This window comes from Promicromonospora xylanilytica, assembly GCF_054782895.1.
On sequence record NZ_BAAGRP010000004.1, the window covers coordinates 1 to 56,669 of the forward strand.

Annotated in this window: 51 protein-coding genes and 4 tRNA genes (1 of these 55 running past the window's edge); 30 read left to right on the forward strand and 25 right to left on the reverse strand. The window is 70.4% G+C overall.

Annotated elements, in window-relative coordinates; translation table 11 throughout:
- Positions 1-343: 343 nt before the first annotated feature.
- Positions 344-937: a hypothetical protein gene (locus ACYVK7_RS04940; RefSeq protein WP_460886571.1), complete on the reverse strand. Its 594-nt coding sequence runs from the start codon at positions 935-937 to the stop codon at positions 344-346.
- Positions 938-1,291: 354 nt separating this feature from the next.
- Here ACYVK7_RS04940 and ACYVK7_RS04945 point away from each other — a divergent pair, with 354 nt between their 5' ends.
- Positions 1,292-1,603, forward strand: a complete 312-nt coding sequence (locus tag ACYVK7_RS04945) for a hypothetical protein (protein ID WP_460886572.1) — start codon at positions 1,292-1,294, stop codon at positions 1,601-1,603.
- 27 nt (positions 1,604-1,630) lie between these two features.
- On the opposite strand, the gene ACYVK7_RS04950 is transcribed toward ACYVK7_RS04945, so the two are convergent.
- Positions 1,631-2,221 carry a uracil-DNA glycosylase family protein gene (locus ACYVK7_RS04950; protein WP_460886573.1) on the reverse strand — a complete coding sequence of 197 codons (591 nt, stop codon included), beginning with the start codon at positions 2,219-2,221 and terminating at the stop codon, positions 1,631-1,633.
- Positions 2,222-2,355: 134 nt separating this feature from the next.
- Here ACYVK7_RS04950 and ACYVK7_RS04955 point away from each other — a divergent pair, with 134 nt between their 5' ends.
- From ACYVK7_RS04955 to ACYVK7_RS04965, 3 genes are read left to right on the forward strand one after another with little or no spacing between them, the layout of a single operon-like run.
- Complete coding sequence (locus tag ACYVK7_RS04955; protein WP_460886574.1) at positions 2,356-3,189, forward strand: lysostaphin resistance A-like protein; 834 nt, start codon at positions 2,356-2,358, stop codon at positions 3,187-3,189.
- Complete coding sequence (locus ACYVK7_RS04960; protein WP_460886575.1) at positions 3,186-4,355, forward strand: sensor histidine kinase; 1,170 nt, start codon at positions 3,186-3,188, stop codon at positions 4,353-4,355. Before ACYVK7_RS04955 ends, ACYVK7_RS04960 begins: the two co-directional genes overlap by 4 nt.
- On the forward strand, positions 4,352-5,011 hold the full coding sequence (locus tag ACYVK7_RS04965) for a response regulator (RefSeq protein ID WP_460886576.1): 660 nt from the start codon (positions 4,352-4,354) through the stop codon (positions 5,009-5,011). Before ACYVK7_RS04960 ends, ACYVK7_RS04965 begins: the two co-directional genes overlap by 4 nt.
- Before the next feature lie 66 nt (positions 5,012-5,077).
- Here ACYVK7_RS04965 and ACYVK7_RS04970 read toward each other — a convergent pair whose 3' ends face one another.
- From ACYVK7_RS04970 to ACYVK7_RS04990, 5 genes are all read right to left on the reverse strand, one after another.
- Positions 5,078-7,687, reverse strand: a complete 2,610-nt coding sequence (locus tag ACYVK7_RS04970; RefSeq protein WP_460886577.1) for an FtsX-like permease family protein — start codon at positions 7,685-7,687, stop codon at positions 5,078-5,080.
- Positions 7,687-8,481 (reverse strand): ABC transporter ATP-binding protein, encoded by a 795-nt coding sequence (locus tag ACYVK7_RS04975; protein ID WP_460886578.1) that lies wholly within the window; start codon positions 8,479-8,481, stop codon positions 7,687-7,689. The genes ACYVK7_RS04970 and ACYVK7_RS04975 overlap by 1 nt, the downstream gene beginning before the upstream one ends.
- 88 nt (positions 8,482-8,569) lie before the next feature.
- Positions 8,570-9,748: an NUDIX domain-containing protein gene (locus tag ACYVK7_RS04980; protein WP_460886579.1), complete on the reverse strand. Its 1,179-nt coding sequence runs from the start codon at positions 9,746-9,748 to the stop codon at positions 8,570-8,572.
- Positions 9,749-9,936: 188 nt separating this feature from the next.
- Entirely contained in the window at positions 9,937-12,933 is a 2,997-nt protein-coding gene (locus tag ACYVK7_RS04985; protein ID WP_460886580.1) for a family 16 glycoside hydrolase, read from the reverse strand.
- Positions 12,934-13,238: 305 nt separating this feature from the next.
- Positions 13,239-13,700, reverse strand: coding sequence for an Lrp/AsnC family transcriptional regulator (locus ACYVK7_RS04990; protein WP_460886581.1), 462 nt, complete (start codon positions 13,698-13,700; stop codon positions 13,239-13,241).
- A 122-nt stretch (positions 13,701-13,822) separates the two neighbouring features.
- On the opposite strand from ACYVK7_RS04990, the gene ACYVK7_RS04995 reads away from it, so the two are divergent.
- Positions 13,823-15,109 (forward strand): APC family permease, encoded by a 1,287-nt coding sequence (locus tag ACYVK7_RS04995; RefSeq protein WP_460886582.1) that lies wholly within the window; start codon positions 13,823-13,825, stop codon positions 15,107-15,109.
- A 76-nt stretch (positions 15,110-15,185) separates the two neighbouring features.
- Here the strand turns inward: ACYVK7_RS04995 and ACYVK7_RS05000 are convergent, their stop codons facing one another.
- The 4 genes from ACYVK7_RS05000 to ACYVK7_RS05015 form a co-directional block, all read right to left on the reverse strand.
- Positions 15,186-16,814: a helix-turn-helix transcriptional regulator gene (locus ACYVK7_RS05000; protein WP_460886583.1), complete on the reverse strand. Its 1,629-nt coding sequence runs from the start codon at positions 16,812-16,814 to the stop codon at positions 15,186-15,188.
- Positions 16,815-16,845: 31 nt separating this feature from the next.
- Entirely contained in the window at positions 16,846-17,952 is a 1,107-nt protein-coding gene (locus ACYVK7_RS05005) for a flavin-containing monooxygenase (RefSeq protein WP_460886584.1), read from the reverse strand.
- Between the two features lie 156 nt (positions 17,953-18,108).
- Positions 18,109-18,801, reverse strand: a complete 693-nt coding sequence (locus tag ACYVK7_RS05010; RefSeq protein ID WP_460886585.1) for a response regulator — start codon at positions 18,799-18,801, stop codon at positions 18,109-18,111.
- Positions 18,798-20,522 (reverse strand): sensor histidine kinase, encoded by a 1,725-nt coding sequence (locus tag ACYVK7_RS05015; RefSeq protein ID WP_460886586.1) that lies wholly within the window; start codon positions 20,520-20,522, stop codon positions 18,798-18,800. The genes ACYVK7_RS05010 and ACYVK7_RS05015 overlap by 4 nt, the downstream gene beginning before the upstream one ends.
- A gap of 109 nt (positions 20,523-20,631) precedes the next feature.
- Between ACYVK7_RS05015 and ACYVK7_RS05020 the strand changes: the two genes are divergently transcribed.
- The 5 genes from ACYVK7_RS05020 to ACYVK7_RS05040 all read left to right on the forward strand — a co-directional run bounded on the left by ACYVK7_RS05020 (position 20,632) and on the right by ACYVK7_RS05040 (position 25,067).
- On the forward strand, positions 20,632-21,696 hold the full coding sequence (locus ACYVK7_RS05020) for a Bug family tripartite tricarboxylate transporter substrate binding protein (RefSeq protein WP_460886587.1): 1,065 nt from the start codon (positions 20,632-20,634) through the stop codon (positions 21,694-21,696).
- A complete protein-coding gene (locus ACYVK7_RS05025; RefSeq protein ID WP_460886588.1) occupies positions 21,693-22,229 on the forward strand; it encodes a tripartite tricarboxylate transporter TctB family protein in 537 nt (178 codons plus the stop codon). Before ACYVK7_RS05020 ends, ACYVK7_RS05025 begins: the two co-directional genes overlap by 4 nt.
- 12 nt (positions 22,230-22,241) lie before the next feature.
- On the forward strand, positions 22,242-23,828 hold the full coding sequence (locus ACYVK7_RS05030) for a tripartite tricarboxylate transporter permease (protein WP_460886589.1): 1,587 nt from the start codon (positions 22,242-22,244) through the stop codon (positions 23,826-23,828).
- Positions 23,825-24,340 carry a universal stress protein gene (locus ACYVK7_RS05035; RefSeq protein WP_460886590.1) on the forward strand — a complete coding sequence of 172 codons (516 nt, stop codon included), beginning with the start codon at positions 23,825-23,827 and terminating at the stop codon, positions 24,338-24,340. The genes ACYVK7_RS05030 and ACYVK7_RS05035 overlap by 4 nt, the downstream gene beginning before the upstream one ends.
- A 97-nt stretch (positions 24,341-24,437) precedes the next feature.
- Positions 24,438-25,067: a GNAT family N-acetyltransferase gene (locus ACYVK7_RS05040; RefSeq protein WP_460886591.1), complete on the forward strand. Its 630-nt coding sequence runs from the start codon at positions 24,438-24,440 to the stop codon at positions 25,065-25,067.
- Positions 25,068-25,165: 98 nt separating this feature from the next.
- Here the strand turns inward: ACYVK7_RS05040 and ACYVK7_RS05045 are convergent, their stop codons facing one another.
- The 3 genes from ACYVK7_RS05045 to ACYVK7_RS05055 all read right to left on the reverse strand — a co-directional run bounded on the left by ACYVK7_RS05045 (position 25,166) and on the right by ACYVK7_RS05055 (position 27,597).
- Positions 25,166-25,558 (reverse strand): ester cyclase, encoded by a 393-nt coding sequence (locus ACYVK7_RS05045; RefSeq protein ID WP_460886592.1) that lies wholly within the window; start codon positions 25,556-25,558, stop codon positions 25,166-25,168.
- Positions 25,559-25,629: 71 nt separating this feature from the next.
- Positions 25,630-26,592: an alpha/beta hydrolase gene (locus ACYVK7_RS05050; protein WP_460886593.1), complete on the reverse strand. Its 963-nt coding sequence runs from the start codon at positions 26,590-26,592 to the stop codon at positions 25,630-25,632.
- A gap of 63 nt (positions 26,593-26,655) precedes the next feature.
- Positions 26,656-27,597: an EamA family transporter gene (locus ACYVK7_RS05055; RefSeq protein ID WP_460886594.1), complete on the reverse strand. Its 942-nt coding sequence runs from the start codon at positions 27,595-27,597 to the stop codon at positions 26,656-26,658.
- 71 nt (positions 27,598-27,668) lie between these two features.
- On the opposite strand from ACYVK7_RS05055, the gene ACYVK7_RS05060 reads away from it, so the two are divergent.
- Together ACYVK7_RS05060 and ACYVK7_RS05065 are read left to right on the forward strand one after the other, a co-directional pair.
- Positions 27,669-28,607 carry a LysR family transcriptional regulator gene (locus tag ACYVK7_RS05060; protein ID WP_460886595.1) on the forward strand — a complete coding sequence of 313 codons (939 nt, stop codon included), beginning with the start codon at positions 27,669-27,671 and terminating at the stop codon, positions 28,605-28,607.
- Between the two features lie 79 nt (positions 28,608-28,686).
- Positions 28,687-29,574 carry a cation-transporting ATPase gene (locus ACYVK7_RS05065; RefSeq protein ID WP_460886596.1) on the forward strand — a complete coding sequence of 296 codons (888 nt, stop codon included), beginning with the start codon at positions 28,687-28,689 and terminating at the stop codon, positions 29,572-29,574.
- A 79-nt stretch (positions 29,575-29,653) separates the two neighbouring features.
- Here the strand turns inward: ACYVK7_RS05065 and ACYVK7_RS05070 are convergent.
- Positions 29,654-29,727: transfer RNA gene (locus tag ACYVK7_RS05070), tRNA-Met, on the reverse strand.
- Between the two features lie 9 nt (positions 29,728-29,736).
- A complete protein-coding gene (locus ACYVK7_RS05075) occupies positions 29,737-30,273 on the reverse strand; it encodes an LIC_13387 family protein (protein WP_460886597.1) in 537 nt (178 codons plus the stop codon).
- Between ACYVK7_RS05075 and ACYVK7_RS05080 the strand changes: the two genes are divergently transcribed.
- The 5 genes from ACYVK7_RS05080 (at position 30,217) to ACYVK7_RS05100 (ending at position 34,654) form a co-directional block, all read left to right on the forward strand.
- A complete protein-coding gene (locus ACYVK7_RS05080) occupies positions 30,217-30,966 on the forward strand; it encodes a nucleotidyltransferase domain-containing protein (protein ID WP_460886598.1) in 750 nt (249 codons plus the stop codon). The genes ACYVK7_RS05075 and ACYVK7_RS05080 overlap by 57 nt on opposite strands.
- Before the next feature lie 516 nt (positions 30,967-31,482).
- The gene (locus tag ACYVK7_RS05085) at positions 31,483-32,103 is read left to right on the forward strand and encodes a TetR/AcrR family transcriptional regulator (RefSeq protein ID WP_460886599.1); all 621 of its coding nucleotides are present in this window, start codon (positions 31,483-31,485) and stop codon (positions 32,101-32,103) included.
- Positions 32,100-33,587 carry a hypothetical protein gene (locus ACYVK7_RS05090; RefSeq protein WP_460886600.1) on the forward strand — a complete coding sequence of 496 codons (1,488 nt, stop codon included), beginning with the start codon at positions 32,100-32,102 and terminating at the stop codon, positions 33,585-33,587. The genes ACYVK7_RS05085 and ACYVK7_RS05090 overlap by 4 nt, the downstream gene beginning before the upstream one ends.
- Positions 33,588-33,620: 33 nt before the next feature.
- A complete protein-coding gene (locus ACYVK7_RS05095) occupies positions 33,621-34,034 on the forward strand; it encodes an SRPBCC family protein (protein ID WP_460886601.1) in 414 nt (137 codons plus the stop codon).
- A 101-nt stretch (positions 34,035-34,135) separates the two neighbouring features.
- Positions 34,136-34,654 carry a hypothetical protein gene (locus ACYVK7_RS05100; protein WP_460886602.1) on the forward strand — a complete coding sequence of 173 codons (519 nt, stop codon included), beginning with the start codon at positions 34,136-34,138 and terminating at the stop codon, positions 34,652-34,654.
- A gap of 60 nt (positions 34,655-34,714) precedes the next feature.
- On the opposite strand, the gene ACYVK7_RS05105 is transcribed toward ACYVK7_RS05100, so the two are convergent.
- From ACYVK7_RS05105 to ACYVK7_RS05120, 4 genes are all read right to left on the reverse strand, one after another.
- The gene (locus tag ACYVK7_RS05105; RefSeq protein ID WP_460886603.1) at positions 34,715-35,104 is read right to left on the reverse strand and encodes a hypothetical protein; all 390 of its coding nucleotides are present in this window, start codon (positions 35,102-35,104) and stop codon (positions 34,715-34,717) included.
- A gap of 1,149 nt (positions 35,105-36,253) precedes the next feature.
- Positions 36,254-36,327, reverse strand: a tRNA-Val gene (locus tag ACYVK7_RS05110).
- 100 nt (positions 36,328-36,427) lie between these two features.
- Positions 36,428-36,916 (reverse strand): peroxiredoxin, encoded by a 489-nt coding sequence (locus ACYVK7_RS05115; protein ID WP_460886604.1) that lies wholly within the window; start codon positions 36,914-36,916, stop codon positions 36,428-36,430.
- A gap of 23 nt (positions 36,917-36,939) precedes the next feature.
- On the reverse strand, positions 36,940-37,347 hold the full coding sequence (locus ACYVK7_RS05120) for a DUF3052 domain-containing protein (RefSeq protein WP_460886605.1): 408 nt from the start codon (positions 37,345-37,347) through the stop codon (positions 36,940-36,942).
- A gap of 438 nt (positions 37,348-37,785) precedes the next feature.
- Here ACYVK7_RS05120 and aceE point away from each other — a divergent pair, with 438 nt between their 5' ends.
- Entirely contained in the window at positions 37,786-40,533 is a 2,748-nt protein-coding gene (gene aceE / locus ACYVK7_RS05125) for a pyruvate dehydrogenase (acetyl-transferring), homodimeric type (protein ID WP_460886606.1), read from the forward strand.
- A gap of 124 nt (positions 40,534-40,657) precedes the next feature.
- Here the strand turns inward: aceE and ACYVK7_RS05130 are convergent, their stop codons facing one another.
- Positions 40,658-41,347 (reverse strand): hypothetical protein, encoded by a 690-nt coding sequence (locus ACYVK7_RS05130; protein ID WP_460886607.1) that lies wholly within the window; start codon positions 41,345-41,347, stop codon positions 40,658-40,660.
- A gap of 99 nt (positions 41,348-41,446) precedes the next feature.
- Between ACYVK7_RS05130 and ACYVK7_RS05135 the strand changes: the two genes are divergently transcribed.
- The 8 genes from ACYVK7_RS05135 to ACYVK7_RS05170 all read left to right on the forward strand — a co-directional run bounded on the left by ACYVK7_RS05135 (position 41,447) and on the right by ACYVK7_RS05170 (position 48,353).
- Entirely contained in the window at positions 41,447-42,841 is a 1,395-nt protein-coding gene (locus ACYVK7_RS05135) for a PucR family transcriptional regulator (RefSeq protein ID WP_460886608.1), read from the forward strand.
- Between the two features lie 120 nt (positions 42,842-42,961).
- Positions 42,962-43,948, forward strand: a complete 987-nt coding sequence (locus ACYVK7_RS05140) for an ACP S-malonyltransferase (protein ID WP_460886609.1) — start codon at positions 42,962-42,964, stop codon at positions 43,946-43,948.
- Entirely contained in the window at positions 43,945-44,946 is a 1,002-nt protein-coding gene (locus tag ACYVK7_RS05145; protein WP_460886610.1) for a beta-ketoacyl-ACP synthase III, read from the forward strand. The genes ACYVK7_RS05140 and ACYVK7_RS05145 overlap by 4 nt, the downstream gene beginning before the upstream one ends.
- A 152-nt stretch (positions 44,947-45,098) precedes the next feature.
- Positions 45,099-45,347, forward strand: a complete 249-nt coding sequence (locus ACYVK7_RS05150; RefSeq protein WP_357465474.1) for an acyl carrier protein — start codon at positions 45,099-45,101, stop codon at positions 45,345-45,347.
- 130 nt (positions 45,348-45,477) lie between these two features.
- Positions 45,478-46,722 carry a beta-ketoacyl-ACP synthase II gene (gene fabF / locus ACYVK7_RS05155; protein WP_460886611.1) on the forward strand — a complete coding sequence of 415 codons (1,245 nt, stop codon included), beginning with the start codon at positions 45,478-45,480 and terminating at the stop codon, positions 46,720-46,722.
- A gap of 144 nt (positions 46,723-46,866) precedes the next feature.
- The gene (gene def, locus ACYVK7_RS05160) at positions 46,867-47,352 is read left to right on the forward strand and encodes a peptide deformylase (protein ID WP_460886612.1); all 486 of its coding nucleotides are present in this window, start codon (positions 46,867-46,869) and stop codon (positions 47,350-47,352) included.
- A 290-nt stretch (positions 47,353-47,642) separates the two neighbouring features.
- Positions 47,643-48,140, forward strand: a complete 498-nt coding sequence (locus tag ACYVK7_RS05165; RefSeq protein WP_108493757.1) for a DUF3145 domain-containing protein — start codon at positions 47,643-47,645, stop codon at positions 48,138-48,140.
- A gap of 139 nt (positions 48,141-48,279) precedes the next feature.
- A tRNA-Ile gene (locus ACYVK7_RS05170) sits at positions 48,280-48,353 on the forward strand.
- Here ACYVK7_RS05170 and ACYVK7_RS05175 read toward each other — a convergent pair.
- From ACYVK7_RS05175 to ACYVK7_RS05185, 3 genes are all read right to left on the reverse strand, one after another.
- Complete coding sequence (locus ACYVK7_RS05175) at positions 48,335-48,580, reverse strand: hypothetical protein (protein ID WP_460886613.1); 246 nt, start codon at positions 48,578-48,580, stop codon at positions 48,335-48,337. The genes ACYVK7_RS05170 and ACYVK7_RS05175 overlap by 19 nt on opposite strands.
- 129 nt (positions 48,581-48,709) lie before the next feature.
- A complete protein-coding gene (locus ACYVK7_RS05180) occupies positions 48,710-51,418 on the reverse strand; it encodes a pectate lyase family protein (RefSeq protein WP_460886614.1) in 2,709 nt (902 codons plus the stop codon).
- 263 nt (positions 51,419-51,681) lie between these two features.
- Complete coding sequence (locus ACYVK7_RS05185; RefSeq protein ID WP_460886615.1) at positions 51,682-52,803, reverse strand: M15 family metallopeptidase; 1,122 nt, start codon at positions 52,801-52,803, stop codon at positions 51,682-51,684.
- A gap of 91 nt (positions 52,804-52,894) precedes the next feature.
- On the opposite strand from ACYVK7_RS05185, the gene ACYVK7_RS05190 reads away from it, so the two are divergent.
- From ACYVK7_RS05190 to ACYVK7_RS05200, 3 genes are all read left to right on the forward strand, one after another.
- Positions 52,895-53,464, forward strand: coding sequence for a hypothetical protein (locus ACYVK7_RS05190; RefSeq protein ID WP_460886616.1), 570 nt, complete (start codon positions 52,895-52,897; stop codon positions 53,462-53,464).
- Between the two features lie 56 nt (positions 53,465-53,520).
- Positions 53,521-53,596 (forward strand) — tRNA-Asn (locus ACYVK7_RS05195).
- A gap of 347 nt (positions 53,597-53,943) precedes the next feature.
- Positions 53,944-54,426: an NUDIX domain-containing protein gene (locus ACYVK7_RS05200; protein WP_460886617.1), complete on the forward strand. Its 483-nt coding sequence runs from the start codon at positions 53,944-53,946 to the stop codon at positions 54,424-54,426.
- Positions 54,427-54,437: 11 nt separating this feature from the next.
- On the opposite strand, the gene ACYVK7_RS05205 is transcribed toward ACYVK7_RS05200, so the two are convergent.
- Positions 54,438-55,619, reverse strand: coding sequence for a VanZ family protein (locus ACYVK7_RS05205; RefSeq protein ID WP_460886618.1), 1,182 nt, complete (start codon positions 55,617-55,619; stop codon positions 54,438-54,440).
- Positions 55,620-55,806: 187 nt separating this feature from the next.
- Between ACYVK7_RS05205 and ACYVK7_RS05210 the strand changes: the two genes are divergently transcribed.
- On the forward strand, positions 55,807-56,669 hold the 5' portion of the coding sequence (locus tag ACYVK7_RS05210; protein WP_460886619.1) for a 2-keto-3-deoxygluconate permease. The gene runs 121 nt beyond the window's last position; only the first 863 of its 984 coding nucleotides appear in the window; it begins with the start codon at positions 55,807-55,809; its stop codon lies beyond the right edge, outside the window.

Below are 56,669 nucleotides of genomic sequence, written 5' to 3' on the forward strand. Positions count from 1 at the left end.
CACCGCCCACTTCAGCGAGCATCCGCCCAGGTCACCGACCCACCATCACCGAGTACCCGAAAACGTGAGCCAAGTCGGGTCGCGGCCCGCGCCTCCAGCACCTCATCCACATGCCCGGTCTCGAGCCGGTAGCGCTCAGCAGCAGAAATCAGGGAAGACGGCAGCACCGGGCGTGGTCCTTCCAGGCGAAGACGGTTGACTCGACATCTCCCATCTTCCCAGGTCAGGGCCACGCCCGACCGGACCCCCACCACCCCGGTCAAGCCCGCATCTCACTCACCGAGAACCGACCGGCCCTGCGAAACCGCCAGGCCGGGCTACCCACTATGCGAAGAATCGAGGCTCACAAGGAACACTGCGCATCAATAAACGCCAGCGCAGCCCTCCACTCGCTCGAATTTCGAACTGACACGTCAATGACATCCTGGTCGGCGATCCCTCCTGGGGCCGATTCCAAGAATCGCGAGGATTCGACGTTCCAAACACAATCCAGAAACGCTCGGGCAACACCGATCAAACAGTCGGCAACTGCTGGCCGCACAAGCGCCTCACGCAGGGCGGAGAGAAGCGATAGAGCATACTCCCATTCGATCGAATCGTCAGGCTCCAAATCAATGCCGTCGATGCTCCCAACTTCGCGGTCAGCATCAACAGTACCGTGGAGCGCTCCACTACGAATCTGGACTGCAACCATAGCCTGAGACACGCCGGGGGATACGGCACTCCACACGCCTTGCGACAAGGCAGCCTTGGCCCATAATGCGTACGCGATCGAAACACACCCTGCCCATGCGGCAGAATCAGACCGCGTTTCAAGTCGGCTCGACAGCCGATCAATGGCGGCGTTAATGTCACTGTACATAGATACCTCTATCCAGGGAGCGAGATTCTTCCGAGTTCCAGCACACCGGAGACGGCGGGTGCGCAGTTCGGGCACGGGATTCCCTTATCCTTGCCCGCCCACGAAATCCCCCACCGTACAACGTCACGGACTCCACTGTCGGGCTTAAGCGCATGCGAGAGGATATTAAGCTCAGCATGCCACTTGCCGGGCTTGACTGTAGCCCCCAGCAGCTCCAAAACCTCGCGCTGCTGCGAGGCTCGCCACTTTTCGGGCAGAGGTCAACAAATCACCCGTACCCAACCAGCAAGAACCCAGCATCGAACAGAGGAAGAAAACCTACGGGTGAACTTTAAGAGGTGATTTGCCGGGCTTTGACGTCCAAGGTCGACATGCCTACGGTGTTGTGACATGCCGCATCGGTGCCGCTGGGGGGAAGGAACTGCCGCGATGGGGAGCGCCAAGAGGGCGACGAGCGAGAACCTGCTTGCCGTCCTAGCACTGCACGAGAACGGCTCGTACGGAGCCGCCGCCAACGCCATCCAACGAGATTCCGCAACCGTCAAGTACCACCTCATGGCTGCCCGGCAGGCCTACGGCGACGATGTGCTGGCATACACCGGCGGCAGGTGGCAGCCCACGGCGAAAGGCCTGCAGATCCTCGAGCTGGCCCACGAGGCCCGGCATCTCAAGAACGCTCTCGGCGGGTTCGAGGACCAGCCCGACCCCGAGCCAGGACCTGCCTCCAACGCTGCCGCCTGACAGCCTGCCCCCGGTCATGCCCTAGCGTCACACCCTGTCCAGCGCCTCCCCCACCACCGACCGCAGCGCCGGGACCACCTCTTCCTCGAACCAGGGGTTCTTCGACTGCCAGCGGAAGTTGAGCGGCGACGGATGGACCAGCGGGATCATCGCCGGCAGGTACTCCGTGTACGCCCGCACGGTCTCGGTCAGGCTGGGCTTCGCCCGGCCCGCCAGGTAGTACTTCTGGGCGTAGCCGCCCACCAGGATCGTGAGCCGCAGGTCCGGCAGCTCGGCGAGGATCCGCCGGTGCCACAGCCCGGCGAAGTCCTTGCGCGGCGGCAGGTCGCCGGAGGCGCCCTTGCCCGGGTAGTAGAAGTCCATCGGGAGGAGCGCGATCACGTCCGGGTCGTAGAACTGCGCGTCGTCGACGCCGAGCCAGGACCGCAGCTTCACCCCGCTGGCGTCGTTCCACGGCACGCCGCTCTCCTGGGCCTTCCGGCCGGGCGCCTGTCCGACGACGGCGATGCGTGCGCCGGCCCCCGCGGTGTAGAGCGGCTCGTAGCCGAGGTCTCGTGCCCAGGCGTTGGACCGGTGCGCGGTGATCTCGGCCCGGATCTGATCGAGAGTGCTGTCCATGGCAGCCCAGTCTGTCCCCCGTGCGAGCTACCTGCGAGTGTCCACCCCGCGGTGACGATTCCGGACAGCAGGCTCCATAACGTTCGGGGTAGCCCGCGGCGCTCCGGCCGCGGCATCTCAACAAGGGAGTCATCGTGCGTCTGGTGTGGCACCTCGTAGCGGTTATGGCGGTCGCCCTCGCGGGTGGTCAGGCAGTGATGGCGGTCCAGGGCAGCCACTGGCTGGAGCTCGTCATCGGCGTGGCCACGGCCGTGCTCGCCGTCGTCGTCTACGCCTGGGTGGTGCGGCGCACCGAGCGCCGCGCGCCGGTCGAGGTGGAGCTGAGGAGCGCCGCCCCCGGGATCAGCTGGGGCACGCTGCTGGGCATCGGCCTGTTCGGCGCCGTCATCCTGAACATCGCCTTTCTCGGTGACTACACGGTCAACGGGCTCGGCACGACGTCGGGCGCGATCGGCCTGGTGGGCTTCATGGCCGCGGCCGCCGTCACGGAGGAGCTGATGTTCCGCGGGGTCCTGTTCCGCATCATCGAGGGCTGGACCGGCACCTGGATCGCGCTGACGCTCACCAGCGTGCTGTTCGGCGCCTCGCACCTCTTCAACCCGAACGCCAGCCTGTGGGGTGCGCTCGCCATCGCCATCGAGGCCGGTGGCATGCTCACGGCGGCCTACGTCGCGACCCGCAAGCTGTGGGTGCCGATCGGCCTGCACTTCGGCTGGAACATCGCGGGGAGCGCGATCTTCAGCACCGAGGTCTCCGGCAACAACACTCCGCAGGGTCTGCTGGACGCCACGATGTCCGGTCCGATGCTCATCACCGGCGGGGACTTCGGCCCCGAGGGCAGCGTGTACTCCCTGGTGTTCTGTGTGCTGGCGGCCGGCGTGTTCCTGTGGCTGGCCCACCGGCGTGGCCACATCGTCCCCCTTCGGCGCAGCGCGCGGTCGGGTGTGCCCGCTACGCTCCCCCGGTGATCGATCTCCAGCAGGTCCTGGACCGGTGGCACCGCCTCGATGTCACGGTCCGGGACCTGCCGCTCGCCCTGGCGCTTGCCGGTGCGGCCTTCCTGCCGATGCTGCGGGACTACGGGACGCAGGTCGGTGAGGTGCCCGCCCGTCCCCTCGACGAGTGGGCTGTCCTCGTGATCGCCCTCCAGTGCCTCCCGCTGGCCGTGCGCCGGCGGTGGCCGGCCGTGTGCATCGTGCTGGTGTCGCTCGGCTTCGCCGCCGGCCAGGTCCTGGGCTACCACTCGTTCGCCGCCAACGCGCTGGGCATCGCCCTGGTGAGCACCGGCGCCCACCTGGCGCAGCGGCGGCCGCTCTTCGTCGTCGGCCTCTCCGTGGCCTACGTGGCGCTGGCCGTGACGCTCGACCGGCTGACCGGGGCCGAACGGGTGGACGAGTTCGTGACGTTCTTCCTGGCGATGGCCCTCGCCTGGGGCGCAGGCTCGTGGCTGCGTTCCACCCGGGCGGCCGAGGCCGACCGCCGGCTCCGGGTCGCCGAGGAGACACGCACCGCCGAGCGAACGCGCATCGCGCGCGAGCTGCACGACGTGGTGACGCACCACGTGACGGCGATGGTCGTGCAGACGGAGGCAGCCCGGTACCTGACCGCCGCCCCGGACCGGCTCGACGAGACGCTGACCTCGGTCACGGACACGGGCCGGCGGGCGATCGGCGACCTGCGTCATCTCCTGGACCTGCTCGACCCGGGCCACGACACCGCCGTCCAGACGCCGTCGCTCCGGGAGCTGCGCACGCTCGTCGAGCAGACCCGTCGGGCCGGGCAACCGGTGGAGCTCACCGAGGAGGGCGCGCCGTCGGAGTCGGCGGGCAGCGCCGAGCTGGTCGCCCACCGGGTGGTCCAGGAGGCTCTGACGAACGCCCTGAAGCACGCCCACGGCAGCCCGACGGCGGTGGGTGTGCGCTACGACGAGAGGGAGATCACCGTGGAGGTCAGCACCGCCGGCGCGAGCCCTGAACCCGCCGGCGCCCGACAGCGTCCGGCCGCCGGGAGCGGCAGGGGGCTCGTCGGGCTCCGGGAACGGGTGGACGCGCTCGGGGGCGAGTTCGGCGCGGACCGCCGGCCGGACGGCGCCTTCGTCGTCCGGGCGCGCATCCCCACCGGGAACCGGGCGTGAGCGCGCCGGTCCGGGTCCTGGTGTGTGACGACCAGGCGCTGATCCGCACGGGGTTCACGACGATCATCGACGCCCAGCCCGACCTCGAGGTCGTCGGCGAGTGCGCGGACGGGCGAGCCGCCGTCGAGCTGGCCGGCCGGCTGGACCCCGACGTCGTGGTGATGGACGTACGGATGCCGGTGCTCGACGGCATCGAGGCGACCCGGCTGCTCGCCGGCGCCGGGGTGGCGCGTCCCGTCAAGGTACTCGTGGTCACCACGTTCAACCTCGACGAGTACGTCTACGAGGCGCTGCGTGCCGGGGCCAGCGGGTTCCTGCTCAAGGACGCCCCCGCCGGGCAGCTCCTGCACGGCATCCGTACGGTCGCGACCGGTGCGGCCCTGCTGGCGCCCGAGGTGACCCGGCAGCTCGTGGGCCGGTACGCCGCCCGGATCCGGCCCCCGGAGAGCGCGGACCCCGAGTCCGCGCTGACGCCGCGCGAGCTCGAGGTGCTGCGCCTCATCGCCAACGGGCTGTCGAACGGCGAGATCGCCGCGACGCTCGTGATCAGCCAGGAGACCGTCAAGACGTACGTGTCGCGCATCCTGGCCAAGCTCGGCCTGCGCGACCGTGTGCAGGCAGTGGTCCACGCCTACCGCAGCGGCCTGGTGACCTGACCGGCACACACGGCGGCGCCCGTGCACGGACCAGCCGTGCACGGGCGCCGCCGTCAGCCGTGCTCGTCACTCCGCCCCGAGCGCCGCCACGGGTGAGGTGCGGGCGGCGGTCCGTGCCGGGAGCACCGAGGCGAGGAGCCCGGCGACGAGCGCGATGGCCAGGACCATCGCGATGTCGGTCCACGGGACGGCGTAGCGCACCTCGCCCATGAGGGACAGGGCGGTGGCGGCGCCGGCCCAGCCGAAGACCAGGCCGAGCACGATGCCGAGGATGGCGCCGACGCCGGCGATGAGGGCGCCCTCGACGGCGAGCATGCCGCGCAGCTGTTCCTTGCTCAGGCCGATGGCCCGCAGGGTGGCCGACTCCTTGGTCCGTTCGATCACGGACAGGGACAGCGTGTTGGTCACGCCGATCAGGGCGATCACGACGGCGACGGCGAGCAGGCCCACCACGATGCCGAGGATGACGTCGACGACCTGCCGGAACTGGGCGGCCTGGGCGGCGGGCCCCATGACGAAGGCTCCGCCGTCGACCTCCCCTGCGGCGTCCTGGACGTCTGCGAGCACGTCCGTGGCGTCCGTACCCGAGATCTTGGCCCAGGTGTCGGTCACCGTGTCGTCGCCGCTGATGCGGTCGAGGTCGGCGGTGGTGATGCTCCGGTTGAGCGGGCTGGAGCTCGTGATGACGACGGTCAGGTCGACCGAACCCCCCGCACCCTTGACGGTCGCCTCGTCGCCCGCCTCGAGCGACAGCGAGTCGGCCGCTTCCTGGGTCAGCAGGATCGAGCCCTCGGTGAGGAGCCGTGCCTCGTCCGGGACGTTCACCACGTCGGCGAGCTCCTCGGGGTCGGTACCCATGACGCCGAGGTCCTCCGTGCCGGCGAGCGTGACCGTGTCGTGGGTCACCAGCGCGGTTGCCGCGACGCCCTCGGTCTCCCCTACGGCATCACGCAGCGGGGCCACGTACTCCGGCGAGGAGGCGGAGACGCTGACGTCGTAGGGGAAGCTCTCGTCGAGCAGGCTGTCCGCGGACATCCGTGCGCTGGCCGCGCCGGTGGACATCATGGTGACGAGCGTGACGCCGATGAGCAGCGCCGTGGACGTCGCCGCGGTGCGGCGCGGGTTGCGCAGCGTGTTGGCGACGGCCAGGCGGGAGGCCGGTCCGGTACGGGACACGAGCGCGCCCAGGCCGGCCGCGACGCGCGGCAGCCAGAGCACCGCGCTCAGCACGACGCCGAAGAACGCGACGGCACCACCACCGACAGCCGCGATGAGTCCGAACTGCGGTGTGCCGCGCATCCCGAGGAAGACGCCGAGCGCGAGCAGCGCGAAGCCGCCGACGAGGGCGAGGACCGAGACCACGAGACGGGTCCGGCCGGCGCGGGCGCGCAGCGTCGGGGCGTCGGAGGGTCGCAGCGCGGCCAGCGGTGCGACGCGGGTCGCCGAGCGGGCGGGAGCGATCGCTGCCAGGACCGTGACGACGGTGCCGACGACGAGCGGCAGCACGATGGACTGCCAGGTCAGCGTGACCGTCGCGGGCAGCGGCACGCCGAGGTCGAAGTTCGGCGCGATGACCAGCGCGGCCTGGGCGAGCAGGCCACCCGTGAGGATGCCCACCGCCGAGGCGACGGCACCGAGGATCGCGGCCTCGAGCAGCACGCTGCGGTAGAGCTGGCCGGTCCCCGCGCCGATGCAGCGCAGGAGGGCGAGGGCGCGGGTGCGCTGCGCGATGAGCACCTGGAACGTGTTGGTGATGACCATGGCCGCGATGAGCAGTGCGATGGCGGCGAACGTCATGACGAACACGAGGAAGACGAGGTCCTGGCCCCCGGTCTGCGCGGCGGTCTCAGCGGCCGCGACCTCCGCGACGGTCTGGACCGACACGTCGTCGGATCCTTCGACGACGGCCTTGACCGCCTGGTCCAGGGCGGGCGGGACGGCGCCCCCGTTCAGCGGCTCGTCGAGCGCGACGAGCAGCTGCTTGACGGGTTCGCCGAAGCCCTCGTCCTCGCTCCAGGCCTGGAGCGTGGCAGCCGGGACCGCCGCCGCGCCGCCGAAGCCCGCGTAGGCGCCGTACGGGTCGTCGGTGAGACCGCTCACGGTCAGGCTCTCGGTGATCTCCTCCGGCTCGCCGAGCTCGTGCACCGGCGTCTCGGCCTGGCTCTCGGCCCAGCCCTCCGGGTAGATGGTGCGCTTGACGGACACCTCGTCACCGAGGCCGACCTCGAGCCGCTCGGCGACCTTCGTCGTCAGGGCGACCTCACCGTCCGCCGCCGGCCAGGTGCCGTCCCGCAGCTCCAGCGGAGAGAGCCGCGGGTCCGCGGGAACGGGAGCGAAGAGCTGGTAGCCACCCTTGCCGCCGTTACGCAGGTCGCCGTACCAGGTGATGGACTCCTGGACCGTCTCGACGCCGTCGACACCGGCGACGGCCTCGACGTCTGCCTCGGTCAGCTCGGTCTCCGGGTCGTCCCGCGGGACGGAGACGACGACGTCGGCCCGTGCGTACTCCGCCGCGACCATGTCGTAGGTAGTGCCCTGGATGACTGTCCCGGCGAGGAGCGTCACGGTGACGAACGCCGTGCTGATCAGGATCGCGACACCTGCCGCGGTCAGCCGCCCGACGCTGCGGCGCATCTGCGCCAGGGTCAGGCGTGCGGTGGGAAAGGAGCTGGCCATCACGCACCCGTCCCGGAAGCCGTGGCGACGGACGGCTCGAGGGTGCGCAGGGCGTCCAGGCCGGCCATCGCGGACTCGGGCGTCGGGTCGCTGATGTCTCCGGCGATACGACCATCGGCGATCAGGACGACGCGGTCGGCGTACGCGGCGGCCGACGGGTCATGGGTGACCATGATGATCGTGCGACCCAGCTCGCGGACCGAACGGCGCAGGAACGACAGGACCTCGGCCCCCGAACGCGAGTCCAGGTTCCCCGTCGGCTCGTCCGCGAACACCACATCAGGCTGCGCGATCAGAGCACGAGCGATCGCGACCCGCTGCTGCTGCCCACCCGAGAGCTCACCCGGACGATGCGTCAGCCGACCGGCGAGGCCGAGGGTGTCGACCAGCGTGTCGAACCACGCCCGGTCCACACTCCCGCCGGCCAGCTCGACGGGCAGCGTGATGTTCTGCTCGGCGGTGAACATCGGCAACAGGTTGAACTGCTGGAACACGAACCCGACCCGGTCACGACGCAACCGCGTCAGAGCCTTGTCGTTCAGACCGGTGATCTCCGTGCTCCCCAGGAACGCCTGACCACCCGTTGCGGAGTCCAGCCCGGCCAGGAGGTGCATCAGGGTCGACTTGCCCGACCCGGACGGGCCCATGATCGCCGTGAACCGACCCTGCTCGAAGTCCACGTCCACACCGTCCAACGCCCGCACGGTCGCCTCGCCCTTGCCATACGTCTTCGTCAGAGAACGCGCGCGCACTGCGGGTGACGACGACCCAGGCGCATACACAGTGGTGTCCATGCCGCAGACGCTACGGACCGGCCCCCACCTGCGGCGTCGGGCCCCGGACTGATTCTGCGACACGCCGGTCATACCCAGGTCGTACGGGTCAGGAGGCCGCGGCCTCGGCCAGCAGCGCGCCGCGGTTGGTCCGGACGAAGGCCTTGAGCGCCGCGGGCACCAGGGCGATGTCGGCCAGCGCGCGGTCGTCGCGCAGGTCCACGTGCTCGACGGCGTACGTGCCACGCACCGGCTCCTGGAGCTCCGGGCCGGACCGCAGCGTGAGGTCCATCGAGACCACCCGCGCCAGGAAGTAGTGGTGTACGGCGACGCCGGCGTCCTTGGGCTGGGACGTCAGGAACACCTGGCGGACCACCTTCGCCGTCGCGCCGAGCTCCTCGAAGAGCTCACGGTGCAGCCCGTCCTCGACCGACGCGTCCTCGGGCTCCACGCCTCCACCAGGCGTCACCCAGTACGGGGCACGGCCGCGGACGGTCCGCTTGATCACCACGAGCCGGCCCTCCTCGTCCAGGAGGATCGCCCGCGCCGTACGGCGCACCACCACCGCCGGCGTGGTCGACGTCGCGGGGATCTCGTCGACGACGGGCGCCTGGCGCAGGTACCCCTCGAACAGGGGACCGCCCGCCGAGTCCAGGGTCGCGCGCGCCACGGCGACCATCGTGTCGTCGTCGTGCCGGGCAGCCACCCACCGGGCAGCGTAGCCCGGGTCCCAGGCGCGCAGCTCGCGCAGCAGCCACTTGCCACCGCCGTCCCACCGGCCGGCCGCCGCGAGCGCCAGGTGTCCCACGCGCTCCCACAGCACCGACCGCACCACGTCGGCCTCGCCGCCGTCGCGCGCGTACGCGAGGTCGTCCAGCAGGTCCGTCACGCCGTAGCGGGCGTCCTCCAGCGCGCTGTCCGACGCCGGTCCGGGGCCGGCGTCGAGCATCTTCCGGCACTCCGCCTTGAGCCCGGCGACGTCGTCCTGACCCGTGACAGGGACGCCCGTGGCGATCATCCGTACCAGCGTCGGCTTGCGCCGGGCCATCTCCTGCGCGAGGAACCAGCGGTGACCGTCCTCGGTGTTGACGAACAGCTCCACCGGCCAGCCCCGCCAGCGCACCGAGTCGCGGTGGCCGACGGCGTCGTCGGGCACGCAGACCACGATGTCGAGGTCCGACCCCGCTGTCCGGACGCCCGGGTCTAGCACGCTGCCGGCCAGCAGCGCCCACCGGGCGTGTGGGTAGCGGTCGGCGACCAGGGCGGCGGCGTCGGCGATGGGGTCCACGGCAGACATCATCTGCCACGCGGGCAAACGGACCTATTCGTTACCGTGAATTCGCGTCGCACTCCCCCGCTGGTGGGCCGGGCCGCGCTTCGGCCCGCCACACGGCACGTGCCCGCCTCCTTCCCGCTGGCTGCGGGAAAGAGGCGGGCACGTGGTCGGGTGGCTGACGGGTCAGCGCGCCCTCAGGTTCACAGGTCCTCCGTCTCCTGGCTCTGCTCCTCGGTGAGCCGTTCGATCCAGACGTCGCGGAACCTCGGGTTGAGGCCGGGGTCTCCGTGGTCCTGGAGGCGGATGTGGCCCGGCGTCGGCCCCTCAGCCTTGCCGTTGCCCGTCTTGCCGTCGATCGGCACGTCGTCGTGCACGAGCTGCCCGTTCCACCAGAGCGTGAGGCGCGCGTCCTCCACCTTGGTGCCGTCGCTGTCGAACCGGGCCGCGCGGAACCGGATGTCGTAGGTCTGCCACGTGCCCATCGGGGTGGCGGCGTTCACGTCCGGCGCCTTCTTGAGGTAGATCGCACCCGCGTCGTTCGTCGCGGGCGGGTCGATGCCGAAGGACTCGAGCACCTGGACCTCGTAGCGTTCCTGGATGTAGAACCCGCTGTTGCCGCGCGACTGACCCGTGACGTCGGGCGCGTGCTCCGGCTGGTACCACTGGGCGTGCATCCGGAAGTCCCCGAACTTCTCCTTGGTCCGGATGTCGTCGCCGAAGGACTCCATCGAGCCGTTCTCGACGGGCCAGGTCGCGGGACCACCGCTCACCTTCTCCCACGCGTCCAGGTCGCCGCCGTCGAAGAGCGTGATGCGCTTGGTCGGCGTGACCGTGAGGTTGTCGAGGTTCACGTGCCCCACGTCGTCGGACTCGTAGACGTGCGCGATGGAGTTCGCGCCCTTCTTGAGCCGCACGGTCTCGACCTGCGTGGCCCAGCGGGACCAGCTCACCGTGCTGTCGAGCCAGACCTGCTTCTGCTTCTCCCCGTTGACGTACAGGCTCATCGACCGGGCCTGGGGGCTCGGGTCGGAGTTCTGCCCGCTCGCGTAGCGCAGCGCGAGGTCGTGCTTGCCGGCCTTGTCGGTCTCGACCGCGAACGTCGTGCGAGAACCCGGCTCCCAGTTGCGGTCGACGAAGCCCGCGCCCGAGTACCCGGCGTGGTTGGTGTTCCAGCCCGCGCCGCCGGACAGGTCGGCGGCCTCCGCCTCGTAGACGGGCGGAGGCTCCGACCCGTCGGGCAGGCGGTTGAGCGTGTACCAGGCCTCGGTGCTCCACAGCTCCGCACCGCTCTGGGACGCGAACGGGCGCGGCGAGTGCACGTTGACGACGTGTCCGGGCTTGAGCCCGTCGATCATCAGGGTCACCGTCTTCCGGTCGTCGGACAGTGTCGCCGAGGTGACCTCGAGGTCCTCCTCGTCGACCTTCGGGCCGCCGTACTGCGGCGTCGACACGTAGCGCCACTGCGCAGCGGAGTACTTCGCCGCGAGGTCCTGCACGGTCTCGTCCGACAGGGGCTGCGTGTACTCGATCTCGAACCCGCCGTCGACGGCACGCATCTCGAGCATGTCGAACGCGCGGCTCTCGTCGAACGTGAGCTTCTGCAGGCCGTAGCCGAGCTTGCCCGCCTGGCCCCAGTTGCCCGACCAGCCGATGCCGCCCACGTAGATCGAGCCGTCCGGGCCGACGCTGGTCCTGCTGACGCCGGACTCGAGCCCCTGCGTCATGCGGAACACCGCGCCCTGCTCCTGGCCCGCGACCTCTTCGAGGTAGGCACGCTGCAGGCCGCCGTAGGTCACGTCCCCGATCGCGAGCTGCCCGGCGAACACGCCGTCGGTCAGCGTCACGGGGTTGCTCGGCGAGTTGGAGATCTCGCTGTGGGGCATCCACAGCACGGGCTCGGTCACCGGCTGGTCGTCGTACGGACCGTCCGGGTTCGTGTAGTGGTTGTAGAACGCGCCCTCCTCGACGCGCACCAGCTTCGACGTCGGCACGTGCATGCCCTGGTTGTCGGTGACGTACATGCCGCCGTCGGCTCCCCAGCCGATGCCGTTCGGGGTGCGCAGGCCGCCGGCGATGTACTCCACCTCACCCGACCTCTTGTTGATCTTCATCACCGAGCCGCGGTTCTCGACGAGCTGCGGGTCGCGGGTCGCGCCGCCGGGGACCATCGCGATCCCCGTGGTGACGTAGAAGTGCCCCTTCTCGTACAGCAGGCCGAACGCGAACTCGTGATAGTTGCCGCCGAACGGCCAGGACGCGATCGAGCGGTACTCGTCGGTCACCTCGTCGCCGTCGGTGTCCACCAGCTCGGTCAGGCCGTGCTTCTCGGACACGTAGATGCTGCCGTCGACGACCTTGAGGCCCATCGGTTCCTCGAGCTCCTCGGCGATCTTCGTGTACTCCACGTCCGCCGCGCCGCCGTCGCCCGTCACGTTCTCGACCAGGTACACCTCGCCGAGCACCGTCTCGCGGTCGCCGCCCCACGTCGAGATGGCCATCCTGCCGTCCGGCAGCCAGTCCATCCCGGTGACCTGCGGCTCGAAGCCCTCCGGGCGCAGGTCGGTCAGCGTGTAGTCCGGGTGCACCTCGGTCAGGGGCAGCCCGTCGCCCGGGGACTCCGTGACCCCCTCGCAGGACTTGCGCCCCGGCGAGGTGACGCGCGTGACGTCGGCGTCGGTGCTCAGCACCGAGTTCGGCACCAGGGAGAAGTCGGTAGCACCCGGCGGGCGCCACTCCAGCTTCAGCCGCTGGTCGAAGTCGCCGTCGAAGTGGTCGATGCGCAGGGCGCGGTAACCGGTCGCGAGCTCGGCCGACCCCTCCTTGGGCGTCGCCCCGTGCTTGCCGGGGTGGTCGACCACCAGTGTGTCGTCGAGCAGCAGCCGCGCGCCGTCGTCGCTCGTCAGCCGGAAGTCGTACGTACCGTCCTCGGGGACGTTCAGGTAGCCGGTGACCTCGGTGACGAACCGGTCCGGGATGCCGAAGTCCTCCGTCGTCGCCCAGTCGATCGTCGGCATCAGCTTGTCGATGTTCGGGGTCTGGCCCGGCTTCAGCGTGCAGTAGTCGTCGAGCGGGACCTGGACGTCGAACACGCGCAGCGTGACGCCGGGTTCCTGGGGCCTGATGTCGTCGGCGCTCGCGGACGCCTGTGCAGGGAGCGCGGTCAGCGCGGTGAGCGGCAGCGCGAGCGTGGCGAGCATCGCGGCGAACCTCCGGGAGCCGCGGCTCCGGGACGTTCTGGGGTTCCGGGACGGATCTCCGGGACTGCGTGCGCCGCGTCCGTGTCGTGCTGCGCCTGCGATGACGGGTTCGGTCGGTCTGTGTTCCATCAGCTGCCTCTCCATTGAGGACATTGCTTGCCTGGGACTCGCCTGGGCACCGTCGGGATGCACCTGATCGGACATTTTGCGTTCCGGGGTGTTGCGGGACAACGAGTTGCCACATGTTGCCTTGGCCGGGGCGACGGCTTGCCCTCGCCGTGGAGCGGCCTGCCCCGGCCGGGCGGTCAGACGTCGTCGAGCCGCTCGTGCACCTGCTTCTGCAGGCTTCGATAGACGATCTGGCTGCGGAAGCTGACCACCTCGCGTCGCTGGCTGAGGCGGTCGATGAGAAAAGCGTGCAGGTGGTCGAGGTCCTGTGCGGTCACGTGGACGAGAAAGTCCTCGTCACCGGCGACGACGTAGACGGCGACCACCTCGGGCAGCTTGATGAGCGCTGCCTTGAAGGAGTCGATCACCTCGCGCTTGAGGGGCCTCAGCCGCGTCGAGATGAACGCCTCGACCTCGCGGTTGAGGGCCGACGGGTTGATCTCGGCGTGATAGCCCCGGATCACGTCACGCGCCCTGAGCAGACGCACCCGCTCCAGGCAGGTCGACGGCGCGATGCCGAGCCGGCGAGCCAGCTCTCGGTTGGTCTGCCGCGCATCACGCTGCAGTTCCTGCACGATCGCCGAATCAAGTTCGTCCATGACGGCGAGTCTAGCCATCGTGCCGAATGAAGTTCATATTTGGCCCTCTACTGCTGTGCATCTGTTTACGCTCACCGAGGCTTACTAGCTATTTGATCGGCGAACAGCATGAAAGGCTGGACATGAAGAAGCTCGTGACGAGTAGCCGTCGCGACCAGGGGCTCGGCGCCCTCACCGGGGCGGTGATGCTCCTCGGAGCCGTCCTCGGACCGGGCGCCCTCTCCCTGCCCGCGCTCGCCGCCGACGCCGCCGGGCCCGCCTCGCTGGTGGCGTGGGCCCTGCTGCTCGGCGCCAGCGTCCCGGTCGCGGCAACCTTCGCGGCGCTCGGGGGCGCGCATCCCGACGGAGGAGGAGTCGCGCACTTCGCCACCGGGGCGTTCGGCCCGCGGGTCGCCTCCCCGGTCAGCTGGTGGTTCCTCGCGGCGGTGCCGCTCGGCGTCATGGCCGCCGCGCTGATGGGAGGGCACTACATCGCGGCGGCTCTCGGCGCGGGCCCCGACGTCGCCCTGGGCGTCGGCCTCGGCCTGCTCGCCACGTCGTTCGCCCTCAACGCGGTCGGCCTCCACGCGACCGGCCGAGCGCAGGTACTGACCGCCGCCGTGATGGTGACCCTCCTGGTCGTCACCGTCACGGTCTCGCTCGGCGGTGTCCACGCCGAGGCGTTCACGCCCTTCGCGCCCAGCGGCCCGGCCAGCGTTGCCACCGCGTCGACCGTCCTGTTCTTCGCGTTCGCCGGGTGGGAGGCAGCCACCCACCTCTCCGCCGAATTCACGGACCCGGGCAGAGGGCTGCGTCGCGCCACGGCGCTCGCCCTGGGCCTCGTGATCGTGCTCTACCTCGGGCTGGCGGTGGTCACCATCGGCGTGCTCGGACCGGCAGCCGGCAGCACGCCGGCACCGTTGCTCGTCCTGCTGCAGCGGGCATTCGGCCCGACCGGCACGGCGCTGGCCACGGTCGCCGCCCTGCTGCTGACGTTCGGAGCGATCAACGCCTACCTCGCCAGTGGCGCCCGCCTGGGTGCCGCCCTCGGACGGGACCGGTCACTGCCGCGCTGGCTCGTGGGTGGGGCGATACCAGGACGCGAGCCACGCCGAAGCCTCGCGTTCCTCGCCGGGTGCTGCCTGCTCCTCGCGGTGCCTGTGCTCAGCGGCGTCATCACGCTCGACGCCCTGGTCCGCGCCACCTCCGCGCTGCTCGCCGCCGTCTCTCTGGTCGGCGCCCTCGCCGGCACGCGGCTCCTGCGGGGTCGGCAACGACGGACGGCCGTCGTGGCCTCGGCGTTCCTCGGCGTCCTGCTCGTCTTCTGCGGGCCGCTGCTGGTCGTCCCCGCCGTGGTGGGTGGCGCGGCGCTGGTGGTGCGGCCGGGAGCTGGGCGTCTGGAGCCGAGCCGGACGGATACTGGGCGATGAGGGCGCTCGCCGCGACAGGTGCCACGGTGGCCGCGACGACCGGGGACGACCAGGTCGGGTCCGGCACGCTTCGACGTCAGCTGAGCCCGTGGTCAAAGGCGTACGCGGCGGCGGCCGTCCGAGACGGAACGTTCAGCTTGGTGAAGATGTTGCTCAGGTGCCGCGCGACGGTCTTCTCGCTCAGGAAGAGGGTCCCGGCGATCTCCGCGTTGGACCTGCCGGCGGCGACCAGCCGGAGCACCTCGGCCTCGCGAGCGGTGAGGCCGCCTGGCAGGTGGCCCGGGGGCAGCAGCCGGTCCACCTCCTGCGCCGCCGGCGTAGCGCCGAGCGCCGCGAGCGCCCGGGCCGAGGCCGCGAGCTCGGCGGCCGCGGACTCCTCGTCGCCCAGCTCGCGCAGCGAGCGACCCACGAGGACACGTGTTCGGGCGGCCTCGTAGGGCCAGCCCAGCTCCTGCCATCTCCGCAGCGCCGTGCGTAGCGTTCCGAGCGCGTCGTCGGGTCGGTCCTCGGCGAGGGCCAGTGCCCCGGCGGCATAGCCGGCCATCGCCCTGAGCGAGCTCGAGTCGAAGGCTTCTCCGACCGTCTCCAGCTCGGCGACGAGGGGGCGTACCGCGGCGAGGTCGTTCCCGGCGAGGAGTACGTCGATCGCGCCAGGCAGGAGCCGCGAACGGTGGATGGGATCGCGTGGCTCGCCGAGCACCCGGCGTACGGCGGCGCAGGCCCCGCTGGTCCGGCCGCGGGCGAGGGAGAGCAGGGCGTGCGCGGGTTGCGGATCGTGGCCCAGGCCGATTGCCTGCTCGAACGCCTTCTCGGCTGCGTCGTACTCGCCGCGGATGCGCAGCAGGTCTCCCCGTTCCGCGAGTGCCGAGCCGGCTGCGGCCGGCATGCCTGCCACGGCGTAGCGCGCGGCCGCGCGGTCGAGCTCGGTGATCGCCTGCTCGAAGGCGCCCCGGACCCGCATCACCTGGCCGCGGTGGAGCGCACACTGACCGGTGAACGGCACGAGTCCCACCTGGGCGCCGCACCATGTGGTCAGCGCCGTCGTCCATTGAGCGACCCGGTCGAAGTCCGAGATCTCCTGACAGGCCTCGATCAGCGAGCAGTAGGTGTGTCCGGCGAAGATGGGCGACACCTCGCCGGTGGTGACGCCGACCATGGCTTCGTCGAGGAGGCGCACGCCTTCTGGCACCCGGCCGAGGTAGAGCAGGCAGCGCCCCTGCGCCATCAGGCCGGCCGCGAGCAGGTCGCCGTCACCGAAGCGCCTGCCGTACGACGTGAGGGTGGTGGCCTCGTCGAGTCCGGTGACCGGGTCACCGGCGAGCACGTGGCCGAGCATCCGGAAGAAGAGGATGTACCCGTGCTCGACGGTGTCCTGCTCGAAGGCCTCGAGAAGCCGCTCCGCACGCGAGATCCAGCCGCTCGCTACCGCACGCTCGCCGCTGTCCATCATCGTCATCCCCAGCCAGAAGGCGGACCGGACCGCGGCTCGCAGGTCGCCGGCGTCGAGGTGGGCCAGATGCGCCCGCTGGAGGGCCTGTATGCAGTCGTTGTGCCGGCCGACGAGGAAGGCGGCGGTGGCCAGGTCGGCGAAGTCGGCGGCCAGGAGCGCGTCATTCCCGGCCGCCGAGAGGCCTTCGTACGCGGCGACCCAGTCGCGGCGGTCGAAGGCCTCACGCGCTCGCACCAGTTCGTCGACGTCGTTCACGAAGCCTCACCTCTTCGTGAGCATAGGGCGGTCAGGCGGCCTGGTGCTCCCTTCTCGACGCGTTCACCCGGTCGCCGATCCGGTGCGCCAGGTACTGCGCGTCCCTCCCGATGCCGGGGAAGACCATCGAGCTGAACGCGTACTGGAACGCAAGGCCGCAGAAGTAGAGCCCGGGCACGTGGTCGACGACACCCCGCATCTCGACGGGCCAGCCGTCCTCGCCGGCCACCGGGAGCTTGATCCAGTCGAAGGTCTGGCGGAAGCCGGTTGCCCAGACGACGTTGGAGGCAGGCACGACGGTGCCGTCCTCGAGCAACGGCATGCCGCCCTGAGCTCCCACCATGCGGGTCGTGTTCCGCTCGACGCCGCGCGCCGTGAGGTCCTCGCGGTGGACCCGGACCATCGGGCCCCCGTGCGACCGCACCTCGTGGAACACCTTGCGTCCCACCGGCGTGCGCCGGGTGAGGACGTGCCGCCACACGAAGACGACCACGGGGAAGAAGAACCTCGCACGACGCTGCTCGGGCCGGAACGGGAGCTGTCCGGGGTCCCTTCCGCACAGCGTGACCGGGTGCGTGCGGGCTGCCTCGTAAGCGATGTCGGTACCGGAGTGCGAGGCGCCCACCACCAGGACCGGTCCGGGCTGGAGGTCGGCGGGCCGGTGGTAATCGCTCGAGTGCAGCTGCCGGACACTTGGGTCGAGCTGTCGGGCGAACTCCGGGACATACGGCGCCTGCCCGAACGTGCCGGTCGCCACGACCACGTTGTCGCACGTGATCATGGTGTCGCCGATGCTCACCCCGAAGCTGCCGTCTGGTCGCTGTTCCAGGGCGTCGACCCGCGTGCTCATACGCACCGGAAGGTCGAACTTCAGGGCGTAGCTCTCGAGGAAGGCGGCGACCTCGTCCTTCTGGGGGAACGTCCAGGGTGCGGCCGGGAAGGGGGCACCGGGAAGCCCGTCGTACTTCGCTGGGCTGTAGAGCCGCAGAGTGTCCCAGTGCCGGCGCCAGTTGTCGCCGATCCGGGCATTGCTGTCGAGGACGACGCAGTCGCGGCCCAGCCTGGTCAGGTGGTACGCCGTGGACAGACCGGCCTGGCCGGCTCCGATGATCACGGTCTCGATGTGTTCGGTTGACATGGTTCCTCCCGCTGCCAGTGATGCGTCGACGCTAGGAGGAGCGCAGCGCTCACCGCGTCGGGCAAAATGCCCAACCGGTTCGTGCCGCATGGGTGGGTCGACCCATGCCGCGGACCGGTCTGCGACTCCCCCGCGGGGAGATGCTCGCGACGTCTCTCAGCTGAGCCGGTAGCGCCTCTCGGGCCGCCCCGCGGTCCCGTAGTTGAGCCGCACCGCGGCGCGGCCCGTCGTCGCGAAGTGCTCCAGGTAGCGGCGCGCGCTCACCCGGCTGACGCCCACGGCGTCCGCGCACTCCGTGGCGCTGAGCTCGCTACCGTTTGCGAGCGCGGCCAGCACCGCGTCGGCCGTCTCCAGGCTGAGCCCTTTCGGCAGCGGGGCGCGCGGTCCCGCGCCCGTCGGTGAGCGCGCGAAGACGGCGTCGATGTCGGCCTGGAGGTCCTCCTGGCCGACATCGACGTCCCCCAGGCCGTCGAGGGCCTTGCGGGTGCGGCGGAACTCCTCCAGCCGGGCAGCCAGGTCCTCCGACGCGAACGGCTTGACGAGGTAGTGCGCCGCCCCGCCCGCGGCGGCGGCGCGGACGGTGTCAGCCTCCCGGGCCGCGGTGATGATCACGACGCCGACGTCCTGTCCCGCCGCCCGCAGCCGGCGCAGCACCTCGATGCCGCTCATGTCGGGCAGGTGCACGTCCAGCAGGACGAGGTCGGGCCGCAGCCGGTCGACGGTCGCGAGCGCGTCGGCGCCGGTGTGCACCTCACCGACCACGCGGAAACCCGGCACCCGGTCCACGAAGCGTCGGTGGATCGACGCGACCATGAAGTCGTCGTCCACCACGAGCACGTCCAGGCTCACTGCGGTCGGCCCCCTTCGTCCGTCACGATGCCCTGCGGCAGCCGGGCGGTGAACGCCGCGCCGCCCAACGAGTCATCATCTCGCACCGTGACGCCGCCCCCGCGTCGCTGCGTCAGTACGTGCACGAGGGCGAGCCCGACGCCCCGGCCGGCCGTCCCGGCGGGCTTGGTGCTCCAGCCCCGCCGGAAGATCGCGTCCACCTGGTCGGGTGCCACCCCGGGCCCGCTGTCGGCGACCTCGACGACGACGTCCTCCCGGGGGCCGGAGACCGCGAGCCGCACGCGCGCCCGCGCCGGGCGGGCGCCGCCGGCCACGTCGGGCCTCGCAGACGACCCGGCAACCGACGCCGCGGCGTCGACCGCGTTGTCGACGAGGTTGCCGAGCACGGTGCCGACGTCCGCGGAGAGGTCCGGGTCGAGACGCGGCAGCGCGCTGCCCGGGTCGACGAGGAGCTCCACGTGGCGCTCGTCCGCGAGGGTTGCCTTGGCGATGAGCAGGGCGGCCACCGCCGGGTCGGCGACCCGTGCCGTGACGACGTCGCTGAGGTCCGCGCGCCGTCGCGTGAGCCGGTCGACGAAGCGGCCCACCTCGTCGTACTCCCCCAGCTCGATGAGCCCGGAGACGGTGTGCAGCTGGTTGCTGAACTCGTGCGTCTGCGCTCGCAGCGTCTCGGTGACGCTCTCGCGCGCGTGCAGCTCGCTCTGCAGCGCCAGCAGCTCGGTACGGTCGCGCAGCGTGGTCACCGTGCCGGCAGGGCGGCCGTCGTGCAGCACCCGGCGACGGTTGAGCACCAGAACCGTGTCTCCCGCGACGAGCACGGCGTCGTGCACCTCGTGCGTACCGCGCAGCAGGTCCAGGACGGCGGGGCCGAGGCCCAGGTCCTCCAGCCGGCGACCAGTGGGGCCAGGGGCGTCGACGGGCAGTCCCAGCAGCTCGTGGGCGCTGTCGCTCACCAGGCTCACGCGGCCGTCGTCACCCACGACGACGACCCCCTCACGGATCGACCGCAGCACCCCCTCACGGTGGTCCGCGAGCGCCGCGATCTGTGCCGGCTCCAGGCCTCGCGTGCGGCGCTTGACCAGGCGGGCGAGCAGCCACGACCCTGCGGCCGCGAGCGCGGTGCCGATGCCGAGCACCACGAGCACGTCGCGACCGGCGCTCGAGAGCCGCTCGGCCAGCGGCGGGTACGGGTCGGCCAGGACGACGACGGCGACGGGCTGCGGGGCGCTCGGTTCGGGCACGCGGTCGCTGCCGCCGTAGACGGGTACCCACGCGGCGATCGAACGGCCCGCGACGTCCGTGACGTCACCGCTGCCTGCACGTGTGGCGGCGTCGTCGGGCAGCTCGATCCGTTCCCCCGTCCGCGTCGGGTCGGTGGCAGCGAGGATGCGTCCGTCGACGTCGGTGAGGTAGGCGTTCCCCGCGTCGACGTACGCCGCACGGGTCTGCAGGTAGTACGCGAGGGCCAGGGTGTCAGGCGTGTCCTCGGTGAGCGTCGACTGCACGGCCGGGATGCCGGCCAGCCCCTCGGCCGCCACCTCGAGCCGGTCGGCACGGTCGTCCCGGAACGCGGCGTCGGCCTGCCCGAGGAAGACCACGGCGGCCGCCGCGACGACCAGGAGCAGCACCGCGAGCTGCAGCGCCAGCACCTGCCCGGCGAGCGTGAGGTGCCGGGTGGGCCGCCGGGCAGGCTGCCGGGCGTAGGGACCGCGTGACCGCAAGTTTCACAACCTCCTTTGGTTACCCAATGATGACGCGCCTCGCGAGCACCTGTGACGATGACGCCGGGGCAGAGCTGCCCCGTAGCACCGACCCAGTCTGGAGGAACCGATGTCGTCGACGACATCCGGCCCCCCGAGCCGCACGACCGAACCCGCGGGACGCGGACGCTCCCACAGCACCGGCCGACGCCGTGGCGCCCGTCTGGCCCTCGCCGCCACGCTCGCCGCGACCCTGGTGGCCGTGGCCGCCGGGTGCGGCGTCACGCGTGGCGACGACTCCGCGGACCTCGACATGTGGATCCCGAACAGCCCCGGCGGCGGTTACGACCAGACCGGCCGCGCGGCCGTCGGCGTCCTCGACCGCGGAGACATCACCGGCGGTGACATCCAGGTGACGAACATCCTGGGCGCGGGCGGTTCGGTCGCGATGTCGCGGCTCATGGGCGAGGCGGGCAACGAGCGGCTCATGATGACCCTGGGGCTCGGCGTCGTCGGGTCCACGTACTCGTTCGGCGTGGACGCCCGCCCGCACCACGCGACGCCGCTCGCTCAGCTCATCGAGGAGCAGGAGGGCGTGCTCGTGCCCGCCGACTCTCCGTTCCGCACGATCGACGACCTCGTGGCCGCGTGGCAGAAGGACCCGGGATCGGTGGTGGTGGGCGGGGGCTCGTCCCCCGGCGGCCCCGACCATCTGTTCCCCATGCAGCTCGCCAAGACGGTCGACGTCGACCCGAAGGACGTGCGGTACGTGTCCTACGACGGCGGCGGGCCCCTGACCAGTGCCCTGCTGGGGAACAAGATCCAGGTCGGGTTCTCCGGCCTTGCCGAGTTCGAGGGGCAGATCGCGGCGGGCGAGCTGCGGGTGCTCGCCGTCTCCGGCGAGGAACGCCTGACCGAGGACGTCCTCGCCGACGTCCCGACACTCACCGAGTCCGGCATCGACCTCGTCTTCACCAACTGGCGAGGCGTCGTCGCCCCGCCCGGCATCAGCGACGAGCGCCGCGACGAGCTCATCGACTACCTCACCCGCATGCACGACTCGCCCGAGTGGGAGCAGGCCCTTGCCGACAACGGCTGGACCGACGCCTTCGTCACCGGGGACGACTTCGAGCAGTTCCTGCGCGAGCAGGACGAGCGGGTCTCGACCACCCTGAAGGAGCTGGACCTGCTGTGAGCACCGAGGTGGAGAACCCTGACGTGGGGGCGGCGGACCACGGTCCCCTGAGCCCACGCGTCGACGCCGCCCAGTACGGGCTGGCTGCCGTGCTGCTCGTCGTCGGCGCGTACACCGTGTACGACGCCACGACCCTGGAGGTCGGGTTCGCCGACCCCGTGGGTCCGCGCATCTTCCCGTTCGTCATCGGCGCGGGGCTCGTCGGCACGAGCGTGCTCCTGGGCGTGGCGACGGCGCGCGGCTCGCGCCCCGACCCGGAGGCAGGCGAGGACGTCGACGTCACGACGCCCGCCGACTGGCCCACGGTGCTGAAGCTGGTCGGCGTCATCCTGCTGACCATCGCCACCGTCGCCTGGCTCGGCTGGGCGCTCTCCGGCGCGATCCTCTTCGCGGGCGCGGCATGGGCGCTCGGCAGCCGCACCCTGATCCGCGACGTCCTCGTGGGTCTCGTGCTCGCGGTGGCCAGCTGGTACGGCTTCGTCGTCGGGCTGGGCATCCCGCTCACCCCCGGCGTCCTCGACGGAATCTTGTGAGGCGGTGACCTGATGGAGAACCTCGGACTGCTGTGGGAAGGCCTCGGCGCCGCTCTCACGCCCATGAACCTCCTGTACGCAGCGGTTGGCGTGCTGCTCGGCACGTTCGTCGGCGTGCTGCCCGGCATCGGGCCGGCGATGGCGATCGCGCTGCTGCTGCCCGTGACGTACGGGCTCGAGCCCACTCAGGCGTTCATCATGTTCGCTGGGCTCTACTACGGCGGCATGTACGGCGGGTCGACGACGTCGATCCTGCTCAACACGCCGGGCGAGTCCGCGTCCGTGATGACGGCGCTCGAGGGCAACCTCATGGCCCGCGTCGGGCGGGGGGCTCAGGCGCTGGCGACCGCAGCGGTAGGGTCGTTCGTCGCCGGCACGATCGGCACGCTCCTGGTCGCCATGTTCGCGCCGGCGCTGGCCGACGTCGCCGTCGAGATCGGCGCCCCGTCGTACTTCGCGCTCATGGTGCTGGCCCTGGTCATGACCGCGACCGTGCTGGGAGCGAGCCCGTTGCGCGGGCTGCTCGCCCTGTTCGTGGGCCTGACGATCGGCCTCGTGGGGCTGGACCTCAACACCGGGCAGCCGCGTCTGACGTTCGGCGTCGCCCAGCTCGTGGACCGCCTCGACATCGTGGTGGTGGCCGTCGGCATCTTCGCCCTCGGCGAGGCCCTGTGGGTCGCGGCGCACCTGCGCCGCAAGCCCGTACGGGTCGTGCCGGTCGGGCAGCCGTGGCTCGGTCGAGAGGACCTGCGCCGCTCGTGGCGGCCGTGGCTGCGCGGCACCGTGTACGGGTTCCCGTTCGGCGCGCTGCCGGCCGGCGGTGCTGAGCTGCCGACGTTCCTGTCGTACCTCACCGAGCGCAGACTGGCGAAACGCTCGAGCGCGCGGGGCCGCGGCCAGGACGAGTTCGGCCAGGGCGCCATCGAGGGGGTGGCAGGCCCGGAGGCCGCGAACAACGCGTCGGCCGCCGGCATGCTCGTGCCGATGCTCGCGCTCGGTCTGCCCGTGACGGCGACGGCGTCGGTGATGCTGTCCGCGCTGCAGGGTTACGGCATCCAGCCCGGCCCGCAGCTCATGACCGAGCACGCGGACATGGTGTGGACCCTGCTGGCGAGCCTGCTGATCGGCAACCTCCTGCTGCTTGTGCTCAACCTGCCGCTGGCGCCGCTGTGGGCCCGGCTGCTGCGGATCCCGCGTCCCCAGCTCTACGCGGGCATCCTCTTCTTCGCCGGTCTCGGTGCCTACGCCACGAACCTCGACCCGTTCGACATCGGTCTGCTCCTCGTCTTCGGCCTGCTCGGCCTCGCGATGCGGCGGTTCGGGCTGCCGGTGCTCCCGCTCATCCTCGGCGTCATCCTGGGTCCGCTCATGGAGACCAAGCTGCGCGAGGCGCTCACCATCTCCGGCGGCGACGCCGCCATCCTGTGGAGCGAGCCGCTGGCGATCGCCATCTACGCCGTGCTCCTCCTGGTGCTGGTGACCCGGCCGCTGCTGTCACGGTGGCGGTCGCGGACGGAGTCGCGGATGGTGGCCGAGGCCGCCGCCGCAGACGTACGGGACGACGGCGCCGCCGTCGGGACAGAAGGGGATCAGCGGTGACGAACGACGCGCAGCACCAGGACGACAGGCTGGACCAGGGCGACAGACCGGACCGGGACGACAGACCGGACCGGGACGCGAGGCGGGACACGGAGCAGGACCCGCCAGGCGGCTGGGTGGTCGTGGCGTGGACCCCCGACAAGTTCGGTGACGCCGCCCTGGAGCACGGCGTCGCCTGGGCCCGCGAGGGCGGACGCGGCGTCGCGGTGGTCAACGGCACCCGCGGGGACGCCCTCGTGGACGAGCGCTTCGCCGCGCCCGCTCGGCTCGCCGACCTCGAGGAGCGGCTGCGGGGCACCGGCCTGCCCCACCTCGTGCGGCAGGAGATGGGGCGGGACGTCGCGGACCAGGTGCTCGACGTCGCCGACGAGCTGTCCGCGCGGCTCGTCGTCGTGGGGCTGAGGCACCGCAGCCCGGTCGGCAAGTTGCTCATGGGTTCCGTGGCGCAGCGGATCCTCCTGGACGCGGAGTGCCCCGTGCTCGCCGTCAAGCCCGGGCCGGAGCCGGGCTGAGATCGGGCCCGGGCTTGCTCCCGGGCGGCATATTCCGTGGTGCGCGGCCATCTCGCGTGGCACGCTCGGCGGCTCAGAGCGATCAGAGGAGGCGACCATGCCGACCCGCGACCTGCAGGAGCCCACACCTGCCGAGCTCCGCACCGAGGAGTTCGTCCTGCGCCCCATCACAGCGGACGACGCCCGGCTGGACCACGCCGCCGTCATGGAGACCCGCGAGCACCTGCGGCTGTGGGAGCAGTCGTCGTGGCCGGAGGACGACTTCACCGTCGAGGCGAACCGCGCGGATCTCGTCGACCTCGAGGAGCGCCACGCGGCGGCCCGTGCCTTCACGTACACGGTGCTCGACCCGCTCCGCACCGAGTGCCTGGGCTGCGTCTACGTCTTCCCCACGAACGCCGCCTTCCTCACCAGGGCGGCGGTGACGCCCGTCGGCGACGACGAGTGGGCACGTGTGCAGGCCGTCGTCTACTTCTGGGTGCGACGGTCACGCGTGGAGGCGGGATCGGAGACGGGACTGGAGACGGGACTGCAGACGGGCCTGGACGGACGCCTCCTCGCCGCGCTGCGGGCCTGGTTCGCCGACGCCTGGGGGCTCGAGCGCACCGTCTTCGTCACCAACGAACAGTTCACGCAGCAGGTCGACCTCATCGAGCGCACGGATCTGAGCCGCAGGTTCGAGCTGGTGGAGCCCGGCAAACCTGGCGTGTACCTCGTGTTCGGCTGAGCCGGGTCCGACGCGGCCGTCCGGGCGACAGTGCCACCCGGACGACCGACCCGCCCGCGGCGTTCAGCCGCGGGCGGGCGGAGCCGAGCCCGGCCGGGTCAGCCTGCGAGCTGCTCACGCAGGGTCTCGGCGTCGTGGACGGCCGACATGTGCAGGAACTTGCCGTCGCGAACGCGGTAGATGGCGTACTCGACGATCTTGATCGGTTTGCCGGTCGGGGCCACCCCGAGCCACTCCTTGGTCGGCGTGCCGGTGTTGATCGCCCGGACGGCGATGCTGTCGTCGTTGATGGCGAGCTCCTGGACCTCCCAGTGAAAGTCGGGCACAGCATCGACGATGCTCTTCGCCTGCGCGACGAGGGCCGCACGGGTGCTCGGCTCGCTGTGCATGATGATCGACTCGTGGACGAACTCGTCCATGCGGTCGAACTCGCGCGCGTTGAGCGCCTCGACGTAGCGCTCGTAGAAGGCGCGCAGGTCGCTGTCGGTCATGGGTCTTTCCCTTTCTTGTGGTTCGAGCGGTTCGGTGTTCGAGCAGTTCGGTGTTCGAGCAGTTCGGTGCTTCAGGCGGTCTCGAAAGCCGAGCGCAGCGTGCTCGTGGCCTGAGCGATGGCGGCTTCGGCAGCCCGGGTGCCGCGGAGGGCGTTGAGCATGACGAAGTCGTGGATGATCCCCTGGTATCGCGTGGCCGTGACGGGAACACCGGCGGCGCGGAGCTTGTCGGCATAGGCCTCGCCCTCGTCGCGCAGCACGTCGGCCTCGGCGGTGATGACCAGAGCCGGTGGCAGGCCGGCGAGCTGCTCCGTCGTGGCGCGCAAGGGAGATGCGGTGATCTCGGCGCGCTGTGCGGGATCGGTCGTGTACTGGTCCCAGAACCACTGCATGGCGTCGCGGCGCAGGAAGTACCCCTCGGCGAACTCGTGGTACGAGCCGGTGTCGAAGCTCGCGTCCGTGACCGGGTAGAACAGCACCTGCTGCACCAGGGGGACGTCGCCACGCTCCTTGGCCAGCAGTGTCAGCGCGGCACTCATGTTGCCACCCACGGAGTCACCCGCGACCGCGAGGCGCGAGGCGTCCAGTCCGTTGCTCGCGCCGTCCCGCACGATCCACCGGGCGACGGCGTAGTTCTGCTCCACGGCGATCGGGTAGCGCGCCTCGGGAGAGAGGTCGTACTCCGGGAAGACGACGGCGGCGTGCACCCCGGTGGCGAGCTCGCGGACCAGACGGTCGTGGGTGTGCGCGTTGCCGAACACCCAGCCGGCGCCATGGATGTAGAGGATGACGGGCAGGATGCCGGTAGCACCGGCCGGGCGGACGATGCGGGCACGCACCGATCCGGTCGGGCCGCCGGGGACCGTGACCCACTCGTCGTCGACCTCCGGCGTGTCGATCTCGGCGGACTGCACCTCGTCGACCGTCTTGCGCCCCTCGACGGGGCCCAGGTCGAACAGGTAGGGCGGGTTGGCGGTGGCCGCGGCGAACTCAGCGGCGGCGGTCTCCAGAACGGTGGTGGTCGTGTACGTCATGACAAGGCTCCTTCGAAAGGTGTGGTGTCTTGGTCGGATGCGATAGGTGTCGGCTGAAGCTCTCTACGCGGCTACGACGGCATCACCTCGCCCCGGGAGATTCCCGTCGGTCGGTCCACGCCGAGGGCCACCTGGCCCGCGGCGTGGAAGCGTGCGCAGCGCACCCCAGAGCACGCCGCCGATCACCAGTGCGGCACCGAGCACGGTCACGAGCGCGACGTCCTCCCCCAGCAGCACCGCCGAGACACTGAGCCCCACCACGGGGACCAGCATCGAGAACGGCGCGACGACCCCGGCGGGGTGCCGGGCCATCAGCCACGTCCAGATCCCCGACCCCGCCAGCGTCCCGATCAGCACCGTGTAGGCCAGCCCGAGCAGGGCCGGGACCAGGTGCGGTCCCGGGGAGAACGCCGTGACCATGGCGTCCGGACCCTCCACGGCCAGGGCCAGCACGGCCATCGGCAGGGGTGGGACCACCGACATCCAGAGCGTGAGGTGCAACGGGTTCGGTGCCTTGGCCCGCGCGTTGGACACGTTGCCGATCGCCCAGCCGAACCCGCCGGCGAGAACCAGCAGGAACGGCGCCAGCGCTGCGGCCTGCGCCTGCGACCAGCCCACCAGGGCCAGCCCCAGCGTCGCCACGCCCAGCCCGACGAGCTGCCGGGCGGACACCCGGTCCCGGAACGCGACCGCGCCGAGCAGCACCGTGAACGGCGCCGACGACTGCAGCACGAGCGACGCCAGCCCCGCCGGCATACCGACGGCCATACCCCAGTACAGGAACAGGAACTGCAGGGTGCCGAAGCCGACGCCGTAGCCGAGGAGCCAGCGCACCGGCACCCGCGGACGTGGCACGAACAGCACCGTCGGCACGGCGATGATCGCGAACCGCAGCGCCACGAGCAGGAACGGGGGGAACTGCGCGAGCGACGCGTCGATCGCGATGAAGTTCAGTCCCCACATGACCGCGACGGCCACGGCGAGCAAGCGGTGCGAGATCGGCATGACCCGAGTCTGTGCGCGACGCACCCTGAAGGACAAGCGAAAGTTTCTACAGCTTCTTGTAGGATGCCTTCATGGATGCGGACCCCCGGCGCCGCGGGCACGACCTGTCCCGCATGGATCCTCGCCACCTCGACCTGCTCCGTGAGCTCGCCGACCGCGGCTCCGTCACGGCGGTCGCCGAGGCGACCCGGCGCACGCCGTCGGCCGTGTCGCAGCAGCTCCGCACGGCGCAGCGCGAGCTGGGCGGTATCCCGCTGGTCGAGCCGGCCGGGCGGGGCGTGCGGCTCACCGAGGCGGGCCGGCTCCTGGCCGACGGCGGCCGCGACCTCGCGCGGGCGATCGCCCAGGTCCAGGCCAGGTGGGACACGTACCTGGGCTCCGCGTCAGGGACCGTCCGCCTGGCGACGCTGCCGAGCGCCGCGACGATCCTGCTGCCCGGCGTGCTGGACCGGCTCGCCGGCACGGACGTGCACCTCGAGTGCACCGACGTCGACATCGCGGAGCCGGAGTACTCCGGGATGGTCGCCGACCACGACATCGTCGTGGCACACAGCTTCACCGGGCCGGTACCCGCCGGAGCGGGGCACCTGGCGACCGCCGCCCTGCTTCGTGAGCCGCTCGACATCGCCATGCGGGCCGACCACCCGCTGGCCGACAAGGCCCGGGTCACCGCCCGTGACCTGGCGCTCCAGGAGTGGTACGGCGTGCCGCTGGGCTACCCGTTCGACGACCTGCGCATCGCTGTCGAGACGACAGCCGGCACACCGGTCCGCGTGGTCCAGCGGCTGCGTGACAACCGGCTGATCGAGGCACTCGTCGCCGCGGGCGACCGCGTCGCCGTGCTCCCCCGGTACAGCACCACGCCCGGCGCCGGGATCGCCCTGCAACCGGTGCACGGTATGGACGCCGCGCGGTGGATCGTCGCGATCCTGCGCCCGGACCGGGCCGAACGGCTCGCCGTCCGCACCGTGCTGGACGCACTGCGGGCGGTGGGGCGCGACGTCGGGTGAAACTCTCATCCCCCTCTCACACGTTTCTCATGCTGACCTGCGAGTGTGGCCCCTCCGCCCGACGGAAGGAACGGACCGCATGTCCAAGCTCTCCACCATGATCGGCCTCGCCAAGAAGGTGCTCGACTCCCAGACCGGGCAACAGCAACAGCAAGGGGCCCCGCAGAGCGGCACGACGGGCCAGAAGTCCTGGCGGTCCACCCTGGAGGACGTCGCCGCCGCGGTGAGCGGGCGCGACCAGACCGGGCAGACGCCGGGTCGTGCACCCGCGCGGCAGGGCTATCGGACCGAGCCGCAGGGTCGGCCGAGCGCGTCGGCGACCACCGACGCCGACCGGCAGGCCATCGCCCGCTACGACTACCTCATGCAGACCGCGGAGCCGCACCAGATCGAGCAGATCCACGCCGAGTCGTTCGCCCGGCTCACGCCCGCGCAGCGCCAGGCGGTGCAGCAGCGCATGCAGACGGAGCTTCCGCCGCACGAGCAGCCCCGCTCGGCCGACGTCGCGGACCTGTCCCGGGCCGCCGCGCGGACGGAGGCCCGCCGACCCGGCTCCATGCGATCGGTGCTCGCGAAGGTCGGCACGGGCGGAGCCGTAGCAGGAGTCGCGGTCGGCGCGGTCGGCGTCCTGGGCGCGGTCGCGGCCGGAGCCGCGGTGAGCAGCGTGGCCGGCCCGCTCCTGGAGAACGCGGCGAACCTCGGCGTCGACTTCGAGTCGCTCGCGTCGGGCGTCGACGTCGAGGGGCTCACGTCGTCGGTCGGCGACCTCGGTACAGGCGCTCTGGGCGACGCGACGGCGGGCGTCGAAGACCTCGGCGCCGGCGCGCTGGGTGACGCGACGGCGGGCGTCGAAGACCTCGCCGGCACGGCCGACGGTGCGCTGTCCGGCCTGGGGGACCAGGTCTCGGGTGCCGGTGAGCAGCTCTCGGACCTCGCCAAGGGGTTCGACCCGCGAGACCTCTTCTGAGCCGTCCTGCCTGACCGGCCTCGAGCCGTACAGACGTCTTTGGCCCGGAGATCCGCGGATCTCCGGGCCAAGACATTCGTAGCGGGGACAGGATTTGAACCTGTGACCTCTGGGTTATGAGCCCAGCGAGCTACCGAGCTGCTCCACCCCGCGATGACACCCTCAGGTGCGGACCAAAGGTACCACCCACGCAGGGCACGCCATCCCCTGCGTGCCACGCCATCCTCTGCGGTTCGACCGTCTCTTCGGTGGAAGATGGCGTGGCACGCGGGTGATCAGGCGCCGGTGCGACAGCGGTTGAGCAGGTGCTGCGCTCGACACGAGCGCCACGACTCCGAAGGTGCGCATCCAGCGCGAGGGTGCCTCGAGTGCTGTGGCGATCATCCACAGCAGCAGCCCGACGGCGAACATCGCCAGCCCCATCGAGAGGCTCACGCCCCGGTTCAACAGGTCCGCCTGGAGCGAGACCGGACCGGTCTCGATGGAGGTAGCGCACATCGCCGCGTCCAGCTCCGGATCGGCCTGCAGCACGAGCTCGAGCAAGTCATGCACGACTCCCGTGAACATGACGGATGGACCTGCTGCGCACGGCAGGTCGAGCGGAGCGATCGTGGCACGACGGGCCGCCGTAGGCTTGTCGGCATGTTCACACCAGCCGAGCGCGAGCAGTTGCGCAAGGAGCTGATCGAGGCAGCTCACGCAGACGACGATGTCGTGGGCGCGGCGCTCGTAGGCTCGGCGGCGACTGGACGCGAGGACGCCTGGTCCGACATCGATTTGGTGCTGCAAGTGCGTCGTGACACCGACCCCGCGGAAGTGGCCAGTCGGTGGACGGCAGAGTTCTACGACCACCGCGGTGCGGCGCACCACCTGGACGTCATCGCTGGCGGTGTGCTCTACCGAGTCTTCCTTCTCGAGTCCTCACTGCAGATCGACGTGTCGTTCTGGCCCGAGGACCAGTTCCGAGCCACTGAGTCGGGTTTCGCACTGCTTTTCGGCACACCTCAGCCCTCGACCGAGCCTCGGGAGCCGGAGGCATCACGCGAGATCGGGATGGCCTGGCTCTACGCGCTGCACTCGCGTTCAGCGATCGCCCGCGGCCGCGTGTGGCAGGCGACCATGATGCTCGACCACCTTCGCGATCAACTCCTTGTTCTCGCATGCGTGCGGCATGGCCTCAATCCACATCATGGTCGCGACGCCGATCGTCTGCCCGTGCCCTTCCTCACCGTCTTGCAGCAGGCGCGCGCCGCGTCCCTGGCAGAACCAGAGCTGGCGCGCTCGCACACAGCTCTGGTCAGGGCGCTTGCCGACGAAGTCGCCCTCCACGATCCGGGACTCGCGGCAGACCTGGCCACGTCGTTGGACGCGCTTGCTCACGTCAGCGTCTGACACTTTTGCCCCTCTCCGGCGCCATCGCGCAACGACCGCGCCATTTGCGGGAAGCGGAGCGACTACGGCGATTTCGGTCGGCCGAACGGCGCAGAGTCAACACGCGCCTGGCGAGGTGGCGCTTGAGCGCACGGATCGCCTCGGCGCGGCGCCCGCCGGGTGGTGAGGAGGTCCTGGGCGGGCGGGTGCAGCCACCTCTGTGTGATCGCGGTGCGGTGGATCGCGGCATTCTCTTCGACGGACCGCGCACTGTCGGGTTCGACCCGTCGCTGCCGGACTCTACTTTTGTGACCCAACCCTGAATAGGGCTCACAGCACTCTCCAGAACATCGACAAGATCAGCGAGAAGACGCGGTCCAGACCCGCGCTCCTCTTCATGAGAGGCGGCTCGTTTCTAGGAATGACTGTCTCGCTAGGGGCTCCGCATCGACCACGAAGGGAGTTCGGGTGGGAAACGCAACCGTGTGGCGCTAGATACGCTTGCGTAGCTACGCACGCGTATCTATAGTGGCGAACATGGGCATGAGGGAACCACACGCTCGTCGGCGCTCACCGGCAGACCTGCGCAAGGCCTGCCGCGCAGCGGTCATCGCCGAGATAACGGAACAAGGACTGGGCCGGCTGTCGATCGAGGGAGTCGCCCGGCGTGCCGAGGTCGCCAAGACCTCCATCTATCGGCACTGGTCCTCGGTCGAGGACCTTCTGCTCGACGCGCTGGGTGAAGCCATGCCCGTCGAACAGGTCTCCTTGGAGGGCGATGCGCTGCGCTCGGATCTCCTGCGATCTCTCGAGCAACTGGTGGGCTGGCTCGAGGGTCCGACCGCGCCGGCAGTGGCGGCGATCCTCGCCGAGCGCAAGCGCCGGCCCGATCTCGTAGAAGCTCTCTACACCCGGGTCTTCGACACGCACGGGAACCGGTTCACGGGCACCGTCATCGACCACTATGCCGCGCGCGGCGTCATCGACCCCCGGCTAGTGACTCCCGTCGTCGTCGACATCGGCGAAGCACTGGTGCTCAAACACCAGCTCGACGCCGGAGAGACACCAGACACCGACACACTCGCCGCAATCGTCGACCAAGCGATCCTGCCCGCGCTCGGCCACCCGCCCTCACTCCAGGAAGGAACCTCGACGTGACCGCCATCCAGCCAGATGCCCCCGCGAATCCGTCCACCACGCTGCAGGTCGACTGGACCAGCACCACCGGTCGATCGCGAACCACCCTCACGACCCACCTGTGGACCGCACCGCAACTGCGCCGAGGCTCCCCGATCCACGGCAATGCCTTCGACGCGCTACGCAATCTCCGCGCCGACCTCGCCCGGTTCCTGCCGTGGTTCAGCCAACTCCGACTCGCGGTGCCGGAGCTCACCCCGCCGACCGCGACCACGACCTCGTGGAACTTCGAACTGCTCGACCCCTTCGTCGAGGACTTCGTCGCGGCCGCCGAAGGCCGGCCGGTCGTGGCGAACTTCGCGACGATCCCCACCTGGATGTTCGTCACACCCGAGCCTGTCCCGGTCTCCGAGGACCCCGACGAGATCCACTGGGAGTACGAGCAGGGAACCGAACTGCGCGATCCCACCTGCGCGGAGGTCGCCGACTACTTCTACCGACTTGCTAGTTGGTACATCGCCGGCGGCTTCACCGACGAACTGGGCATGTGGCACGAGTCGGGCCACAGCTACCGCTTCGCGTACTGGGAGGTGCTGTGCGAACCCGATGTCGGACACAAGCTCTCGCCCGAGGTCTACACCAGGCTCTATGACGCCGTCGTCTCCCGCTTGGCCCCGCTCGATCCAGACATGAAGTTCATCGGCCTCTCCCTGAGCCACGTCCATCCAGACCCGGAGTACTACTGGCACTTCCTCGACCCGGCCAAGCACTCCGACGAGACCCCGATCGATGCGTTCTCGTACCACTTCTACACCCAACCCGAGATCATCAACCCGTTCGGGACGGAGGGGAACACGCCCTATGAGCACTGGCGGGACATCTTCTTCGCCCAGGCGGACGCGTTCCTCGACCAGGTCCGGCACATCGACGCGATCCGACGCAGGCTGGCACCCCACGCCGAAACCCACATCAACGAACTCGGCACCTTCCCGCCCGCGCCTATGGATCCGGCCCCGGCCTTTCCCGAGGCGTACTGGACGCTCAGCGCGGCGGTCCAGTCCTACCTGTGGGCCAAACTCGTCGAACTCGGCATCGACCTGGTTGGGATCGCCGAGTTCATCGACTACCCCGGCATGAACCCCGGAATCAGCCTGCTGGCCTGGGAGACCGGGGAACCCAATGCCCGTTATGACGCTCTGGCGCTGCTCCTCCGGCATTTCGGCCCCGGCGACGCGCTGGTCACCACCTCCGCCACTGCAGCGCACGGCTATCCCGATCCTCGCGTCCACGTCCAGGCCTACCTGACCGTTGACGGCTCCCGCAAGATCCTCTTCGTCAACAAGACAGCTGAACCGGTCCGGGTGGCGGTGCCCACGCTCGCAAGTAGCGCGCAGCTCGAACAGGTCAGCGCCGACGTCGCCAACCGTGGACGCTCGGAGAGCATCGACAGCGTCGCGGTCATCGACGCCTACGCGACTGCCGTGATCTCTTACGTCGGTGAATGACCCCATCGAGGAGCCCGAATCAGGACGTACGTAGTGTCCACCGCCACGTCGAGCGCCGTCATCGACGCACCGATCGCGCATGTTCGCACGGCGCTGCTCTCCGCCACGCAGTTGCCCGAATGGAACCCTGCCTTCGTCAAGGTGGAAGGGCCCCCACGCGCTGTCGCCGGCACCGAATACCGGCTCGAGGTCATCCGCGGCCTACGGGGGACACTGGTCTACACGCACATTGATGGCGGGGCGATCACGATCTCCTGGCGTGTCACCGGGCTCTCCGAAACCGGGGAATGGCAGCTGACTCCCCTCGACACACGACAGACGCGCGTCACCCACGCGGTGGAGCGAGACGGTCCTCTCGCGTTGCTCCTCGGGCATACGCTCGCCACTCTCCCAAGCCTCCGTCTAGAACGGCTCGCCCAGTGGACCGCCGGATCCTCAGCTCGATGACAGCCCGTTCTCCACGTCCGGTATCGACGGTCGGCGCGAGTCACCCCGCTGCACGGTCGGTGCAACAGTCGGGGCGAATGCCCCAGAACAGAGGAGCCCCCATGAGCCCGCTCGCGAGACCGACCAGGCTGGTGAGGTGGTGCGTGTACGCGGGAATCGCCGCAGCGCTGCCGACTGCGCTCTGGCGCATCCCATTGATCCTTGGATTCACACTCGGCACCCCGACCGCCTGGCGCGAGGCTCAGGACATACCAGGGACCGGGACCTGGTACCTCCTGGGCCTGTCTCTCGTCCAGCTCGCCGCCATCGCGTGCATGCTCGCCCTGACCATCGAGCCTGCGAGGCTGACACCGCACTGGTTGCGGGCGCGACGGCCGCTCCTGGTTCCGAGAGTCGTGGGCATTGCGGGAGCAATCGGTGCTCTCGTTCTCGCTCTACTCGTGACCATGTCCATCATCGCCTGGGACAAGGTCGACCCCTTCAGCGGAGCCGCCTACGGCATATGGGGATGGCTGTGCGCCGGATGCTATCTGCTCGCGGCCCTCTGGCCCTTATTTTTCGGCACAGCGTCCCTGCGATACCTCATGCACTACAGACAAGCCGGCGTCGCGGCGCGATGATCCAGCAGACTCGGTATCCAGGAACGTCGGAAGGACCTCACGGCTCCGCCGCGACTCATGTCACCGAAGGAGCCCTCGGCGCCGCATCGTCCTGCAGTAGACGGCGAAAAGCACCGTCACGACTCCGACTCCGATGTCGAACCATGAGGTCGCCGCACCGAGCATTGCCCAACGGTCCAGGAGGGCGAATGTCACCACGAGGAGCACAACCTGAGCGGCCCCCGCGATAAGAGCGGTGGGGGCTGCCCAGCGGTTGCGCGCCACGAGGAGCACCGGAGCGATGAGCCCTCCAAGGATATTGATCGCCCAGATGACACGGAGCACGGGCGGGTAGTCGGTGAAGTAGATAATGCCGCCCGAGCCGAACTGCCCCCCAATGTAGTCGGTGTCGTGGATCAGAATCAGGAGGTAATCACGAAGCCCGCCAATGTACAGCGCGAACACGACCATGGCCACCAGCCACAGATGCCACGGGCGACGAACGCCGCTTCTGTTTGGGCCTGTACTCACGGGTCACAATCCAATCCTTCTGTTCTTCGGCACTGCCAGCGTCGGCGGCAAGCCGGCGCCGGATAGTTTTGGGCCAGCAGTGCCGCGGACAGATCGACCGTCCACAGCCACGATCTCGCAGAGCGCGGCCCGTGGCTACCTAATGCGCGGACGCCCAGTCCACCTTCAGGCACCAGCGGGTGAGGCTGGTGCAGCAGGCTCGACCTCGGTGACACGTCCCCAGGCCAACGTCAGAAACTGGAAGACTGTGTTCTCATACCGTGTTCCGTCAGGAAGTGTTCCTGAGACGTGAGAACGCACTGCGACGCGCGTACGCAACCAACGCTCGGTGCGCCGGGTGCCGATCCTGCCGCCCGACCGGATCAGGACGATGCCGTTCGGCACCGGGGTGACCCTCGGTCCGGGCCGCCGATCGTCACCGACCTGCGCCCCTGGCCCTCCCGAAACAACCGTCCCTTCGAGATCCTGCTCGACCCTGAGGTCAACGCCCTCAACTGGGCACAGAACAGCGAAAGGCCCGAACCCCAGCCAACGATTCCATTGGCAAGGGTTCGAGCCTTGTGCGTCGGGTGGGCCCGGAGGTGTGCTGGTTCACGACATCGTTGATAGATGAGTCGGGACATCGTTCATATCGGCGGGTCAGGCGGGTGGTCGTGTTGTCCGGCGTCGAGCCGCAGATTGTGAGTCGATCAGGCAGTGTGGCCGGTGTCGAACCGCACGATGATCGTGGTCGCGTATGCCGAGCCGCAAGAAGCACGTCGCTCAGGGCCTGGATCGACACATGACCTGCGGCTCAGCCCAGGGCACGGACCGCGGCCTTGCGGTTCGACACCGAGCCCCACCGGCCGCTCGAGATCTGGACCGGGCCGACTGACGGGTGTGAGGTCCGCCTCCAGAACACGATCACGCATGCGTGCGAGCCGAGAACCAGGCTCACGTGTGTTCTGGAAGCGGACGTCCGGCCGACCCTGGCTCCACGACGCCCAACGAACCGAGAACCCCAGCCGCTGGCCGGCCCTCGAAACGAACATCCCTGATATGAACGATGACGCGAGACATCTATCAACGATGTCCCGCGTCATCACAGGGTGGGCCCGGAGGGATTCGAACCCCCGACATCCACGGTGTAAACGTGGCGCTCTAACCAGCTGAGCTACGAGCCCCGGCAGCGGACAACAATACCTGCCCCGCGACCCGAACGAGGCCTACTTTTCCGACCCGGCCGACATCGATGCCCCACCGGCCGGACAACCACACCCCAGGTCAGATCTCCGAGACCGCCCTGCGGTAGTCCTCCAGGTCACGCGCCTGCCCCCGCGGGTTGACGACGCACCACCGGACGATCCCGTCGGCGTCGATCAGGAAGGTCCCGCGCAGCGCGATCCCCGAGCCGTCGTCGAACACGCCGTAGGAGCGCGCCACCTCTCCGTGCGGCCAGAAGTCCGACAGCAGGTCGAACTGGTACCCCTCCGCCGCCTGCCACGCCTTGAGCGTGAACACGGCGTCGGTGGACACCACGAGAAGGCGCACCCCTGCCGCCTCGAAGTCCTCGATGTTGTCCCGCAGCTCGCACAGCTCACCCGTGCACGTGCCCGAGAACGCGAACGGGACGAAGACCACGAGCACCGGCGTCCCGCGCAGGTCGGACAGCGTGGTCGGGGTGCCGTGCGTGTCGGGGAGCGTGAAGTCGGGTGCTGGGTCACCCGGCTTCAGCGCGACCGCGGGAGCGCTCGGCGTGGCTGGCTCAGTCATGGCTCCCCAAGGTTGTCAGACGGTCACTTACCGCGGCCCCGGTACGCGAGCCGGGTGGCCGACCAGTCTTCCGCGATCGCGAAGGTGCTCGTCGTCTGCAGGCCGGCGGTGGTGGCCGCCTCCTGGATGTCGCTGTGACCCACCTCGCCGTCACGGCCAGGCTTGGGCGTGAAGATCCAGATGAGACCGCCGTCGTCGAGGACGGTCTGGACGTCGACCAGCGCGTCGGTGAGGTCTCCGTCGTCCTCCCGCCACCAGAGGATGACGCCGTCGGTCACGTCACCGAAGTCCTCGTCCTCCAGCTCGCTACCGATGATCTTTTCGATGTCGGCCCGGAGTGCTTCGTCGACGTCGTCGCCCCAGCCGAACTCCTGCACCACCTGGCCGGCCTCGAAACCGAGGCGCCCGGCGCCCTGGGTGTCCGTGCTCACTTGGTTGATCGTCCCTCTCTCTGTCCGGCACTGTCTGCCGGGTCGTATGCCTGTTCTGTCGGTCCTGCGTCGGACCCTCCGTCGCCAAAGGTAGTGCACGCACCCCTGCTATGCCTCGCAACCAGGTCGCGTGGTGCCTTTTTGATGAATCGATGGGACGTCGGCAACGCGCAGGTCATGCACTCAGTCTCATTATTGCGATACCCGGTATCAATCCTGGCGCGAACCGGGACAGACGTAACGCAGATCACGCACTCTTGACCGCCCTATGGTGTGAGCGCACGCTGTGAGGGGACAGAATGGCTAGATCCACCTGTGCGTGGGCGTGCACAGTCGCAACCCCAGCTGTGGCGACGCGACGCCGACGCGACGGGTCCTGACGAGGCGGCGGGGAGCGCGAACCGCGACCGCGCCGCGCGACACCGAGAGAGGTTGCTGGTGGCTTCGTTTGACGAGACCGGACCGCTGATCAACGGTCTGCTCAGCGCCGTACCTGACATCGACCCGGCCGAGACCGAGGAATGGGTCGAGTCATTTGACGGGCTGATCGACGACAAGGGCGGACCCCGCGCCCGGTACGTCATGCTCAACCTGTTGCGGCGGGCGCGAGAGCGCAATGTGAGCATCCCCGCGTCGATGGCGACGCCCTACGTGAACTCCATCGGGGTGCACGAGGAGCCCTATTTCCCGGGCGACGAGGCCATGGAGCGCCGCTATCGCTCCTGGATTCGGTGGAACGCCGCCGTCATGGTGACCCGCGCTCAGCGCGAGGGTCTCAGCGTCGGTGGGCACATCTCCTCGTACGCCTCCGTGGCGACGCTCTACGAGGTGGGGCTGAACCACTTCTTCCGCGGCAAGGACCACCCCGGCGGCGGTGACCAGATCTACTTCCAGGGCCACGCCTCCCCCGGCGTCTACGCCCGGGCGTACCTCGAGGGCCGCATGTCCGCGGACCAGCTCGACGGATTCCGCCAGGAGAAGTCGCACCCGGGCGGCGGCGTGCCGTCGTACCCGCACCCGCGCCTCATGCCGGAGTTCTGGGAGTTCCCGACCGTCAGCATGGGCCTCGGCCCGGCGTCGGCCATCTACCAGGCCTGGACCAACAAGTACCTGCACAACCGCGGGATCAAGGACACGAGCCAGCAGGACGTCTGGGCGTTCCTCGGTGACGGCGAGATGGACGAGCCCGAGAGCCGCGGCATGATCCAGCACGCCGCCCAGCAGCAGCTGGACAACCTGACGTTCGTCGTGAACTGCAACCTGCAGCGCCTCGACGGGCCGGTCCGCGGCAACGGCAAGATCGTGCAGGAGCTGGAGGCCCAGTTCAAGGGCGCCGGCTGGAACGTCATCAAGGTCGTGTGGGGCCGCGAGTGGGACGCCCTGCTCAACGCCGACAAGGACCGTGCGCTCGTCAACCTGATGAACGTCACGCCCGACGGCGACTACCAGACGTACCGCGCGGAGTCCGGCGCGTTCATCCGCGAGCACTTCTTCGGCCGCGACCCGCGTACCAAGGCCCTCGTCGAGAACATGACGGACGAGGACATCTGGAACATGAAGCGCGGCGGGCACGACTACCGCAAGCTCTACGCGGCGTACTCCGCCGCGCGGGCGCACACGGGCCAGCCGACGATCATCCTCGCGCACACCGTCAAGGGCTACGGCCTGGGCTCCGGCTTCGCCGGGCGCAACGCGACGCACCAGATGAAGAAGCTCAAGGGCGACGACCTCAAGACGCTGCGCGACTCGCTCCGCATCCCGATCTCGGACGCCGAGCTCGAGGCCGACCCGTACCTGCCCCCGTACTACCACCCGGGGGCCGACGCGCCGGAGATCCAGTACATGCTGGAGCGCCGCCGTCAGCTCGGCGGGTTCGTACCGGAGCGCCGCGGCGCACGGAAGTCCCTCCCGCTGCCGGAGGACAAGACGTACGAGCTGCTGAAGAAGGGTTCCGGCACGCAGCAGGTCGCCACGACCATGGCGTTCGTGCGGCTGCTCAAGGACCTCTTCAAGGCCAAGGACTTCGGCAACCGCATCGTGCCGATCATCCCGGACGAGGCGCGCACCTTCGGCCTGGACTCGATCTTCCCGAGCGCGAAGATCTTCAACACGCTGGGGCACAACTACCTGGCCGTGGACCGCGAGCTCATGCTGAGCTACAAGGAGTCCGAGCAGGGCCAGATGATGCATACCGGCATCAACGAGGCCGGTTCGGCTGCAGCGTTCCAGGCGGTGGGCACGTCGTACGCCACGCACGGCGAGCCGATGATCCCGTTCTACATCTTCTACTCGATGTTCGGGTTCCAGCGCACGGGCGACCAGTTCTGGGCCGCCGGCGACCAGCTGACGCGCGGCTTCATCATCGGTGCCACCGCAGGCCGCACCACGCTGACCGGTGAGGGCCTGCAGCACGCCGACGGGCACTCGCCGCTCATCGCGGGGACGAACACCGCCGTCGTGCAGTACGACCCCGCCTACGGGTACGAGATCCGGCACATCGTGCGGGACGGTATCGAGCGCATGTACGGCGACGGCTCCGACGGTCGCGACCAGGACGTCATGTACTACCTCACGGTGTACAACGAGCCGATGGTGCAGCCGGTCGAGCCGGAGGACGTCGACGTCGAGGGCATCAAGCGCGGCATCCACCGCGTCTCGGTGTCGGACGCCGAGGGCCCCAAGGCCCAGCTCCTTGCCTCCGGCGTGGGCGTGCCGTGGGCGCTCGAGGCGCAGCAGCTCCTCAAGGAGGACTGGGGCGTCTCGGCCGACGTGTGGTCGGTGACCAGCTGGAACGAGCTGCGTCGCGACGCGCTGGCCGCCGAGCACGACTCCTTGGTCGACCCGGCGGCGCCGATGCGCACGCCGTACGTCACGGAGAAGCTGTCCGGCGCCCAGGGCCCGTTCGTCGCCACCAGCGACTACGACCACCTGGTGCCGGACCAGATCCGCGCGTGGGTCCCCGGCGACTACGCCGTGCTCGGCGCCGACGGCTTCGGGTTCTCCGACACCCGGGCCGCCGCACGGCGGCACTTCCTCATCGACGGCCCGTCGATGGTGGTCCGGACGCTGCAGGTCCTCGCCCGCCGGGGCGAGGTGCCGACCGACGTGGTCGCGAAGGCCGTCGAGAAGTACCGCCTGCTGGACGTCACGGCCGGCACGTCGGGCGTGGCGGGCGGCGACAGCTGACCCAAGGCAGACGCCGAGGTAGTCCTCTGGCGAGGTAGTCCCACAGCGAGGTAGTCACCCAGCGCGAACCGGGTGACTACCTCGCTGCATGACTACCTCGCCAGAGGACTACCTCGCCAGATGACTACCTCGGCGAGGACTGCTCCGCCGCGGTGATCGCCTTCTCCAGCTCGTCGCGCAGCGGCCGCACCGCCTTCGCGTCCGGGTGCATCTCCAGGGCCCGTAGGTGCTGCCGGGCCTCGAACACCCGGTCGGCCTCGAGCGCGGCCAGCACCAGGTGCTTGCCGACCACCGGCGAGTGCTCCCGCACGCGCCAGTGCCCCACGCCGAGGCCCAGGGCCTCGACCGGCATTCCCGCGTCGCGCAGGATCGCGAGCCCTTCCGCCAGGGCACGGCCGTCGGGGTCCCGCTCCGCCGCGGTGATGAACCGCCGGACGGCGCCGTCCGGGTCGTCGGCGAGCGACAGGCGACCCAGCTCGATCAACGGGTACCAGCCGCGCGGGTGCCCGGCCAGCTCCTCGGCGAGAGCCCAGACCGCCAGGTCGGCCTCGTGCTGCTTGGACTCCGGGATCTCGTCGGAGTCGCGCAAGGGGTCCTCCAGCGTCGGGTCCTCGGCGGCCCGGCGGCGGACGATCTCGGCCAGTGCGCCGAAAGCCTCCTCGTTGTTGGGATCGTCGGTCAGCTGGGCGCGCAGCGCGTCCTCGTGTCCTGCGTCCCCTCGTCGGGGCGCCGACGGCGACGGCCTGCGAGCACCGACCGTGGACGCAGACAGGGGCCGACGGATGAGGCGGCGGAGCCGGTGCATCAGGGCCATACCTTGACCCTACAGTTTTCCGCTCTGCGGCACTGGGATGACGCTGTCGTGAAAGTCCGTTTGTGGACTCTCCACAACTCGGGCTCGTATGCTGCCGGGGTGTCAGCACCACGACGGGCCGCGCGAGCGGGTGCCCAGACGAGCGATCCGGGGGCCGGGTCGGCAGCCGACCCCGGCGCCGGCGAGACCGCCGGCAAGACCGTCCCCAAGACCGCCGCCAAGGGCGCCGGCAAGACTGCCGGCAAGGGCGCCACCAGGAGCGCGGCGAAGGGCGCCGGAAAGCCCGCCGCCAAGTCCGCCCGAAAGCCCGCCCCCACGGCCGAGCCCGCCGACGGCGCGACCGACCCAGCGGGCTTCCCGATGAACCTCCAGCGCGTCCGGGAGGCCAGCGGCCTGCTCACCGCCGCCGCGATGCGCCGACTGGACGAGGACCTGAACTGGTACCGCGACCTGCCGGCGGAGGACCGTTCGTATGTCGGTCTCGTCGCCCAGGCGGGCATCAACGCCTTCACGTCCTGGTTCACCGACCCGGACCGGCCGCCGCACGGTGTCAGCGAGATCTTCGCCGCGGCGCCCACCGAGCTGACCCGCTCCATCTCGCTGCAGCACACCCTCCAGCTGGTGCGCGTGGTGGTCGACGTCGTCGAGACGCACTCCGACCGGATCGCCGCTCCCGGTGGCGAGCGCGACCTGCGCGAGGCCGTGCTGCGCTACTCCCGCGAGGTCGCGTTCTCGGCGGCTGAGGTCTACGCCCGCGCCGCCGAGTGGCGCGGCGCGTGGGACGCCCGGCTGGAGGCGCTCGTGGTCGACGCGCTGGTGCGCGGCGACGGCGACGACTCCCTGCGCTCCCGCATCTCGGCGCTCGGCTGGAGCGGCCGGGGCAACGCGCTGGTCGTCGTGGGGCTCGCGACGGAGGAGCTCGACGAGATCCGCACTGCCGAGATCCGTCGGGTCGCCCGGCGGGCGGCGGGCGACGCCCTCGTCGGCATCCACGGCGACCGCCTCGTGCTCGTGCTCGGCGGCGAGGGCGACCTGGTGGCCGCCGCCACCTCGCTGCTCGGCCGCTTCGGCTCCGGCCCCGTGGTGATCGGCACCCAGGTACCGAGCCTGACCGACGCCGCCCGCTCGGCGCGGTCCGCCCTCGCCGGCCTGACCGCCGCGCCGGCCTGGCCGCAGGCCCCACGCCCCGTCATGGCCGACGATCTGCTGCCCGAACGGGTCCTGACCGGCGACTACACGGCCCGGGCCACGCTGATCGCGCAGGCGTTCACCCCGCTGCAGGACGCCGGTGGGGCCGTGCTGGAGACCCTGTCGGCCTACCTCGGCACCGGCCGTTCCCTGGAGGCCGCGGCCCGGCATCTGTACGTTCACCCCAACACGGTGCGCTACCGGCTCCGCAAGGTGTCCGAGATCACCGGCTGGGACCCGCTCGACGCCCGGGAGTCGTTCGTGCTGCAGGTGGCACTCGCGCTGGGTCAGCTCGGCCGGGGCTGACCACCCCCGCACTAACTCTTCGCCGAGGTCAGCGCCTTGTAGGTTCTCCACAATGCCCCCTGATGAGGTTGGTACGGGTCGCGACGTCCTGCGGGGGTCGCGGGTTGGCAGAGTGGACGCGTGCTCGCCGTCGTCTGCCCTGGACAGGGCTCTCAGACCCCCGGGATGCTCAGCGACTGGCTTGAGCTGCCCGGTACCGACCAACGCCTCGCCGCGGCCTCCGAGGCCGCGCAGCTGGACCTGACCGCCCACGGCACCACCTCGGACGCTGACACGATCCGCGACACGGCGGTGGCCCAGCCCCTGATCGTCAGCACGTCGCTGCTCGCCCTGCGCGCCCTGCTGGACGGGCGTGCCGCCGCGGAGGTCGTCGACGTCACCGCCGGCCACTCCGTCGGCGAGCTGTCCGCCGCGGCGGTGGCGGGCGCCCTGACCGACGACGGCGCGGCCGGCCTGGTCGCGCGCCGCGCCCGGGCGATGGCCACCGCGGCGGCCGCCGCGCCGTCCGGCATGAGCGCCGTCGTGGGCGGCGACCCGGACGAGGTGCTGGCCGCGATCGAGGCCGCCGGTCTCTGGCCCGCCAACGTCAACGGCGCGGGTCAGACCGTGGCCGCCGGCGCGCTGGAGGACCTCGCCAAGCTGGCCGAGAACCCGCCCACCCGGGCGCGCGTGATCCCGCTCCAGGTCGCCGGGGCGTTCCACACCCCGTTCATGGACGCGGCCCGCGCCGAGTTCGAGCCCGTGGCCCTCGGCTGGGACGCCACCGACCCGACTCTGCCGTTCCTCGCCGACCTCGACGGCACCGCCTACACCGGCGGCGCCAACGGCCACGGGACGGGGGCCGACGTGCTCGCCAACCTCGCACGCCAGGTCACGGCGCCCGTGCGCTGGGACCTGATCATGTCCGGCCTCGCCGAGCGCGGCGTCACCGGCCTGCTCGAGCTCGCCCCCGGCGGCGTCCTGACGGGCCTCGCCAAGCGGGGCCTCAAGGGCGTCGAGACCGTCGCGGTGAAGTCTCCGGCCGACCTCGACAAGGCCCGCGAGCTGATCGCGGCACACAGCACCGTCCTTTCCAGCGGCACGAACGCGACCGGAGCAGACCAGTGACTTCCCTCAGGCAGGCCGAGCCCACGCAGTTCTCGCGAATCCTCGCGATCAGCGGGGAGCGCGGCGAGCTCGTCGTGACCAACGACGACATCGCGGGCCCGATCGACTCGTCGGACGAGTGGATCCGCCAGCGCACCGGCATCGTCACGCGGCGCCGGGCCGGCGCGGACAAGGACGTGCTCGACCTGGCCGAGGCCGCCGCGAACAAGGCGCTCCACGCGGCCGGGCTCGTCGGGGCCGACATCGACGCGGTCATCCTGTCGACGATCACCCACATGCACATGACGCCGTCGGGCGCCGCGATCCTGGCCGAGCGCATCGGCGCGACGCCGGCCGCCGCCTACGACGTGTCGGCCGCCTGCGCCGGCTACGCGTACGGGATCGGCCAGGCGGACGCCCTGGTCCGCGCGGGCCTCGCGCGCCACGTGCTCGTGATCGGCGCCGAGAAGCTCAGCGAGATCATCGACCCGACCGACCGCTCCATCTCCTTCCTGCTGGGCGACGGCGCGGGCGCCGCGATCGTCGGTCCGTCGGACACGCCGGGTATCGGCCCGACGGTCTGGGGCTCCGACGGCGCCAAGGCGACCGCCATCCGCCAGACCCACTCCTGGACCGAGCTGCGCGAGGACCCGTCGCTGGGCTGGCCCACGCTGCGCCAGGACGGACCCACTGTGTTCAAGTGGGCGGGCTTCCAGATGGCGCCGATCGCGGAGAAGGCGATGGCCGAGGCGGGCGTGACCGCACAGGACATCCAGGTCTTCATCCCGCACCAGGCGAACATGCGGATCATCGATCAGATGAAGAAGCAGCTCGGTCTGCCGGATACCGTGGTCATAGCGCGCGACATCGCCGAGACCGGCAACACGTCAGCGGCGTCGATCCCGCTGGCCGCCGAGCGGCTCCTGGCGGAGGGACAGGCGAAGTCCGGTGACCTCGCCCTCCAGATCGGGTTCGGCGCCGGCCTCGTCTACGCCGCGCAGGTCGTGGTCCTGCCGTAGCACCCCGTCTGGCAGTTCCTGCGGCGGACGCCGCGGGAACGTCCGGACAGCGGCCCGCGTGGCAAACCGGTCGCGGGATACGCCAAGATTCGACCAGCAAGACTCCGGTGCCCGACGGCGCCGGTGACCGTTACGAAAGATAAGGAAGTCCCATGGCCAACACGGACCAGGAGATCCTCGAGGGCCTCGCCGAGATCGTCGCCGAGGAGACGGGCCTCGACCAGGCCGACGTCCTGCTCGAGAAGTCCTTCACGGACGACCTCGACATCGACTCCCTGTCGATGATGACCATCGTCACGCACGCCGAGGACAAGTTCGGGGTTCGTATCCCGGACGAGGAGGTCAAGAACCTCGCGACCGTCGGTGACGCAGTGAGCTTCATCAAGAGCGCCCAGGCCTGAGCCGCCCCCGACGGCGGCAGCGTGGCCGGGGCTCGCACCCGGGCCCGCGCCGCCGTCGGGCACTCGCTGCCCACAAGGCAGCACCTCCAGCACCTGCCCCCTTCGTCCCACCACCCTCGGGAGCATCATCATGACCTCCGCACGCGAAGTCGTCGTCACCGGCCTCGGCGCCACCACACCCCTCGGCGGGGACGTGGCATCCACGTGGGAGGCCGCGCTCGCCGGCGTATCGGGGGCGCGCACCCTCGAGAACGACTGGGCCGAGAAGTACGGGATCCCCGTGACCTTCGCCGCCACCATCAAGGTGGACCCGGCCGAGGTGCTCTCCCGCCCCGAGACCAAGCGCATGGACCCGTCCGCGCAGTACGCGATCGTCGCGACCCGCGAGGCCTGGGCCGACGCGGGCAGCCCCGAGGTCGACGGTGAGCGGCTCGGTGCCGTCGTGTCGTCGGGCATCGGCGGCATCCAGACCATCCTGGACGGCTGGGACACCCTCCGTGAGCGCGGCGCCCGGCGCATGCTGCCCATGACCGTCCCCATGCTCATGCCGAACTCCCCGGCCGCGTACGTGTCCCTCGAGCTCGGCGCGCGCGCCGGCACGCACGCCCAGGTGTCCGCCTGCGCGTCGGGCGCGGAGGCAGTCGGCTACGCGGTCGACATGATCCGTTCCGGCCGGGCCGACGTCGTCGTCGCCGGTGGTACCGAGGCAGCGATCCACCCCATGCCGCTCGGCGCGTTCGCCGCGTCCCGCACCCTCTCGCTGCGCAACGACGACCCGCAGCGCGCGTCGCGCCCGTACGACGTCGACCGTGACGGGTTCGTGCTCGGCGAGGGTGCCGCCGTTCTGGTGCTGGAGAGCGCCGAGCACGCGGCGGCGCGCGGCGCCCGGGTGTACGCGAAGGTCAGCGGTGTCGGGCTGTCGTCCGACGCGTACCACATCACCTCCCCTGACCCGGAGGGCACCGGCCAGGTGGCCGCCATGCGCTCCGCGATCCAGGACGCGGGCGTGACGCCCGCCGACATCGTGCACGTCAACGCGCACGCGACGTCCACCAAGGTGGGCGACCTCACCGAGACGGCGTCCATCCGCAAGCTCTTCCGGGCCGACGCCGACCACGTGCAGCTCTCGGCGACGAAGTCCATGACGGGCCACCTCCTGGGCGGCGCCGGCGCCATCGAGTCGGTGTTCGCCGTGAAGGCGGTCGCCGAGCGACTCGCCCCGCCGACGATCAACGTGGACAACCCCGACCCGGAGCTGCAGGTGCCGCTCGTGCGCGACGAGCCGTACAAGCTGCCGGGCGGCGACATCGCGGCGATCAACAACTCGTTCGGCTTCGGTGGGCACAACGTGGCACTGGTGATCCAGAACCACTGACCACCCCGCACGTGCCGGACGCCCAGGTCACTCCGCTGACCTGGGCGTCCGGCACGTCCTGCCCCGGAACGTCGGCCGAGCCGTCGAGACCCGCCGGAACCGTCGTATCCGTGTTCCCTCGTTATGACATGGGAGAATGTCCGCATGGCAATGCGTGAGATCCGAGTGGTTCCCGACCCAGTGCTGCGCACCCCGTGCGACACCGTGACGACGATCGACGACCGCGTGCGCGGTCTGGTCGCCGACCTGGTCGAGACGGTCGACGACGAGGGGCGTGCCGGGCTGGCCGCCAACCAGATCGGGGTCTCCCTGCGGGCCTTCTCGTGGAACATCGAGGGCGACATCGGCTACGTGCTCAACCCCCGCATCGTCGAGCTGGGCGAGGAGCTGCAGGACGGCGGCGAGGGCTGCCTGTCCGTCCCCGGGCTCTGGTACCCGACGGTGCGCGCGAACTACGCGCGGGTGGAGGGCATCGACCTGGACGGCGCGCCGATCACCGTGGAGGGCACCGGGATCATGGCCCGTGCCCTGCAGCACGAGTGCGACCACCTGGACGGCATGGTCTACCTGGACCGCCTCCAGAAGGAGACTCGCCGCGCGGCGATGCGGGAGCTTCGCGCGCGCCTGTGAGGGCTCGCTGGCCAGTTTTGATACAGGTCACCGCTGTTCAATCGATCCGTGGGATCAATTTCCAGAAAGTCCTCGTGAGTACTGGTCGCGCCGCAACGTTCTAGGCAAGAATGTGCCGCACGAACTCGTCGTACGTGGAGATTCTTTCGACGCCTGCGCGCCGTTTCGCCTCGCATCTCGTCGACAGATCGGGCAGGATGTGGTCCGAAGCACCGCTGTGCAGCCGACCACAGCGTCACCGCCCTGGTGAGGACGTAGGGGAAGACGTACCTCGAACCAGGGAGGAAGACATGGCCGGTGTCATCACGCGGGGTGTGCTTTTCGTGCATTCGGCGCCTCGTGCCCTGTGCCCCCACATCGAGTGGGCCGCGGGGAACGTTCTTGGCGTGCGCGTATCCATGGACTGGACCGCGCAGCCTGCGGGGCGTGGTCTGTACCGTGCCGAGTACTCGTGGCAGGGTCCGCAGGGCACGGGCGCCAAGCTGGCGTCCGCCCTGCGCGGCTGGTCGCACCTGCGGTACGAGGTGACCGAGGACGCGAGCAACGGGGCCGACGGCGCCCGCTGGTCGCACACCCCCGACCTCGGCATCTTCCACGCCATGACCGACGTGCACGGCAACGTGGTGGTCCAGGAGGACCGCGTCCGTGCCGCGCTGGAGCTCGCGGACCCGCGCGCCATGCGGGACGCGCTCGACCTCGCGCTGGGCGCCGCGTGGGACGACGAGCTCGAGCCGTTCCGCTACGCGGGCCTCGGCGCCCCGGTCCGCTGGCTCCACCAGGTGGGCTGACCCTGACCGAACGGTTGACCACAGCGGTTACTGCCGGGCCGAGGCCCTTCGTGGCAGCAACCGCTGTGGTCAACGCGTCTGTGGCACCGGCACACGGACCGAACCAGGTATTCTCAGCGAGCGCCCGTTCGGGTTGCACGCCCCGTTAGCTCAGCTGGTCAGAGCAGGAGACTCATAATCTCTTGGTCCTCGGTTCAAGTCCGAGACGGGGCACCGGAGGCCCGGGATCCCGCCGATTCCGGGCCTCTCTGCTGCCGTGGCACGGTGACCACCTTGTCGTCGCTCGTCCGGTGGAGGTGCGCGCCGTCGTCGCCGTACGGCTCGTCGACGTGCCAGTGCAGGACCTGGATCCGGTCGGAGCGAAAGCCGTCGTCCGACGGCGGGTGCGGGCCGGCGATCACAGTGAGGCGGCCCTCCAACGAGATCTTGCTGAACGACATCCGGGCAGTCTGACAGCCACCGTGCCTCGACCAGCGAGGAGCGCGCGGAACGGCCTGCGGGAGCACGGCGGCCCGGGTCCACACGTCGTGGACCCGGCCCGCCGTCGTTCGTGTCAGCCGTCGTGCTTGTCAGAGGTCGACGACGTTCCCCCCGATCGTCACGACCAGGCGGCCGTCGGACGCGAAGGACCAGTCCAGCGACCCGGAGTACTGCCCGCACCGGGAGCCGTTCGAGCCGTTCCACCACTGGTTGCCGCCCGCGTCGTCACCGATGATGCGGTCGTTCGACCCGCTGTCGCAGGACGTGTTGTCGCGGAACGTCGACGAGCCGCCGTCGAAGTTGAAGTTGCGCTCCTCGCTGCCGATGCTCAGGTTGTTCTCGACGGTCAGCGAACCGATGTTCCGGTTGTAGCCGAACCCGTGCTTGCCGTTGTCGTAGGCGATGCTGCGCCGCACGACGTGGTCCACCGCGATGTCCTCGCCGCCGAGCTTGTAGCCGTTGCGGTCGCCGTTGCCGGCCTGACCGCCGTCGGACAGGGTGCCGTTCTCGTACGAGAGCGAGTCCTCGATGGTGACGGCGCCGATCGGCCCCGTCTCGTCCTTGGTGTACAGGTCCCAGCCGTCGTCGATGTTGTTGTGGGCCACCGTGTAGCGGAACACGTTCCCAGGGCCCACGGTGAGCTTCGGCGCGAACCCGTCTGCGTCCTCGCCGTCGGAGTCGGAGTTGTCGTGCGACTCCGAGGACACGATGAGGTTGTTCGACGGCCACTCGCTGCTCGGCGCCCCGGCCGTGTAGCGGGAGAGCTGGAGGCCGGTGTCGCGGTTGAACCGGGTCACGACCCGTTCGATGACGTTGTTGTCGCCCCCGAGCAGGATCCCGTTGTCGCCGGCGCGCTCGACGACGATGCCCCGCACGTGCCACCAGTCGCCGCCGATGGCGAGGCCCCGGTTGGCCGAGTTCTCGCTCTGCGCGGAGAAGTTCAGCACCGGCGTCTCACCCGGGTAGGCGAACAGCTCGGTGCGGTTGCCCGAGGTGCCGCTGTTGCCCGGCTCGATGGCGACGGTCTCCGAGAGGTTGTACGTTCCGCCGCGCACGGAGACCGTCCCGCCGGGCTCGATCCGGTCGATCGCCGCGGGCAGCGTGGTCGGGTCCGACTCGGTTCCGGCGGCGCTGTCGGTGCCGTCCGGCGCCACGTACAGCGCGTCGGCCCCCGGCTGCTCCCCCGGGCCGCCGTCGCCCGGGTCACCGTCGCCGGGGTCGCCGCCGTCCGACGGGGTACCGGCGTAGGTCTCGAACTCCGCGACGCGGGGTGTCCCGCTCGAGCTGGTGATCTCGAAGTTGATCTTGCCGAGCGTGGTGGTGGCGAAGGAGATGACGCCGGCGCCGCTGCCCGTGGTCAGCACCGCGCCGGTGTCATGGTTGACGACGCGCCACGACCCGATGTTGCCGACGGCGCCCGCCGCCTCCCGGATGTTGATGGCCGACACCGCACGGTCCGCGTCCCACTTGACCGAGATGCGGCCGGTGGAGCCGCTCGGGGACCAGTAGGTGCTCATGGAGCCGTCCACCACGTTGCCGAAGCTGGTCCCGCTGGCCTTGCTCGAGCCGTCTGCGCCGGCCCCCGCACTCAGGTTCTCACCGGTGGGCGGGTCGGTCGGGTCCGTGGGCGGGTCGGTCGGGTCCGTGGGCGGGTCCGTCGGGTCCGTGGGCGGGTCGGTGGGGTCGGTCGGCGTGCAGCTGCCGTCCGACACCCGCAGGCCCTTGTTCGCGCCGGCGGTCTCGGCGACGACGCCGGGCACGCAGCTCGCGCCGTCGAGCGGGTACGAGTACGGGATGCTGACCGACGTGTTCGACGTCGGGTCGGGACCCGCCGGGTAGTTCTCGCTGCCCTGGCTCGACCACGTCACGTTGTCGAAGATGTTGCCGTCGACCTGCCAGGAGCCCCGCTCGTCGGTGTAGAAGGTGCCGAGGACGTCCTTGGAGTCCTCGAAGTAGTTGTTGTCGACCTTCGCGCTCGCCCCGGCCCGGGAGTTGATTCCGGACTCGACGAGGCCCACGTAGTGGTTGTTGTACATGTGCGCGATGCCGCCGCGCAGCAGCGGGGTGCGCGAGTTCAGGTTCGAGTACAGGTTGTGGTGGAAGGTGACGAAGCCGTTCGACCGGTCGCTCTCGCTCGAGCCGATGAGGCCGCCGCGCTCGGAGTTGCGCAGGATGCTGTACGAGAGGGTCACGTACTTGGTGTCGTTCTTCATGTCGAAGAGCCCGTCGTAGCCCTCCGACTCGCCGCCCGAGGCCTCCAGGGTGAGGTGGTCGGCCCAGACGTTCCGGACGCCGCTCTCCATGCCGATGGCGTCGCCGCCGTTGGACGTGGGCGAGCCGGACTTCTTCACGTTCCGGACGGTGACGTTCTGGATGATGATGTTGCTGGCCTCACGGATGTGGATGCCGATCTGGTCGAACACCGCACCGCTGCCGACGCCGACGATCGTGACGTTGCTGATCTGCTTGAGCTCGATCACGTCGTCGGCCGTGCTGCAGCTGTCGCCGGACACCTTGCTGGTGTTGCCGTGGTTGATGGTGCCCTCGACCTCGATGATGATCGGGGTGCTGCTGCTGGCCCGGGTGCACAGGGCCGTGTGAAGCGCAGTGCCGGTGGTGGCCCGCACGGTCTGCCCGCCGGCGCCGCCGGTGGTTCCTCCGTTCTGGGTGGCGAACCCCGTCGCGGGGCCGGTGGCCGCCGCGGCCTGCGGGATCGACTGGGCGGTCACCCCGATCGTGACAGCGAGGGTCACCGCCGCCACCGCCGAGAAGATCTGCATGGCTCTTGGTCGTCTCATCGTCGTTGCCTCACGTTCGTCGTTGAATGCGGGACATTGCTGTGGTTCCTCGTGCGATGCGGGGTCGACGGACACGTCCGCGCCGGCGCTGGGACGAGCCGACCGGATGATTTTCGACCTCGCGGGTAACCGGTTTCTCGGATCCTAGTAACCGGTTTCCCGCATGGCAAGCCCCTATCCACCAGATGGTCGAACGGGAGAAGTCGGACACGGCGAGACACGCGCCCGGCGGCGTGACGAACCCCGGCGTCACGAACCCGGCGTCACGAACCGGAGCGAGCCCGCACCGACTCCCAGTGCCACGGCTCAGGGACGCGCCCGTCCGGCTCCGCGAAGTCCGGGTGGATCCATTCGTAGGTCTCGGCGTTGGCCTTGAGCCACTCGTACTGCTCGGTCCCGAACGTCTCCACGCCCCCGCCGATGTCGACGGCGAGCCCCAGGCCGTGGTTGGAGCACCCGGGCGGCGCGGCGATCGGCGACGACGGGTCGTAGAGGGAGGCCTGCGACTCGTACGAGCGGTACGACGAGTTGATCGTCAGGTGCTCGCCGAAGACCTCCTGGTAGGCGGCGTCGAGCTCGACCAGGCTGTCCAGCACCTCGGTGCGCACGAAGTGCGTGGGCGCCCACGGGATCTCCGACAGCGCGGACTCCGGCACCTTGCCGCTGTCGGGATCCCACGTCTGGTCCGGCGCGGGGCAGGTGATCGCGTCCTGCGCCTCGACCAGCGCCGAGGTCGCGGTCGCGACCACGGAGCGGTTCGTGCTCAGCTCGTGTGCGGCCTGCTCCAGCACCAGCAGGTCCTCGCCCTCGACGCTGGCGCTCGCGGCGGTGTCGGCGGCGGCCATGGTGTCGAGGGCCGCCTGCAGCCGCTCCCGCGTACCGTCGTCGACCCCCTGGCCCTCCGTCGCGGTGTAGACCTTCTCTGCCCGGGACTGGGCGGCCGACAGCGCCTGGCGGGCCGCTTCGACCTCGCCACGCGCGAACTCGACCATGGAGGTCCGCACGGCGTCCGTCGCGGCGCCGAGGGCTTCGCGGGAGTCCGCCGTCCCCGCGACGAGCCGGGTGAAGGGCGACTCGGCCAGCACGGAGTCGGCCTCGGTGATCTGTGCGGAGAGCCCGACGCGCGTCGTCTTCTCCGCGACCTTCCCGTCGGAGGCCGTCATCAGCTGCTTGGCGGCCGTGACCTGCGAGGCGAGCGCGTCCGTCTCCGACATGATCCGCCACGCGACCCCGCCGCCGCCCAGCACGACGACCACCACGAGCGTTGCGACGACCATCCGCAGCGTGCGCCGACGCCGGTTCTTCGCCTCCCGGCGGTCTCTTGCCGTGGCGCCGGTCTTCCTGCCCGTGGGATCAACGGCGGGCATGGCGTTCGTCGAGGTCACGAGCCCAGAACCTACGGCACGCACCGCCCAGGGACCGACCCGCCAGCGGGTGAACTACGGCTTCGTCGGCCTGCGGCACTACGGTGGGGCCATGGGGTTCCGATGGTGGTCCAGGCGCCGCCCGCAGAAGGCGGTCCGCCGCACCGTGCGCTCGCATCGCACCGACCTGCTGCTGGCCGAGGCGCCGCTCGTCACGTCGACGGGCGAGGCATGGGCCTTCGCCACCCGCGCCGAGCTCCTGATCATCTCGGCGCCCGAGGCACCCGGCGGGCAGGACGACGGCGAGTCGCGGGGCGCACCGTCCGTCGTCGTCCACCGGGAGTGGGCCGACGTCGACCGGGCGACCTACGACGCCGAGTCCAACGTCGTCCGCGTCCACTGGGTCGACGGCGACGAGCCGACGCCGCTCGCCCTCGACGGCCGGCGTTCCGTGCTGCCGCAGGTGCTGCGCGAGCGGGTGGAGTGGTCGGTGGTCCTCGCGGAGCCCGTCCGGCTGCCGGGCGGACGTTCCGCCCGTGTGGCGGTCCGACGCCGCACGGACGGCGAGCTGTTCTCCCAGGTGATCGGGCAGGGCGACCTCGACGTGACCGATCCGGACATAGCGGATGTGATCGACGCCGCTGAGGCTCGGGTTCGAAATGCGGCAGGACTACCCGCCTGAACCTGTTAGAGTTTTCACCGGTCGCCCAAACCGGTGCACGGTCTGGGTGAACGCGATCCCGCGTAGCTCAGCTGGCAGAGCATCCGACTGTTAATCGGACGGTCGTTGGTTCAAGTCCAACCGCGGGAGCCACCAGGCCCGGAATCCTCAGGATTCCGGGCCTTGCTGTTTCTCTCGCCGGTGGTACGGCACCGATGACGTGCACTGTCGCCGGTGGTACGGCACCGATGACGTGCACTGCTGCCGAGCCACCGAGTGCAGACCTTGTCGCTCCTGCGATCGGCGACTGCAGAGTTGGTCGCGCACAGGAGCCCCGCACCCGCGACGAACTCTGCACTCGGCGAGATGAGGTGCGACGAAGTCTGCACTCGGCGCGGGAGCGAGAGCCCGGGCCGGCGGGGCGGGGCAAGGCGGGACGGAGACCACGTGCGAGACCGGCACGACGGGTCGCGCCCTCTAGATGGCGCGACACTGGACCCGTGCCGACGACGAGCGCGGGCCTCCTGCCCTACCGACAACTGCCCGACGGCGGGGTCGAGGTGCTGCTCGGCCACATGGGCGGGCCGTTCTGGGCGCGCAAGGACGAGGGCGCGTGGACGGTGCTCAAGGGTGAGCTCGACCCCGGTGAGGATCCGCACGCGGCCGCGCTGCGGGAGGCGGCCGAGGAGCTCGGCCTGGTGCTTCCGCCGTCGTCCGCCCCGGACTTCGAGCTCGGCGAGGTCCGGCAGCGGGCGGGCAAGCGGGTCCTGGTCTGGGCGCGGGAGTGGCCGCAGGACGGACCGGACCTGGCACGGATCAACAGCAACACCCTGGAGATCGAGTGGCCGCCGCGTTCCGGGCGGCGCATCGAGATCCCCGAGATCGACCGCGTGGCCTGGTTCGGCCCGGAGGACGCTCGACGCCTCGTCGTGAGCGCCCAGGCGACGTTCGTGGACCGCCTGGAGACGATCCTGGCGCGCTGACCCCAGCCGGCTCAGGAACGCCCGGCAACCCCCGGCACCACCGCCGCCTCCCGGGCGTCGGCCAGCCGGTACGGCGCCGTCCTGCCCGAGAGCCCGCGCTTCCCCGCCGTGAACGGCACGGCCACGACGAGCACCACGGCGAACAAGGACGCCAGGTTCGAGGCGGAGGAGAGTGCGCCGACGTCGAACATCGTCGCGGCGTCCGACAGCACCTGGAGCAGCCCCCACAGGGCTCCCCCGGCCAGGCCGCGCCGCAGCCGCGCCGGCCATGAGAGCCCACCGCCCGACTCAGCGCCGCCAGCAGCCCCGGAGCCGACCGGCGGCGCCACCGCGAGCCAGACCGTGCGCTGCCCCAGTGACTCCCCCGCGCCCGTGGCGAGCGGCAGGACGAAGACGACGAGCCACGGCAGCACGCCGGCGAACAGCCACAGCGGCACCGAGTCGGACGGCGCCTCGCCCGTCACGAGGTAGCTCGCCAGGCCCCATCCCATCGCGAGCAGGCCGCTGAGCAGGGTGTACGCGGAGGCGTCGACCGCCATGCCGAGCCAGCGGCGCCAGACGGTCACCGGCCGCGGCACGCCGCGCGTGGCCGCAAGGGTCTTCGCCCGGGGCATCCAGCGCAGCACCCAGGGGGCCACGAGCGCACCGAGCACGCCGCCGAGGGTGTTGGTGAGCAGGTCGTCGACGTCGGCCAGGCGGTAGGAGCAGCCGATCAGGCCGAAGATCCCTGTCAGCTGGGTGACCTCGACCAGCAGCGACGCCGCGAGCGCCGAGGCGGCGGACGCGAGCAGCCCCCAGCCCAGGTAGCGGCGCACCAGCACGCCCCACGGCACGAAGAGCACCACGTTGAAGACGCCCTGGAGCACCGAGACGTCACGAGCCGCCGCCCCGAGTGACATGCCTGCGGTGCGTTCGCGGATGTCCGCGAAGATCTGGCCAGGCCGGAGCTGTGCGGCCTCGTGCCCGTGCTCGGCACACCAGGCGGCGAGGTCACCGGACGGCAGCGGGAGCAGCGTGTAGGCGGCGAGCGCCGTGCCGTAGATCGCGAGCGCGGCCGCGCCGAGCAGTCGGCCTGGGCTGATGGCCCCGTAGCGGCGTACCTGGATCGCGAGGACGGGCACGAGGAGGGCCACGAACAGCAGCACTCCGAACAGCACACCGATCCGGGCCGGCCAGGTCCACACGTCGTTCACGGCGGCAACGGTAGGCGTCCGGCGTCGGGTCCGCGAGGGGGACTTGCCCGCGCCCGTGCGGTGGCGTAACTTCGTCCGTACTTTCTTGTCCTAACAAACGCGGTGCCGTTGTCGGCGGCGCACGAACGAGAGGTTCGCCATGGATGCCGGGCGCTCACCGAAGTCAGCAGTCCCCCTCTACGACTGGATGAACAGGATCCCGGGCGGGCTGATGCTCATCCCGCTGGTCCTCGGCTCGATCGTCGGGACGTTCTTCCCCGGCTTCCTCGAGCTGGGCTCGTTCACCACGGCCCTCTTCAAGGACTCGGCACTGCCGCTGATCGCCGTGCTCATCTTCGCCACCGGCATGCAGATCACCGCCCGCACCTCGGGCCCTGTCCTGGCCACGACCGGGACCCTGCTCCTGACGAAGTCGCTGATCCCGGCGGCGCTCGTCGCCCTGGCGGGCAGCATCTTCGGCATCGAGGGCTTCCTCGGCGTCTCGATCCTCGCCCTGATGGCCACCATGGACAACAGCAACGGTGGCCTGTGGCTCGCCTTCACCGGCAAGTACGGTGACGCGCGGGACCGCGGTGCCTACATGGCCTCGGCCCTGAACGACGGCCCGTTCATCTCCATGCTCTTCCTCGGTGCGTCCGGGCTGGCGGACATCCCCCTGACGGCGTTCCTCGCGGCGATCATCCCGCTGGTGCTCGGCTTCATCGTCGGCAACCTGGACCCGCGCTGGACCGAGGTCATGCGTCCCGTCCCGAACATCGTCATCCCGTTCTTCGCGTTCGCCCTGGGTACCGGCATCGACCTGCGTGACGTCGTCTCCGGTGGTGCCAGCGGCATCCTCGTCGGTGTGCTCGCCGTGGCCCTGACCGGCGCCCTGACCTACTCGGGCTACCGGTTCATCCTGCGCCGCGGGATCAAGTCCGGTGTCGCCATCTCGGCGGCGACCACGGCAGGCAACGCCGTCGCCACGCCGGCGATCATCGGCGGGATCGACCCGACGTTCGAGCCGTACGTCGCGGTGGCGACGGCCCAGGTCGCGTCGGCGGTGCTGGT

What these genes read in the sequence shown, in the direction of transcription:
- ACYVK7_RS04945 (WP_460886572.1), top strand. Translation starts at nt 1,292, where the DNA reads ATGGGGAGCGCCAAGAGGGCGACGAGCGAGAACCTGCTTGCCGTCCTA.
- ACYVK7_RS04950 (WP_460886573.1), bottom strand. Translation starts at nt 2,221, where the DNA reads ATGGACAGCACTCTCGATCAGATCCGGGCCGAGATCACCGCGCACCGG.
- ACYVK7_RS04970 (WP_460886577.1), bottom strand. Translation starts at nt 7,687, where the DNA reads ATGGCCAGCTCCTTTCCCACCGCACGCCTGACCCTGGCGCAGATGCGC.
- ACYVK7_RS04975 (WP_460886578.1), bottom strand. Translation starts at nt 8,481, where the DNA reads ATGGACACCACTGTGTATGCGCCTGGGTCGTCGTCACCCGCAGTGCGC.
- ACYVK7_RS04985 (WP_460886580.1), bottom strand. Translation starts at nt 12,933, where the DNA reads ATGCTCGCCACGCTCGCGCTGCCGCTCACCGCGCTGACCGCGCTCCCT.
- ACYVK7_RS04990 (WP_460886581.1), bottom strand. Translation starts at nt 13,700, where the DNA reads ATGGACGAACTTGATTCGGCGATCGTGCAGGAACTGCAGCGTGATGCG.
- ACYVK7_RS04995 (WP_460886582.1), top strand. Translation starts at nt 13,823, where the DNA reads ATGAAGAAGCTCGTGACGAGTAGCCGTCGCGACCAGGGGCTCGGCGCC.
- ACYVK7_RS05005 (WP_460886584.1), bottom strand. Translation starts at nt 17,952, where the DNA reads ATGTCAACCGAACACATCGAGACCGTGATCATCGGAGCCGGCCAGGCC.
- ACYVK7_RS05020 (WP_460886587.1), top strand. Translation starts at nt 20,632, where the DNA reads ATGTCGTCGACGACATCCGGCCCCCCGAGCCGCACGACCGAACCCGCG.
- ACYVK7_RS05030 (WP_460886589.1), top strand. Translation starts at nt 22,242, where the DNA reads ATGGAGAACCTCGGACTGCTGTGGGAAGGCCTCGGCGCCGCTCTCACG.
- ACYVK7_RS05040 (WP_460886591.1), top strand. Translation starts at nt 24,438, where the DNA reads ATGCCGACCCGCGACCTGCAGGAGCCCACACCTGCCGAGCTCCGCACC.
- ACYVK7_RS05045 (WP_460886592.1), bottom strand. Translation starts at nt 25,558, where the DNA reads ATGACCGACAGCGACCTGCGCGCCTTCTACGAGCGCTACGTCGAGGCG.
- ACYVK7_RS05050 (WP_460886593.1), bottom strand. Translation starts at nt 26,592, where the DNA reads ATGACGTACACGACCACCACCGTTCTGGAGACCGCCGCCGCTGAGTTC.
- ACYVK7_RS05055 (WP_460886594.1), bottom strand. Translation starts at nt 27,597, where the DNA reads ATGCCGATCTCGCACCGCTTGCTCGCCGTGGCCGTCGCGGTCATGTGG.
- ACYVK7_RS05060 (WP_460886595.1), top strand. Translation starts at nt 27,669, where the DNA reads ATGGATGCGGACCCCCGGCGCCGCGGGCACGACCTGTCCCGCATGGAT.
- ACYVK7_RS05065 (WP_460886596.1), top strand. Translation starts at nt 28,687, where the DNA reads ATGTCCAAGCTCTCCACCATGATCGGCCTCGCCAAGAAGGTGCTCGAC.
- ACYVK7_RS05080 (WP_460886598.1), top strand. Translation starts at nt 30,217, where the DNA reads ATGTTCACACCAGCCGAGCGCGAGCAGTTGCGCAAGGAGCTGATCGAG.
- ACYVK7_RS05085 (WP_460886599.1), top strand. Translation starts at nt 31,483, where the DNA reads ATGGGCATGAGGGAACCACACGCTCGTCGGCGCTCACCGGCAGACCTG.
- ACYVK7_RS05100 (WP_460886602.1), top strand. Translation starts at nt 34,136, where the DNA reads ATGAGCCCGCTCGCGAGACCGACCAGGCTGGTGAGGTGGTGCGTGTAC.
- ACYVK7_RS05105 (WP_460886603.1), bottom strand. Translation starts at nt 35,104, where the DNA reads ATGGTCGTGTTCGCGCTGTACATTGGCGGGCTTCGTGATTACCTCCTG.
- ACYVK7_RS05115 (WP_460886604.1), bottom strand. Translation starts at nt 36,916, where the DNA reads ATGACTGAGCCAGCCACGCCGAGCGCTCCCGCGGTCGCGCTGAAGCCG.
- ACYVK7_RS05130 (WP_460886607.1), bottom strand. Translation starts at nt 41,347, where the DNA reads ATGGCCCTGATGCACCGGCTCCGCCGCCTCATCCGTCGGCCCCTGTCT.
- ACYVK7_RS05150 (WP_357465474.1), top strand. Translation starts at nt 45,099, where the DNA reads ATGGCCAACACGGACCAGGAGATCCTCGAGGGCCTCGCCGAGATCGTC.
- fabF (WP_460886611.1), top strand. Translation starts at nt 45,478, where the DNA reads ATGACCTCCGCACGCGAAGTCGTCGTCACCGGCCTCGGCGCCACCACA.
- def (WP_460886612.1), top strand. Translation starts at nt 46,867, where the DNA reads ATGGCAATGCGTGAGATCCGAGTGGTTCCCGACCCAGTGCTGCGCACC.
- ACYVK7_RS05165 (WP_108493757.1), top strand. Translation starts at nt 47,643, where the DNA reads ATGGCCGGTGTCATCACGCGGGGTGTGCTTTTCGTGCATTCGGCGCCT.
- ACYVK7_RS05175 (WP_460886613.1), bottom strand. Translation starts at nt 48,580, where the DNA reads ATGTCGTTCAGCAAGATCTCGTTGGAGGGCCGCCTCACTGTGATCGCC.
- ACYVK7_RS05180 (WP_460886614.1), bottom strand. Translation starts at nt 51,418, where the DNA reads ATGAGACGACCAAGAGCCATGCAGATCTTCTCGGCGGTGGCGGCGGTG.
- ACYVK7_RS05190 (WP_460886616.1), top strand. Translation starts at nt 52,895, where the DNA reads ATGGGGTTCCGATGGTGGTCCAGGCGCCGCCCGCAGAAGGCGGTCCGC.